56 protein-coding genes and 1 tRNA gene (2 of these 57 running past the window's edge) are annotated in these 55,461 nt (G+C 62.8%); 25 read left to right on the forward strand and 32 right to left on the reverse strand.

From position 1 onward, the window contains the following. On the reverse strand, positions 1-625 hold the 5' portion of the coding sequence (locus HPQ62_RS18535) for a DeoR/GlpR family DNA-binding transcription regulator (RefSeq protein WP_174804079.1). Its footprint begins 167 nt before the window's first position; 625 of the gene's 792 nt are visible here — the first part of the coding sequence; it begins with the start codon at positions 623-625; its stop codon lies off the left edge, out of view. Between the two features lie 146 nt (positions 626-771). Here HPQ62_RS18535 and pdxA point away from each other — a divergent pair, with 146 nt between their 5' ends. Then, complete coding sequence (pdxA, locus tag HPQ62_RS18540) at positions 772-1,779, forward strand: 4-hydroxythreonine-4-phosphate dehydrogenase PdxA (RefSeq protein ID WP_174804080.1); 1,008 nt, start codon at positions 772-774, stop codon at positions 1,777-1,779. 28 nt (positions 1,780-1,807) lie between these two features. Here pdxA and HPQ62_RS18545 read toward each other — a convergent pair whose 3' ends face one another. Both HPQ62_RS18545 and HPQ62_RS18550 read right to left on the reverse strand, forming a co-directional pair. Then, positions 1,808-2,692, reverse strand: a complete 885-nt coding sequence (locus tag HPQ62_RS18545) for a methylated-DNA--[protein]-cysteine S-methyltransferase (RefSeq protein ID WP_174804081.1) — start codon at positions 2,690-2,692, stop codon at positions 1,808-1,810. A gap of 76 nt (positions 2,693-2,768) precedes the next feature. Continuing rightward, on the reverse strand, positions 2,769-3,254 hold the full coding sequence (locus HPQ62_RS18550; RefSeq protein ID WP_174804167.1) for a DUF2244 domain-containing protein: 486 nt from the start codon (positions 3,252-3,254) through the stop codon (positions 2,769-2,771). A gap of 22 nt (positions 3,255-3,276) precedes the next feature. Here HPQ62_RS18550 and nth point away from each other — a divergent pair, with 22 nt between their 5' ends. After that, positions 3,277-4,014 carry an endonuclease III gene (gene nth, locus HPQ62_RS18555; RefSeq protein WP_174804082.1) on the forward strand — a complete coding sequence of 246 codons (738 nt, stop codon included), beginning with the start codon at positions 3,277-3,279 and terminating at the stop codon, positions 4,012-4,014. A 43-nt stretch (positions 4,015-4,057) separates the two neighbouring features. Here nth and HPQ62_RS18560 read toward each other — a convergent pair whose 3' ends face one another. From HPQ62_RS18560 to HPQ62_RS18605, 10 genes are all read right to left on the reverse strand, one after another. Next, entirely contained in the window at positions 4,058-4,915 is an 858-nt protein-coding gene (locus HPQ62_RS18560; RefSeq protein WP_174804083.1) for a D-amino-acid transaminase, read from the reverse strand. Positions 4,916-5,018: 103 nt separating this feature from the next. Beyond that, positions 5,019-5,732, reverse strand: a complete 714-nt coding sequence (locus HPQ62_RS18565; protein WP_174804084.1) for a sulfate transporter family protein — start codon at positions 5,730-5,732, stop codon at positions 5,019-5,021. A gap of 218 nt (positions 5,733-5,950) precedes the next feature. Beyond that, a complete protein-coding gene (locus HPQ62_RS18570; protein WP_174804085.1) occupies positions 5,951-8,119 on the reverse strand; it encodes a malate synthase G in 2,169 nt (722 codons plus the stop codon). 393 nt (positions 8,120-8,512) lie between these two features. Beyond that, the gene (locus HPQ62_RS18575; RefSeq protein ID WP_174804086.1) at positions 8,513-9,574 is read right to left on the reverse strand and encodes an aldo/keto reductase; all 1,062 of its coding nucleotides are present in this window, start codon (positions 9,572-9,574) and stop codon (positions 8,513-8,515) included. A gap of 513 nt (positions 9,575-10,087) precedes the next feature. After that, positions 10,088-11,389 (reverse strand): ATP-dependent protease ATPase subunit HslU, encoded by a 1,302-nt coding sequence (hslU, locus tag HPQ62_RS18580; RefSeq protein ID WP_174804087.1) that lies wholly within the window; start codon positions 11,387-11,389, stop codon positions 10,088-10,090. Positions 11,390-11,401: 12 nt separating this feature from the next. Then, positions 11,402-11,902 (reverse strand): GNAT family N-acetyltransferase, encoded by a 501-nt coding sequence (locus tag HPQ62_RS18585; protein ID WP_174804088.1) that lies wholly within the window; start codon positions 11,900-11,902, stop codon positions 11,402-11,404. Further along, the gene (gene hslV / locus HPQ62_RS18590; protein ID WP_174804089.1) at positions 11,892-12,452 is read right to left on the reverse strand and encodes an ATP-dependent protease subunit HslV; all 561 of its coding nucleotides are present in this window, start codon (positions 12,450-12,452) and stop codon (positions 11,892-11,894) included. Before hslV ends, HPQ62_RS18585 begins: the two co-directional genes overlap by 11 nt. Positions 12,453-12,534: 82 nt before the next feature. Beyond that, positions 12,535-12,963, reverse strand: a complete 429-nt coding sequence (locus tag HPQ62_RS18595) for a DMT family transporter (RefSeq protein WP_174804090.1) — start codon at positions 12,961-12,963, stop codon at positions 12,535-12,537. Beyond that, on the reverse strand, positions 12,960-13,439 hold the full coding sequence (locus HPQ62_RS18600) for a DMT family transporter (protein ID WP_174804091.1): 480 nt from the start codon (positions 13,437-13,439) through the stop codon (positions 12,960-12,962). Before HPQ62_RS18600 ends, HPQ62_RS18595 begins: the two co-directional genes overlap by 4 nt. 152 nt (positions 13,440-13,591) lie before the next feature. Beyond that, positions 13,592-14,443: an inositol monophosphatase family protein gene (locus tag HPQ62_RS18605; protein ID WP_342343735.1), complete on the reverse strand. Its 852-nt coding sequence runs from the start codon at positions 14,441-14,443 to the stop codon at positions 13,592-13,594. 107 nt (positions 14,444-14,550) lie between these two features. On the opposite strand from HPQ62_RS18605, the gene hisB reads away from it, so the two are divergent. The 3 genes from hisB to hisA are packed head-to-tail and all read left to right on the forward strand — an operon-like array spanning position 14,551 to position 16,616. Then, complete coding sequence (gene hisB, locus HPQ62_RS18610) at positions 14,551-15,159, forward strand: imidazoleglycerol-phosphate dehydratase HisB (protein WP_174804093.1); 609 nt, start codon at positions 14,551-14,553, stop codon at positions 15,157-15,159. 36 nt (positions 15,160-15,195) lie between these two features. Next, positions 15,196-15,852, forward strand: a complete 657-nt coding sequence (hisH, locus tag HPQ62_RS18615) for an imidazole glycerol phosphate synthase subunit HisH (RefSeq protein WP_174804094.1) — start codon at positions 15,196-15,198, stop codon at positions 15,850-15,852. 35 nt (positions 15,853-15,887) lie between these two features. Next, entirely contained in the window at positions 15,888-16,616 is a 729-nt protein-coding gene (gene hisA, locus HPQ62_RS18620; protein WP_174804095.1) for a 1-(5-phosphoribosyl)-5-[(5-phosphoribosylamino)methylideneamino]imidazole-4-carboxamide isomerase, read from the forward strand. Positions 16,617-16,747: 131 nt separating this feature from the next. On the opposite strand, the gene HPQ62_RS18625 is transcribed toward hisA, so the two are convergent. Next, on the reverse strand, positions 16,748-17,503 hold the full coding sequence (locus tag HPQ62_RS18625; RefSeq protein ID WP_174804096.1) for a DUF3800 domain-containing protein: 756 nt from the start codon (positions 17,501-17,503) through the stop codon (positions 16,748-16,750). A gap of 47 nt (positions 17,504-17,550) precedes the next feature. Here HPQ62_RS18625 and hisF point away from each other — a divergent pair, with 47 nt between their 5' ends. Genes hisF through coaA form a run of 3 tightly spaced genes read left to right on the forward strand, consistent with a single transcriptional unit; the run spans position 17,551 to position 19,656 of the window. Continuing rightward, on the forward strand, positions 17,551-18,333 hold the full coding sequence (gene hisF / locus HPQ62_RS18630; protein WP_174804097.1) for an imidazole glycerol phosphate synthase subunit HisF: 783 nt from the start codon (positions 17,551-17,553) through the stop codon (positions 18,331-18,333). A gap of 16 nt (positions 18,334-18,349) precedes the next feature. Beyond that, entirely contained in the window at positions 18,350-18,673 is a 324-nt protein-coding gene (locus HPQ62_RS18635; RefSeq protein WP_174804098.1) for a phosphoribosyl-ATP diphosphatase, read from the forward strand. Then, positions 18,670-19,656 (forward strand): type I pantothenate kinase, encoded by a 987-nt coding sequence (gene coaA / locus HPQ62_RS18640; protein WP_174804099.1) that lies wholly within the window; start codon positions 18,670-18,672, stop codon positions 19,654-19,656. Before HPQ62_RS18635 ends, coaA begins: the two co-directional genes overlap by 4 nt. 10 nt (positions 19,657-19,666) lie before the next feature. Here coaA and HPQ62_RS18645 read toward each other — a convergent pair whose 3' ends face one another. From HPQ62_RS18645 to HPQ62_RS18665, 5 genes are all read right to left on the reverse strand, one after another. Then, on the reverse strand, positions 19,667-20,122 hold the full coding sequence (locus tag HPQ62_RS18645; protein ID WP_174804100.1) for a MaoC family dehydratase: 456 nt from the start codon (positions 20,120-20,122) through the stop codon (positions 19,667-19,669). 94 nt (positions 20,123-20,216) lie between these two features. Next, the gene (locus HPQ62_RS18650) at positions 20,217-20,678 is read right to left on the reverse strand and encodes a MarR family winged helix-turn-helix transcriptional regulator (RefSeq protein ID WP_174804101.1); all 462 of its coding nucleotides are present in this window, start codon (positions 20,676-20,678) and stop codon (positions 20,217-20,219) included. 70 nt (positions 20,679-20,748) lie between these two features. Then, on the reverse strand, positions 20,749-21,168 hold the full coding sequence (locus HPQ62_RS18655) for a RidA family protein (protein WP_174804102.1): 420 nt from the start codon (positions 21,166-21,168) through the stop codon (positions 20,749-20,751). Between the two features lie 56 nt (positions 21,169-21,224). Then, on the reverse strand, positions 21,225-21,968 hold the full coding sequence (locus tag HPQ62_RS18660; protein ID WP_174804103.1) for an SDR family NAD(P)-dependent oxidoreductase: 744 nt from the start codon (positions 21,966-21,968) through the stop codon (positions 21,225-21,227). Further along, positions 21,965-24,244: a bifunctional salicylyl-CoA 5-hydroxylase/oxidoreductase gene (locus HPQ62_RS18665; RefSeq protein ID WP_174804104.1), complete on the reverse strand. Its 2,280-nt coding sequence runs from the start codon at positions 24,242-24,244 to the stop codon at positions 21,965-21,967. The genes HPQ62_RS18660 and HPQ62_RS18665 overlap by 4 nt, the downstream gene beginning before the upstream one ends. Before the next feature lie 456 nt (positions 24,245-24,700). Here HPQ62_RS18665 and HPQ62_RS18670 point away from each other — a divergent pair, with 456 nt between their 5' ends. From HPQ62_RS18670 to HPQ62_RS18715, 10 genes are all read left to right on the forward strand, one after another. After that, on the forward strand, positions 24,701-25,117 hold the full coding sequence (locus HPQ62_RS18670) for an acyl-CoA thioesterase (RefSeq protein ID WP_174804105.1): 417 nt from the start codon (positions 24,701-24,703) through the stop codon (positions 25,115-25,117). A 50-nt stretch (positions 25,118-25,167) separates the two neighbouring features. Further along, positions 25,168-26,790 carry an AMP-binding protein gene (locus HPQ62_RS18675; protein WP_174804106.1) on the forward strand — a complete coding sequence of 541 codons (1,623 nt, stop codon included), beginning with the start codon at positions 25,168-25,170 and terminating at the stop codon, positions 26,788-26,790. 11 nt (positions 26,791-26,801) lie between these two features. Next, positions 26,802-27,209 carry an acyl-CoA thioesterase gene (locus tag HPQ62_RS18680; RefSeq protein WP_174804107.1) on the forward strand — a complete coding sequence of 136 codons (408 nt, stop codon included), beginning with the start codon at positions 26,802-26,804 and terminating at the stop codon, positions 27,207-27,209. Continuing rightward, positions 27,206-28,084 (forward strand): alpha/beta hydrolase, encoded by an 879-nt coding sequence (locus HPQ62_RS18685; RefSeq protein WP_174804108.1) that lies wholly within the window; start codon positions 27,206-27,208, stop codon positions 28,082-28,084. Before HPQ62_RS18680 ends, HPQ62_RS18685 begins: the two co-directional genes overlap by 4 nt. A gap of 530 nt (positions 28,085-28,614) precedes the next feature. Beyond that, the gene (locus tag HPQ62_RS18690) at positions 28,615-29,766 is read left to right on the forward strand and encodes an ABC transporter substrate-binding protein (protein ID WP_174804109.1); all 1,152 of its coding nucleotides are present in this window, start codon (positions 28,615-28,617) and stop codon (positions 29,764-29,766) included. 75 nt (positions 29,767-29,841) lie between these two features. Continuing rightward, positions 29,842-30,756: a branched-chain amino acid ABC transporter permease gene (locus tag HPQ62_RS18695; protein ID WP_174804110.1), complete on the forward strand. Its 915-nt coding sequence runs from the start codon at positions 29,842-29,844 to the stop codon at positions 30,754-30,756. Next, the gene (locus tag HPQ62_RS18700; RefSeq protein ID WP_174804111.1) at positions 30,753-31,748 is read left to right on the forward strand and encodes a branched-chain amino acid ABC transporter permease; all 996 of its coding nucleotides are present in this window, start codon (positions 30,753-30,755) and stop codon (positions 31,746-31,748) included. Before HPQ62_RS18695 ends, HPQ62_RS18700 begins: the two co-directional genes overlap by 4 nt. Next, positions 31,741-32,490 carry an ABC transporter ATP-binding protein gene (locus HPQ62_RS18705; protein ID WP_174804112.1) on the forward strand — a complete coding sequence of 250 codons (750 nt, stop codon included), beginning with the start codon at positions 31,741-31,743 and terminating at the stop codon, positions 32,488-32,490. Before HPQ62_RS18700 ends, HPQ62_RS18705 begins: the two co-directional genes overlap by 8 nt. Beyond that, complete coding sequence (locus tag HPQ62_RS18710; protein ID WP_174804113.1) at positions 32,487-33,176, forward strand: ABC transporter ATP-binding protein; 690 nt, start codon at positions 32,487-32,489, stop codon at positions 33,174-33,176. Before HPQ62_RS18705 ends, HPQ62_RS18710 begins: the two co-directional genes overlap by 4 nt. 112 nt (positions 33,177-33,288) lie before the next feature. Next, entirely contained in the window at positions 33,289-34,335 is a 1,047-nt protein-coding gene (locus HPQ62_RS18715; protein ID WP_174804114.1) for an alanine racemase, read from the forward strand. A 205-nt stretch (positions 34,336-34,540) separates the two neighbouring features. Here HPQ62_RS18715 and HPQ62_RS18720 read toward each other — a convergent pair whose 3' ends face one another. Together HPQ62_RS18720 and HPQ62_RS18725 are read right to left on the reverse strand one after the other, a co-directional pair. After that, positions 34,541-35,251, reverse strand: a complete 711-nt coding sequence (locus HPQ62_RS18720; RefSeq protein WP_174804115.1) for a copper homeostasis protein CutC — start codon at positions 35,249-35,251, stop codon at positions 34,541-34,543. 109 nt (positions 35,252-35,360) lie between these two features. Then, positions 35,361-35,436: transfer RNA gene (locus tag HPQ62_RS18725), tRNA-Thr, on the reverse strand. 310 nt (positions 35,437-35,746) lie between these two features. On the opposite strand from HPQ62_RS18725, the gene HPQ62_RS18730 reads away from it, so the two are divergent. After that, a complete protein-coding gene (locus HPQ62_RS18730) occupies positions 35,747-36,367 on the forward strand; it encodes a hypothetical protein (RefSeq protein ID WP_174804116.1) in 621 nt (206 codons plus the stop codon). On the opposite strand, the gene HPQ62_RS18735 is transcribed toward HPQ62_RS18730, so the two are convergent. Beyond that, on the reverse strand, positions 36,348-37,244 hold the full coding sequence (locus HPQ62_RS18735; protein ID WP_174804117.1) for a DMT family transporter: 897 nt from the start codon (positions 37,242-37,244) through the stop codon (positions 36,348-36,350). The genes HPQ62_RS18730 and HPQ62_RS18735 overlap by 20 nt on opposite strands. Before the next feature lie 293 nt (positions 37,245-37,537). Between HPQ62_RS18735 and HPQ62_RS18740 the strand changes: the two genes are divergently transcribed. Continuing rightward, a complete protein-coding gene (locus HPQ62_RS18740; RefSeq protein ID WP_174804118.1) occupies positions 37,538-37,933 on the forward strand; it encodes a VOC family protein in 396 nt (131 codons plus the stop codon). A gap of 17 nt (positions 37,934-37,950) precedes the next feature. On the opposite strand, the gene HPQ62_RS18745 is transcribed toward HPQ62_RS18740, so the two are convergent. Next, positions 37,951-38,481, reverse strand: coding sequence for an AAA family ATPase (locus tag HPQ62_RS18745; protein WP_174804119.1), 531 nt, complete (start codon positions 38,479-38,481; stop codon positions 37,951-37,953). A gap of 6 nt (positions 38,482-38,487) precedes the next feature. Further along, positions 38,488-38,835 carry an MliC family protein gene (locus HPQ62_RS18750; RefSeq protein WP_244629771.1) on the reverse strand — a complete coding sequence of 116 codons (348 nt, stop codon included), beginning with the start codon at positions 38,833-38,835 and terminating at the stop codon, positions 38,488-38,490. Between the two features lie 152 nt (positions 38,836-38,987). Between HPQ62_RS18750 and HPQ62_RS18755 the strand changes: the two genes are divergently transcribed. The 3 genes from HPQ62_RS18755 (at position 38,988) to HPQ62_RS18765 (ending at position 43,288) form a co-directional block, all read left to right on the forward strand. Beyond that, positions 38,988-40,274 carry an Hsp70 family protein gene (locus HPQ62_RS18755; protein ID WP_174804121.1) on the forward strand — a complete coding sequence of 429 codons (1,287 nt, stop codon included), beginning with the start codon at positions 38,988-38,990 and terminating at the stop codon, positions 40,272-40,274. 168 nt (positions 40,275-40,442) lie between these two features. Further along, the gene (locus tag HPQ62_RS18760; RefSeq protein ID WP_174804122.1) at positions 40,443-42,023 is read left to right on the forward strand and encodes a GMC family oxidoreductase; all 1,581 of its coding nucleotides are present in this window, start codon (positions 40,443-40,445) and stop codon (positions 42,021-42,023) included. Between the two features lie 263 nt (positions 42,024-42,286). Further along, on the forward strand, positions 42,287-43,288 hold the full coding sequence (locus tag HPQ62_RS18765; protein WP_174804123.1) for a LacI family DNA-binding transcriptional regulator: 1,002 nt from the start codon (positions 42,287-42,289) through the stop codon (positions 43,286-43,288). 268 nt (positions 43,289-43,556) lie between these two features. Here HPQ62_RS18765 and ispG read toward each other — a convergent pair whose 3' ends face one another. The 4 genes from ispG to HPQ62_RS18785 all read right to left on the reverse strand — a co-directional run bounded on the left by ispG (position 43,557) and on the right by HPQ62_RS18785 (position 47,402). Next, positions 43,557-44,807: a flavodoxin-dependent (E)-4-hydroxy-3-methylbut-2-enyl-diphosphate synthase gene (ispG, locus tag HPQ62_RS18770; RefSeq protein ID WP_174804124.1), complete on the reverse strand. Its 1,251-nt coding sequence runs from the start codon at positions 44,805-44,807 to the stop codon at positions 43,557-43,559. Between the two features lie 53 nt (positions 44,808-44,860). Beyond that, complete coding sequence (locus tag HPQ62_RS18775) at positions 44,861-46,042, reverse strand: MFS transporter (RefSeq protein ID WP_174804125.1); 1,182 nt, start codon at positions 46,040-46,042, stop codon at positions 44,861-44,863. Next, positions 46,039-46,818 (reverse strand): DeoR/GlpR family DNA-binding transcription regulator, encoded by a 780-nt coding sequence (locus HPQ62_RS18780; protein WP_174804126.1) that lies wholly within the window; start codon positions 46,816-46,818, stop codon positions 46,039-46,041. The genes HPQ62_RS18775 and HPQ62_RS18780 overlap by 4 nt, the downstream gene beginning before the upstream one ends. A 101-nt stretch (positions 46,819-46,919) precedes the next feature. Next, complete coding sequence (locus HPQ62_RS18785) at positions 46,920-47,402, reverse strand: MarR family winged helix-turn-helix transcriptional regulator (RefSeq protein WP_174804127.1); 483 nt, start codon at positions 47,400-47,402, stop codon at positions 46,920-46,922. Positions 47,403-47,467: 65 nt separating this feature from the next. Here HPQ62_RS18785 and HPQ62_RS18790 point away from each other — a divergent pair, with 65 nt between their 5' ends. Beyond that, a complete protein-coding gene (locus HPQ62_RS18790) occupies positions 47,468-48,379 on the forward strand; it encodes an EamA family transporter (RefSeq protein ID WP_206678102.1) in 912 nt (303 codons plus the stop codon). 55 nt (positions 48,380-48,434) lie between these two features. Here HPQ62_RS18790 and pyc read toward each other — a convergent pair whose 3' ends face one another. From pyc to HPQ62_RS18810, 4 genes are all read right to left on the reverse strand, one after another. Beyond that, positions 48,435-51,896 (reverse strand): pyruvate carboxylase, encoded by a 3,462-nt coding sequence (gene pyc / locus HPQ62_RS18795; RefSeq protein ID WP_174804129.1) that lies wholly within the window; start codon positions 51,894-51,896, stop codon positions 48,435-48,437. 107 nt (positions 51,897-52,003) lie between these two features. Then, entirely contained in the window at positions 52,004-52,762 is a 759-nt protein-coding gene (locus HPQ62_RS18800) for a helix-turn-helix transcriptional regulator (RefSeq protein ID WP_174804130.1), read from the reverse strand. A gap of 218 nt (positions 52,763-52,980) precedes the next feature. Then, positions 52,981-54,240 (reverse strand): MFS transporter, encoded by a 1,260-nt coding sequence (locus tag HPQ62_RS18805; protein WP_174804131.1) that lies wholly within the window; start codon positions 54,238-54,240, stop codon positions 52,981-52,983. A 93-nt stretch (positions 54,241-54,333) separates the two neighbouring features. After that, entirely contained in the window at positions 54,334-54,861 is a 528-nt protein-coding gene (locus HPQ62_RS18810) for a gluconokinase (RefSeq protein WP_174804132.1), read from the reverse strand. 246 nt (positions 54,862-55,107) lie between these two features. Between HPQ62_RS18810 and HPQ62_RS18815 the strand changes: the two genes are divergently transcribed. Further along, positions 55,108-55,461, forward strand: the 5' portion of a protein-coding gene (locus tag HPQ62_RS18815) for an ActR/PrrA/RegA family redox response regulator transcription factor (RefSeq protein WP_174804133.1). Its footprint extends 222 nt past the window's final position; only the first 354 of its 576 coding nucleotides appear in the window; its start codon is at positions 55,108-55,110; its stop codon lies off the right edge, out of view.

Below are 55,461 nucleotides of genomic sequence, written 5' to 3' on the forward strand. Positions count from 1 at the left end.
CCACCAGAACGCAAACCTCTCCCGCCGCCACAAAGGCCCGCTTGATTTCGGCAAGCTCGGCCGATGTGTCGGACACGCCCTCCGCACTGCCCGCATGTGTGCCCACGAATGACAGATCGGCGCGGATGCGGGCAATCCCTGAAAGCGCCTGCGCGCCCATCAGGGTTGTCGTGCCGGGACGAACCCGTCCGGCGAAGACATCGACGGAGACCCTTTCCGATGCCGACAGTAGCTCCGCGATCGCAATGTCGTTGGTAAAGGCTGCAAAGGGGATATTGCGCGCGAGCGCCGCCCGGGCAACCGCGCGCGTGGTCGTGCCGCTGTCGAACAGCACGGTCTGTCCCGGCACAATCAGCTCCGCCGCATGCCTGCCGATCACCGCCTTGGCATCGGCCGCAAGCTCGGAGGCGATTGCGTTGCCCGGCTCGAAGCGCATCGCGTCCGCGGGATTGAGAACCGCCCCGCCATGGGTGCGCGTCACCGGACCGATCTCGGCCAGATGATCGATGTCCCGCCGGATCGTCGAAACCGATGTGTCGAGGCGGTCGGCAATGTCGCCGAGCGAGGCGAAGCCTTCCTCCCTCAGGATCTCGATGATGCGCGCCAGGCGCCGGGCCTTCAACAAGGGATCACTCCTGCAAGAAATCTACCACAGCTTTCCAACATAACGCGAAACGGGCCTGAACTTGCCATAATTTGATATTTACCTTCCATTTTCCACCGGAATGTGCCATTTCGGTGCCTCAAGACCGGGCAGGAGAGGAATCTGCGATGAAAACGAGAATTGGCGTCACCATGGGCGATGTCTGTGGCATAGGGCCGGAGGTCATTGCCCGCGCCGTGGTTGATCCGGACGTGCTTGAATCGGCCGAGATCGTCGTGATCGGCGATGCGAAAGCCCTTGCCCGCGCACGCGATATCGTCGGCGCGTCTTTCGAGATCGTGCCCTTCCGTCCGGGCGCCGATATCCCGGACGTGCCCGTGGGTTCGGTCGCCTGCGCGGATCCCGAACTTGACGTTTCGGACCTCGCCTATGGCAAGGTCGATGCGCGTGCGGGGGACGCCGCCTACCAGTTTTTGAAGGCCGCCGTCGAGATGGCCAAGGCCGGACAGATCGACGCCATCGCCACCGCCCCCCTCAGCAAGGAAGCGCTTCACGCCGGCGGCCACATCTATCCCGGCCATACCGAAATCCTTGCCGATCTCACCGGCACCGAAACCTATTCGATGATGCTGGCCACGCCGAAGATGAAGGTCATTCATCTCACCACCCATATCGGCCTGATCGAGGCAATCCGCCGGATCACGCCCGAGCGGACCTATCAGGTGATCAGGCTTGCCCATGACACGCTGTCGCGGGCCGGTAACCCGAAGCCCCGGATCGCCGTCTGCGGCATCAATCCGCATGCCGGCGAAAACGGCCTGTTCGGAGAAGGCGAGGAAGAGGAAAAGCTGATCCCCGGCATCGAGCGTGCGGTCGGCGAAGGCATCGACGCCAGCGGCCCGTTTCCCGCCGATACGCTGTTCTACCGCGCCTCGCGCGGCGATTTCGATGTGGTTATCGCGTGCTACCACGACCAGGGCCACGCCCCGGTGAAGGTCATGTCCTTCGACGAGGGCGTCAACATCACCGTTGGGCTGAAGGGCGGCGTGATCCGCACCTCCGTCGACCACGGCACGGCGTTCGACATTGCCGGCAAGGGGATTGCACGCGCGCAGAGCATGGTTGCGGCAATCCGCTATGCCGTGGAACTGGCGCCGCAGCGCGAAAAGGCCTGAAGGGATTGAACGGCAAGGCCGAACGGCCTCAGGCCTTGCCGGCCTCCCAGCCAAGCATGGCGCGCTTGCGCGTCACGCCCCAGTGATAGCCCGTGAGCGCGCCGGATTTGCCGAGCGCGCGGTGGCAGGGCACCACGAAGGAGACCGGGTTTCGGCCGATGGCGGCGCCAACGGCGCGCGAGGCCTTCGGGCAGCCGATCTCGGCTGCGATATCGGAATAGGACTTGGCCTTGCCGAACGGTATCTTCAAAAGCGTTTCCCAGACCTTGATCTGAAAATCCGTTCCGATCAGGACCACCTTGAGCGGACGGTCGGACGACCATTCCGCGGGGTCGAATATGCGCTTGGCATAGGCCGCCGTTGCCTGCTGGTCCTCCACGTAGCGCGCCTTCGGCCAGCGCGCCGACATGTCCTCGAACGCGGTCTGCTCCTTGCCCTCGTCGGCAAAGGCGACGCCTGCAAGGCCGCGATCGGTGATCATCACCAGCGAGCGTCCGAAGGGTGAGGGATGGAAGCCGTGGCGGATCACCAGCCCCTCGCCGCCGCTCTTCCATTCGCCCGGCGACATCGCCTCATGGGTGACGAACAGGTCATGCAGCCGGCCGGGGCCGGAAAGGCCCAGCTCATAGGATGTGTCGAGCAGCGGCAGCTGCTCGCGGCCGAGAAGCGTCTTGGCATGATCGAGCGTGATCGCCTGAAGGAATGCCTTGGGTGAGAGCCCGGCCCAGCGGGTGAAGGTCTTCTGCAGCCCGGTCGGCGACATGCCGAGCTCACCGGCAATGGTTTCCAGTCCCGGCTGGTCGCGATAGTCCTCGCTCAGCATGGTAATGACCTTGCGGACCGTTTCGTAATCGTGACCGCCAGGCGTCACGTCAACGGCGCTTTCGGAAATGGTGTCAAACAGGGCGTTCATCGGCTTCGGGCTCCTTCTTGACGCCAAGCAAGCCCTGTTTTCGCGGTGTCCGCCACCCGATTCTTGCCCCGCGCGCTCATATGCGCTGTTTTACGGTGGCAAGAGCCTGGCGAAAGGCACTGGCAAAGCTCTCCCGGTCATCCGGATTGAGAAAGGCGCCGATTTCCGTCCGCTGTCCACCGCCTGCAAGCGCCATCCGGGTGATCCCGAATTCGGCGTGTCGGTCGACGGTGAAGCGGGTCCAGAACGGATTGTAGTGCACCTCGAACCGCCTGCCGGAAGGCGTGACCTTCGTCACCGACACATCGAGCCTGGAGACAGACACCAGTTCGCGCGTGAGCGCGGCCCGATAGGAGAGCCTGAAGGCGAGATAGAGACCCGCAAAGGCCGCAAGGCAATAGAGCACGATCGGCCAGGCGCCATTGGCCGCGAAATAGATCACATTGGGCACGAAGCCAAGCGCCGCCAGAAAAAGCAGCACGCAAAACCCCTTGCGCCCTAAAGAGCGATGGGGGAAAAGTTCAGCCGAAAAGACCGGCTTGTCATCAGGCGCTTCGGTCATCGCGCGGCGGGCCAGATTGAACATGACAAAAACCAAGACCACAGTCAGCACCCAAAGGCGCAAAAAGTCAAACGTGTCGAAACGCACAGCCTATAGCAGGGAAGAGATCGAGGAGATTTTCCGGAGGTTTTCGATCCAGCGGCCGGAGCCCAAGGGCGAGCTCGAACACACAAACCCCTTCACCCTGCTGGTGGCGGTTGCCCTTTCCGCCCAGGCCACCGATGTCGGCGTCAACAAGGCAACGCGCGCGCTGTTTGCAGACGTGGAAACCCCGGAACAGATGGTGGAGCTCGGCGAAGAGCGGCTGATTGACCATATCAAGACGATCGGGCTCTACCGGAACAAGGCGAAGAATGTGATCGCGCTCAGCCAAAAGCTGATCGACGACTTCGGCGGCGCGGTGCCGCGCACGCGCGAAGAGCTGGTGACGCTGCCGGGCGTTGGCCGCAAGACCGCCAATGTGGTGATGTCGATGGCGTTCGGTGAGGCGACGATCGCCGTTGATACGCACATTTTCCGGATCGCCAACCGCCTCGGTCTCGCGCCGGGCAAGACGCCGGATCAGGTCGAGGAAAAGCTCGAAAAGATCATTCCCGACCAATACCTGTTCCACGCCCACCACTGGCTAATCCTGCACGGCCGCTACGTCTGCAAGGCCCGCAAGCCGGACTGTCCGGCCTGCGTGATCGCCGATATCTGCAAGGCCGCAGAAAAGACCTCCGAGATGCCGGCGCCGCTGGTGCCGATCGAGACGGACTGATTGGCTTTCTACCGGCCAAATGGAACGCCGCGTTTGAACGTCCCTAGATCGCGTTCGCCAAGCGGTCGGCAATATAAAGATCGCGCAGTTTCAGGCTGATCTCGCCGGGCTTGCCGCTGCCGACCTTCTGTCCGTCGATTTCGACGACGGGGGTGACGAAATTGCTCGCGGAGGTGAAGAAGGCTTCCTTGGCATTCAACGCCTCTTCCACGCTGAAGGCGCGCTCTTCCACCTTGAAGCCGTTGCGGGCGGCGATTTCCAGTGCGGTGGCGCGGGTGATGCCCGGCAGGATCTCGCGCGACAGCGGACGCGTGACGACGACGTCGTCAGCGGTCACGATATAGGCGGTCGCCGAGGTCTGTTCGGTAATGAAGCCGTCCTTGACGAGCCAGGCGTCATCGGCACCCTTTTCATGCGCTTCCATCTTGGCAAGGCTCGGATAGAGCAGCTGAACCGTCTTGATGTCGCAGCGCCCCCAGCGCAGGTCCTCGAGCGTCACCACGGTGATGCCGTTCTTGCCGGTCGGCGCATCGGTCACCTTCTTCTTCTGGGTGAACATCGAGAAGGTCGGCGTCATGTCCTTCTCGAACATGAAGTCGCGGTCGCCGGGATTGCCGCGCGAGACCTGGAGATAGATCAGACCTTCGGTCATGTCGTTGCGCGCGGCGATTTCGCGATGGAGCGCGAGCAGCGTCTCGTCATCGGTTGGCATGGCAATGCCGATCGCCGCCGTCGAGCGCTTCAGCCGCGCCGCATGCCCATCATAATCGAGGAGCTTGCCGTCGAGAACGCAGGTGACCTCATAGATCGCATCGGCAAAGACATAGCCGCGATCGAAGATGGAGACTCTGGCGTCTTTCTCGTCCAGCCACTCTCCGTTGAGATATACGATACGGCCCATGCTGCGCTCTCCGCGATTTCGTGATGCTCAAACGGTCATATCCGCTTCGAGGCTTCGATTCAATAGGGAGAATTTCGTGATTTCTTGCGCGTGCGGTGCAAATTTACGCACGAACAACGGCTTTCGGCATCTGCATCCGTTTGAACAGATGCATCATGAAGGCGGTTGCAAACAGCGGCGTGGCAAGATTGACGATCGGGATCGCCACGAAGCCCGCAACGATCAGGCCCGCCGCGAACACCGTGAACGACCGCTGCCGCCGCAAGGCCCGCGCCTCTTCCGGCGACATGAACCGCATCGCCGCGAATTCGAAGAACTCGCGGCCAAGCAGGTAGCCATTGACGATGAAGAAGGCAATCAGATTGACGCCCGGCACCAGCAGCAAAAGCAGCGCGAAGATGTTGCCGATGATGACGACACCGAGAAATTTCAGCGCCTCTTTCAGCGCGACGAATGTCGGCAGCGCGCGCCCCGGCGGGTCCCCGGGATAGCGGTTTTGTTCGATGTGCTCGGCAGCATCATCGAGAAAGATGCCGGCGACCAGGGCCGAAACCGGCGCCATCAACAGCGCGAGCCCGAGCGCAAGCCCGATGGCTGCCAGGAGCAGCAGCAGGAAGCTGATCCAGCCGGTCCACTCCGGCATGGTCGGGAACAGGTCCTGCAGCCAGGGAAAAGCAAGCCAGAAGAACAGGCCGCGGATTGCGAACCACAGGCCGATCAGACAGAGAAGCGAAAGGCCGAGAACCTTCCAGAGAATGCCGCGCATCCTCGGATCGATCAGATCGGAGAGCGCCTTCTTGGCGGAACTTATCAACATGGTCGGCTCCGGTGGGAGAAAGGGGGCCGGCCTCACGCCTGCAGCGCGAAAGGCTCATCTCGCGATGTAGGGTTGTTTCTCGTTCAAGACAAGCGCTCGGCGGGCCTCGCGAGCGTGGGTTCCTCCCGCATTCGCGCGGTCCCTGCCGCCAGGTCTGGGAAGCCGGGGGCCCGCGCGGCAGGCACAGCCCCTGGCATTGAGCGCAGCCCGCCGCGCCGTCAGGCGGCGTCCTTCGCCTTCAGCTCCAGACGGCGGCGGTGCAGGACCGGCTCGGTATAGCCGTTCGGCTGTTCGCGGCCCTTCAGCACCAGGTCGAGCGCGGCCTGGAAGGCGATCGAACCATCGAAGTTGCCGGCCATGGGGCGGTAAAGCGGATCGCCCTCGTTCTGGCGGTCGACGACGGCGGCCATCTTCTTCATGGTGGCAAGAATCTGCTCCTCGCTGACGACGCCGTGATAGAGCCAGTTGGCCATGTGCTGGGAGGAGATGCGCAGCGTGGCGCGGTCTTCCATCAGGCCGACATCGTTGATGTCCGGCACCTTGGAGCAGCCGACGCCCTGATCGACCCAGCGCACGACATAACCGAGGATCCCCTGCGCGTTGTTGTCGAGCTCGGCCTGGATTTCTTCCGGGCTCCAGTTCGGGCGCACGGCGACCGGAACGGAAAGAATGTTCTTCAGGCTGGCGCGTTCCCGCGATTTCAGGCTTTCCTGAACCTTGGCGACATTGACGGCGTGATAATGCGTGGCATGCAGCGTGGCGGCCGTTGGCGAGGGCACCCAGGCGGTGTTGGCGCCGGCCTTCGGCTGGGAGATCTTGGCTTCCAGCATACCGGCCATCAGATCCGGCATCGCCCACATGCCCTTGCCGATCTGGGCGTGGCCCGCAAGGCCGCATTCGAGCCCGATATCGACGTTCCAGTCCTCATAGGCCGCAATCCAGGGCGCTGCCTTCATGTCGCCCTTGCGGATCATCGGGCCGGCTTCCATCGATGTATGGATTTCGTCGCCGGTGCGATCCAGGAAGCCGGTGTTGATGAACACGACCCGGTCCTTGGCAGCGCGGATGCATTCCTTGAGGTTGACCGTGGTGCGGCGCTCCTCGTCCATGATCCCCATCTTCATCGTGTTCGGCTTCATGCCGACAAGCGCCTCGACCCGGCCGAACAGCTCGGATGCAAAAGCGACCTCATGCGGGCCGTGCATCTTCGGCTTGACCACATACATCGAGCCCGCGCGCGAATTCATGTGGCGGCCATTCTCGCCGATGTCATAGAGCGCGATCAGCGCGGTGACGGCCGCATCCATGATGCCTTCCGGCACCTCGCGACCATCCGCGTCAAGGATCGCCGGGTTGGTCATCAGGTGGCCGACATTGCGGACCAGCATCAGCGAGCGGCCCGGCAGCGTCTTGTCCGCGCCGTCCGCCCCGGTGAATTCGATGTCGCTGGCGAGCCTGCGGGTGAAGGTTCGGTCACCCTTGGTGACCTCTTCCGTCAGGTCGCCCTTCATCAGGCCGAGCCAGTTGGAATAGGCCAGAACCTTGTCCTCGGCATCGACCGCAGCGACGGAATCCTCGCAGTCCATGATCGCGGTGATCGCCGATTCGAGCGCGATGTCGCCGATGCCCGCCGGATCGTCCTTGCCGATCATGCTGCCGGGATCGACGAAGACCAGCACATGGAGGTTGTTGTTGACGAAATAGAGCCGGAAGGCGTCGCCGTCTTCATCTTTGAAGCCGGCATATTGCGCAGGATCGGCAAGGCCGGTCTCGCCCGCTTGCGTCTTGACGATCAGCGTGCCGTCATCATAGCCGAAACCCGTGACATCGGCCCACTTGCCGCCCGCAAGCGGGATGTTCTCATCCAGAAAATTCTTGGCCCAGGCGATGACTTTTTCGCCACGCTTCGGATTGTACCCCTTGCCCTTGTCGGCGCCATCCTCTTCGGCAATCGCATCCGTGCCGTAGAGCGCGTCATAGAGCGAGCCCCAGCGGGCATTTGCAGCGTTCAGCGCATAGCGCGCGTTCATGACAGGGACGACGAGCTGCGGGCCGGCAATGGTGGTGATTTCCGGATCGACATTTTCGGTGGCTACGGAAAAATCCTCGCCCTCGGGGAGAATATAACCAATCTCGCGCAGATACGCCTCATAGGCCGCCATATCGGAGGGCGCGCCGTTCTTCTTGTACCACGCGTCGAGCTTTTCCTGCATCGCGTCACGCGTCTTGAGAAGCGCGCGGTTCTTGGGCGCCAGATCGCCGACGATGGCGGCAAAGCCTTCAAAAAACGCGTCCGCTGCGACCGACGTGCCGGGCAGCACTTTTTCCGTCAGGAAATCATAAAGCGCCTTGTCATAGGCAAGACCGTTCTTCTCGATGCGGGACATGAGACCTCCTGAGGTGCAAGGGATTGTGACCGCCAATGTAGCGACAAAGACCGTAACGTCAATTCGGCAATAATTTGAAATATTCTTGCCGAATTGGAATGAATGGATAGCGCGTCGGCATACCCGCCCCTCTCTTCGAGGTTTCGAGCGTCAGCCCTCGCCCCCGCCTTTCTTGCAGAGCCCCCCAATCTTCTCGCCCCGGAGGGGAGAGATGTCGCGAAAGCGACAGTGAGGGGGAGTCTTTCTACGCGATCGCCCTCACGATTAGAAACGTTGCTTCACCCTCACTGCCCCTTTCGGGGCTTCTCTCCCGCAAGCGGGAGAGAATATGGGGAGCGAGCCGCAAGGCTGCATTCAGCAGCCCTTCCAGCAAGTGCGAGAGGGGCGGGTGCCTTACTTCCCTTCCAGATAAGGTGCGATCAGCGCGAGATCGGCCTCGCCCAAACGTTCGGAGGCGCTGTTGCGCTGGTGCCAGTAGGGATATTGCAGCCAGGGCTGGCTGACGGCATCGAGGCGGCCGCGTTCTTCCTCGCTCAGCGTCAGGTCGGCTGCTGCGAGGTTGTCGCGGAACTGGTCTTCCGTGCGCCCGCCGATGATCACCGAGGTGACGCCCTTGCGGCCGAGCGTCCAGGCGAGTGCCACCTGCGCTGCCGAAACCCCGCGGGCGTCGCCGATCTCGACCAGCGTGTCGATGATCGTCCAGAGCCGCTCCTCGTCCCGGATCGGCGGTTCGGTCCAGCCGGCGAACTGGCGGGTGCCCTCCGGCGCCTTCTGGTCGCGGCGATGCTTGCCCGAGAGCAGGCCGCCGGCGATCGGGCTCCAGACCAGAATGCCGAGCCCCTGATCGACGCTGATCGGCACCAGTTCGTTTTCGGCGTCGCGGCTTTCGAGCGTATAGTGAATCTGCTGGCTGACGAAGCGCTGGCGGCGTTCGCGTTCGGCAATGCCGAGCGCCTTCATGATGTGCCAGCCGGAAAAATTAGAGCAGCCGATATAGCGAACCTTGCCGTGACGCACCAGCGTATCGAGCGCCTCCATGGTTTCTTCAAGCGGCGTCAGCCCGTCCCATTCGTGAACCTGATAGAGATCGATGACATCGGTCTTCATGCGCTTGAGGCTCGCCTCGCAGGCGGCAATCAGGTGGTGGCGGGAAAGGCCGGCATCGTTCGGCCCGTCGCCCATGGCAAAGCGCGCCTTGGTCGCGATCATCATCTTGTCGCGGCGCGGCTTGTCCATGATCTCGCCGATGATTTCCTCGCAAACGCCTTGCGAATAGGCGTCCGCCGTATCCATCAGGTTGACGCCGGCTTCCAGGCAGATATCGACGAGACGTCTTGCGTCGTCGGCGCCAAGATCGCCCACGGTCTTGGCCCAGCCGACGCCGCCAAAGGTCATGGTGCCCATGGTGATGGTCGAGATTTTGAGGCCCGAACGGCCGAGCTGACGGTATTCCATGATTTTTCCTCCGGGATAGTGGCCGGCACAGCAACGGACGCCGCACGACCTTTCAGATGATTGAATGGTAGGGAGCGTGGACCGCGATTGCAATTGCAGGGCAGGAGATAAAATGCGGTCCTGGACGACGCGTGGTCCGCTTCAGGGACGGCCGAGACAGTCAGAAAAAGCGGAGTGGGGGCGCACGCTCACCGATGTTCCGTCGCAGCGCCTGGATCCTCGGATCAAGTCCGAGGATGACCCAAAGTGTGGGGAGAGGTCATGGGGAAAAGCTATTCCGTCTTGCGTCTGAAAGCTATTCCGTCGTGCGGGCGCGTTTCGACGGAAACACACCACCTCCCGGGTCACCCTCGGACTTGACCCGAGGGTCCAGGCCAGGGTTTCCGAGCCATCTGGATGCACGGGAACGCCAGAAACTCGCGCAGTCTGTTGCAACGACCGCCGCGCTCCCGAGGGCACGCGGCGACGTATATTCATCTGCAGGCATCAAGTTGCCATGGCGTCACTATGTGACTACAGAATGAACCGCGACAGGTCGGTGTCCTGGGCCATGTCGCCGACATGCTTGCGGACATACTCGCTGTCGATCGTCAGCGACTGTCCGGACTGATCGGGCGCGGTGAACGAGATCTCGTCGAGCACCCTTTCCATCACCGTCTGCAGTCGCCGCGCGCCGATGTTTTCGACCGTGGCATTCAGATGCACCGCGACATCGGCAAGCGAATCGATCGCATCCTCGGTGAAGTCGAGCAAGACTTCTTCCGTTTCCATCAGCGCCTTGTACTGGCGGATCAGGCTCGCCTCGGTTTCCGTCAGGATGCGGCGGAAGTCTTCCTTGGTCAGCGCCTGAAGCTCGACGCGGATCGGCAGTCGCCCCTGAAGCTCCGGCAAGAGGTCGGAGGGCTTCGACACGTGGAAGGCGCCCGAGGCGATGAACAGGATGTGGTCGGTCTTGATCGGGCCATACTTGGTGGCAACCGTCGTGCCTTCCACCAGCGGCAGCAGGTCGCGCTGCACGCCCTCGCGGGAAACGCCGGCGCCCATGCGGCCATCGCCCGCGGCGATCTTGTCGATCTCGTCGAGGAAGACGATGCCGTCTTCCTGCACCAGACGCACGGCCTCGCGCTGGACGACCTCGTCGTCAAGCAGCTTGTCGCTCTCGTCGCGGATCAGATCCGCATAGGAGGCCTTGACGGTGGTGCGCACCTTCTTTGTCTTCTGCTGCTTGCCGAACATTTCCGACAGGTTCAGCACGCCGATATTGGCGCCGGGCATGCCCGGGATCTCGAGGCCCGGCATGCCGGAGCTGTTGTCATTGATCTCGATGTCGATTTCCTTGTCATCGAGTTCGCCGGCGCGCAGCTTCTTGCGGAAACTGTCACGGGTGGCAGGCGAGGCGGTCTTGCCTACCAACGCATCCATCACCCGTTCCTCTGCATTGGCGTGCGCCTTTGCCTGCACTTCCTGACGCTTCTTCTCGCGCACCAGAACGAGGCCGATTTCCACCAGATCGCGGATGATCTGCTCGACATCGCGGCCGACATAGCCAACTTCGGTAAACTTGGTCGCCTCGACCTTGATGAAGGGCGCGCCTGCAAGCCGCGCCAAACGGCGCGAAATTTCAGTCTTGCCAACGCCGGTCGGCCCGATCATCAGGATGTTCTTCGGCATCACCTCGTCGCGCAGGTCGTCAGGCAACTGCTGGCGGCGCCAGCGGTTGCGAAGCGCGATTGCGACGGCACGCTTGGCGTCGTGCTGGCCGATGATGTGGCGGTCGAGCTCGGAAACGATCTCGCGGGGGGAAAAACTGCTCATTGTCACTGCTCCTCAAGAGTCGCGGGCCATCAGAAGCGCCGGACCGCTTGTCATGCTGAAAATACCGAGCCGGATAAAGCCGGCCTTCTCATAGGCGCGGATCGCCGCCGTATTGTCGGGATGCGGATCGACGAGGACGCGGGCGGCACCCTCGCCAAGCGCCCGTTCCGCCATGGCGGATACCAGCCTTGTGCCGAGGCCGTGGCCGATCATGTCGGCCGGGCCGATGAACTGATCGATGCCGAACGTCGCTTTCGGCTGATCGGCAAGCGCCGGTTCATGGCCGCGCTCGCCATCGAGATCGCAGAGCTGGATATAACCGAACGGCTCGTCATCCAGCAGCACCACGAAAGGTGAGACCGTGGGATCACCGAGATGCGATCGCATCTGCTCCACCTGCTTTTCACCGCGCGGCCACCATTCGGCAACATGCGGCGCGCGCAGCCAGCGGGCCATCATGTCGAGGTCGGCCTCGGCGAGCGGGCGGAAGCTAATGGTTCCGTCAAGCCGCATCCAGCGTTTCCACGATGATGTTGCCATTGGTGTAGACGCAGATCTGCCCCGCGATTTCCATGGCGCGGCGGGCGACGGCGTCGGCGGGCTTGTCGCTGTCCATCAGCGCGAGCGCTGCCGAAAGCGCGTAATTGCCGCCGGAGCCGATCGCCATCACGCCGTGTTCCGGTTCGAGCACATCGCCGTTACCGGTCACGGCAAGGGTGATGTCCTTGTCGGCCACCAGCATCATCGCTTCCAGATTGCGCAGATATTTGTCGGTGCGCCAGTCCTTGGCAAGCTCCACGCAGGCGCGCATCAGCTGGTCGGGATACTGCTCCAGCTTGCGCTCCAGCCGCTCCAGCAGGGTGAAGGCGTCGGCGGTCGCGCCGGCGAAACCGGCAATCACATTGCCGCCCTTGCCGATGCGGCGGACCTTGCGGGCGTTGCCCTTCATCACCGTCTGGCCGAGCGAGACCTGACCGTCGCCCGCCATGACCACCTGACCGTCCTTGCGCACGGTGATGATGGTTGTGGCGTGCATCGTGCCGAAGGGATTGTGTTCGCTCATGATCAAAAACCTCGCTTCCGGCCCTCCATCTCGGGCCATTCCGGCTTCCTATGTAGGCAGCCCTGCCATATTTGCAATCCGCTCAGCCCTTCGGGCGCGCCTGGGCCAGAAGAATGCCGGCGAGAATGAGGAGGAGCCCGGATAGCCTAAGAAGCGGCGATGCCGTGATGCCGTCCGCCATGTCCATCGCGGCACCGGCTATCATCTGGCCGCCGATGATCAGCACCGCCGTGTTGACCGCGCCGATCTTCGGGATCACCCAGGAGCCGGCGGCGACGAAGATCACGCCGAGCGGGCCGCCGAGGAAGGCATGAACCGGAATGCCGGCAAGCGATCTGGGCCAGAGCCCGCCGAGCGCAATCAGGATCGCGCTCATCACCACGAAGCCGACGAGATGATTGTAGAAGGAGGAGGTCATCGGCGAGGTGGAAAGGCTGAGCCTGCCATTGACCTGACGGCTGAGGACCACCAGCACCCCGGTGACGGTGGCATAGAGGATGGCCGCGATCATTGGCCCGCTCCCGACAGGATCACCAGAAGGCCGCCGGCAAGGATCAGGCCCACCACGATGAAATCACGCCGGTCGAGCTTGCGCGCTTCAAGGCCGAAGAAACCCCAGTAATCCGCAGCAAGCGAAAACAGCACCTGGCTTGCAAGTCCGATCGCGATCGTGCCCGACAGCGCCAGCGGCGAATTGACGGCGAGCGCTGCAAACACCACCGTCGCCGCGCCGAAAATGCCGCCGAGATAGGCCCACCACGGGATCGGCGGTTTCATTGCGGCTGCCCCTTTCGGCTTCTTCAGGGCAAGAAGCCCGAGAAGCGCGACCGAGACCACCGTGCCGGTGGCATGGGCCGTCCACGAGGCGAACATCGCATTGCTGTAGAAGCCCAGAAGACCATTCAGATGGGTCATCATCGCCAGCACGCAACCGGCGGCAAAGGCGGCGATGAAATAGATGAGGGCGGAGCGATCGGCGGCGGGCATGGGCGGCTTTCAACGGAATAAGTCTCTCCCCCTTAACCGAGAACCGTTGATGGGGAAAGGAAAGAGCTGAACCGAGCCAACCTCTTGCAATATCCCGTGACCGTCTTGCCGCTGTTGCGGAAAACGTCCGGCGCGCGCGTCGATCTGCGCTGCTAGAGTGTTTCCCGCAAAACCGCCGAAAGCGGCCGGTGAATGGAGGGGGCCGCAAACAGGACCGCGCCGCCGTCAAGATCGGGCGGGAGGAGGCGGGATGGCTGACCAAGATGGCTGCGCACAATACCCGCTTCGGTCGCGATCAGGCCGGCTGCGGCGACATCCCACGCAAACAGCGTTTCGGTGTGCGCATCGAGACGGCCGGCGGCAACATAGGCGATGTCCAGCACCGGCGCCGCCGAACGCCTTACATCCTGGCAGGTGCCAAGCAAGATCGCCACCCGCCGCAAAAGTGGTTCCATGTCGCTCTTGTCGTGGGGAAAACCGGTGCTGACGACGGCTCTGGCGAGATCGGTCGGCGCGGCCGGACTGATGGCCACGCCATTCAGAAAGGCGCCGCGCCCCTTCACCGCGGTAAAGGTTTCGCCAAGGGCAGGCGCATGCACGCAGGCCGCGCGCACGACGCCATCGATCGCAAATGCGACCGCAATGCCGAAATAGCGATGACCGCGCGCGTAATTGGCGCTTCCGTCGATGGGATCGACCACCCAGAGGGGTCCGGAAAAATCAAAGCCATCACAGCCGGCACTCTCTTCGGAAAGAATGCGATGGCCGGCAAACGCCTGACCGATGTGTGCAGATATGATCTCGTCCGAGATCATATCTGCGGCCGTGACGACATCATCATGCCCCTTGTAGCGGAGTGACGCGCGAAACCGGGCCCATTGCGCAGTAACCGCCCGCCCGGCCGTCATCGCTGCTTCCCGTGCCACAGCGAGAGCATGCCTGTCCGCTTCGCCGTTTCCCATCATCGCCGTCTCTCTAGATTTGATGAGGCGGCATGCTAGCATGTCGTTCACTGTCCTGGCAGACGATCGGGCCGCTTTTCTTTTGCGCTTCAACGGGCTGCCTGATAAGACACGGCGATTATCCCGTTTCGATGGAGGCAACAGGCATTATGGCCGTTCAGACCGAAGCCCGCCGCGCCGAGATTGCGCGCGAAACCAAGGAAACCTCGGTTTCCGTATCCGTCAATATCGACGGCACCGGTGAGGCCCGCATGGCAACCGGCATCGGCTTCTTCGACCATATGCTGGACCAGCTTTCCCGCCATTCGCTGATCGACATGACGATCAACGCCAAGGGCGATCTCCATGTCGACGACCACCACACGGTGGAAGATGTCGGCATTGCCATCGGCCAGGCGCTGGCGAAGGCGCTCGGCAACCGCGCCGGCGTGACCCGCTATGCCTCGATCGATCTCGCCATGGACGAGACCATGACCAAGGCGGCGATCGACCTTTCGGGCCGGCCGTTCCTGGTGTGGAACGTCACCTTCCCGAGCGAGAAGATCGGCACGTTCGATACCGAACTGATGCGCGAGTTCTTCCATGCGCTGGCCCAGAATGCGGGCATCACGCTGCATGTGATGAACCATTACGGCGCCAACAGCCATCACATCGCCGAGACCTGCTTCAAGGCGGTGGCGCGTGCCTTGCGCGCGGCTGCCGAAATCGATCCCCGTCAGGAAGGCCGCGTGCCGTCCACGAAGGGCATGCTGGCCTGAGCGCGCCGTGCCGCGCCCTAACATCGGAATGAAGCCATGACCCAGACAGTCGCCATCATCGACTATGGTTCGGGAAATCTGCGCTCGGCCACCAAGGCCTTCGAGCGCGCCGCCCGCGAAAGCGATGCCAATGCCAAGATCGTGCTGACCGACAGGGCCGATATCGTCGCGTCGGCAGACCGGATCGTGCTGCCGGGCGTCGGTGCCTATGCCGATTGCCGCGCCGGCCTTCACGCCGTTGACGGCATGGTCGAGGCGATCCGTGATGTCGTCGAGGTCAAGGGTCGGCCCTTCCTCGGCATCTGCGTCGGCATGCAACTGATGTCGGAGCGCGGGCTTGAGAAGACCATCTCGGAAGGCTTCGGCTGGATCGCCGGTGACGTCACCCCGATCACGCCCGCCGATCCGGTGCTGAAGATCCCGCAGATCGGCTGGAACACGCTGAAACTTGCGACGCCCCACCCGCTTTTCGCCGGCATCGAGACCGGAGAGGACGGGTTGCACGCCTATTTCGTCCACTCCTACCACCTCGCCGCCACGAAGCCGGACCAGGTCATCGCCACCACCGATTACGGCGGCCCGGTCACCGCCTTCGTCGCGAACGGCAACAAGGCGGGCAGCCAGTTCCACCCGGAAAAGAGCCAGACCCTCGGCCTGAAGCTGATCGCCAATTTTTTGGAGTGGGCGCCCTGAGGCTGCCTCTCCGCAACACGAAAGACTGAAACCAGATGATCCTTTTCCCCGCAATCGACCTGAAGGACGGCCAGTGCGTTCGGCTGAAGCTCGGCGACATGGAACAGGCGACGATCTACAATCCCGATCCGGCCGCGCAGGCGAAGGCCTTCGAGGAACAAGGATTTTCGTGGCTGCATGTGGTTGACCTCAACGGCGCCTTTGCCGGCGAGAGCGTGAATGGCGCAGCGGTCGACGCCATCCTCAAGGCGACGAAGAACCCGGTGCAGCTCGGCGGCGGCATCCGGTCGCTCGATCATATCGAGAACTGGCTGTCGCGCGGGCTCGCGCGAGTCATTCTCGGCACCGTCGCGGTGCGTGATCCCGAGCTGGTGAAGGCCGCGTGCAAGGCGTTTCCAGGCAAGGTCGCCGTCGGCATCGACGCGCGCGGCGGCAAGGTGGCGGTCGAGGGCTGGGCGGAGGCTTCCGAGCTTGAAGTGGTCGAGCTTGCCAGGCGCTTCGAAGGCGCTGGCGTTGCCGCGATCATCTACACCGATATTGACCGCGACGGCATTCTGACCGGCATCAACTGGGAGGCGACGCTGGAGCTTGCCCGCGCCGTTTCCATTCCCGTGATCGCCTCCGGCGGCCTCGCCTCGATGGACGACATCGCCCGGATGACCAAGCCCGACGCCCAGATCCTCGAAGGCGCTATCTCCGGCCGCGCGCTCTATGATGGCCGGATCGACCCGGCCGAAGCGCTGGCGCTGCTGAAAGGCCAATGAAACGAATCGGTTAGGCGCTAAGCCATTGAATCTTAAAGCCTGCTATTGATATTTTCTGGCAATCGCACTATATCTTTTACAAATGGATTGGGGTTTCTCGGTCGGCGTTAGGCTTCGGAGTATTCCGGGGCCTAAATGCTTTCAGGGGGGCGGTACGCAAGTAGCCCGCCCTGCATTTTTCTTTTGGTCCCGATTTTCTCCAGCTTTGGCCGGATAATTTCAAATGCCCTGTTGGGCTGACCGTGTCTCAGAAAATTCAGTCCGGTAGGGCGCGCGGTCAGGTCTGCGATCTGAAGTCCGGTGGAGTTCGCCTTTTTGTCGCCGAAGACGATATTGAAGCCCTGAAAAGGCTTTCGCAGACTATTCCAACCGTCCGCCACACGTCTGAACTCCAGCTCGAGATCGGTGTCTTCCTTGTCTCCGCGTTTTTCGAAGACAAAGAAATGCCGCTTGTCCTGAACGCCTTTCCGGCGAAGATTTTTAAAAATCTCCTCGAGCAGGAACCTGAGAGCGAGCGCATATGGGTTTTCCTGCACCAGCTCTGCCTCCACCGATCTTTTGTCGATCACAGCGCTGAAGATGCGAAATCTCGCCGCGGCAATCTGATCGGAGAGGTCGTTGAGAAAGGCGTGGCGCAGTTCGGGATCCGTCATGATCGCGAAGGGACCGAACTGCTTTCGGATGTCACGCTCGTGCAGGACAACCATATCATGGCCAAAATACCGGAACTTGAAATCCTGAAATGCGGGAACGACCCGCTTGCAATAATCGACCTTTCGAAAGCAGCAGATATTCAAGACAAAAATGGGGTACTCAGGATCGATCGACATCAAGGAGTGATCGCCGCTTTCATCAGCGTAGAATATGTACTCGCCATTTTCCGTCATGGGCTCTATTAAGCTACTGCGTTTTGAAAACCGCAAGAGGTCCTCAATTGTCTCTCAAAGCCCGTGTCATTCCCTGTCTCGACGTCAAGGACGGCCGTGTCGTCAAGGGGGTCAACTTTGTCGATCTGATCGATGCCGGCGATCCGGTGGAGGCGGCGAAGGCCTATGATGCGGCGGGTGCCGACGAACTCTGCTTTCTCGACATCACCGCGACCTCCGACAATCGCGACACCATCTTCGACGTGGTGACCCGCACCGCCGAACACTGCTTCATGCCGCTGACGGTTGGCGGCGGGGTGCGCACGGTCGCCGATATCCGCAAGCTTCTCCTCTGCGGCGCCGACAAGGTGTCGATCAATTCGGCCGCCGTGAGGAACCCGGAATTCGTGGCAGAGGCCGCCGACAAGTTCGGCAATCAGTGCATCGTCGTCTCGATCGACGCGAAACGCCGCGAGACCCCGGCAGAGGAAGGCGACAGCGCCTGGGAGATCTTCACCCATGGCGGCCGCCAGCCGACCGGCATCGACGCCATAAAATTTGCCCGCAAGGTGGTCGCTCTCGGCGCGGGCGAGATCATGCTGACCTCAATGGACCGCGACGGCACCAAGGCCGGCTACGATATCGCGCTGACCCGCACGCTTGCAGATGCGGTGTCCGTGCCGGTGATTGCGTCAGGCGGCGTCGGCACGCTCGACCACATGGTCGAAGGGATCCGCGACGGCCATGCGACCGCGGTTCTGGCTGCGTCGATTTTTCACTTCGGCACCTATTCCATAGGAGAGGCCAAACAGTATATGGCTGACAACGGGATTGCCGTCAGGCTCGACTGACGGCAAAGGAGAAGACATGTCCGATTTCACACTCGCCGATCTGGAGGCGATCGTCGCGCAGCGTGCTCAGGCTTCGCCGGAGGAAAGCTGGACGGCAAAGCTCGTTGCCAAGGGCCAGACGAAGGCCGCCAAGAAGCTGGGCGAGGAAGCCGTCGAAGCCGTGATCGCCGCCATTTCCGAAGACCGGCAGAACCTCGTCGAAGAAAGCGCAGACGTGCTGTTCCACCTCCTGGTGGTGCTGAAGATCGCCGGCATCCCGCTTTCCGACGTCATGGACGAGCTTGCCCGCCGGACGGGCCAGTCCGGTATAGCCGAGAAGGCGGGACGTCAGCCGGAATGATCGAGGGTTTCGAACTTCCCGATGATGCAGATGCCGTGAGCGCCCGGGTCTCGCCCTACCGCTTCTTTTCTGCCGAGGAATGGGCTCATTTCCGCGCCGACACGCCGCTCACGCTGACGGCCGACGAAGTGCGCGAGATGCGCTCGCTGAACGACCCGACCGAAATCGAGGAAGTCCGCCGGATCTATCTGTCGCTGTCGCGGCTGCTGTCCACCCATGTGGAAAGCTCGCAGATGCTGTTCCAGCAGCGCAGCCGGTTCCTCAATTTCGACGAGAAGGACGCAAAGACCCCCTTCATCATCGGCATCGCCGGCCCCGTGGCCGTCGGCAAATCGACGACCGCCCGACTTCTGAAACAGCTTCTCGCGCGCTGGCCCTCAAGCCCCAAGGTCGACCTCGTCACCTCGGACGGCTTTCTCTATCCGAACGCGGTGCTGGAGCGCGAAGGGCTGATGCAGCGGAAGGGCTTTCCCGAAAGCTTCGATACCGGCGCAATCCTGAACTTCCTGTCGGCAATCAAGGCCGGCATGCCCAATGTCCGGGCGCCGCGCTATTCGCATCTGAGCTATGACGTGATGCCAGACAATGCCATCACCGTGGACCGGCCCGACATCCTGGTGTTCGAGGGCATCAACGTGCTGCAGACCCGCCATCTTCCGGCCGGCGGGCGGATGGTGCCGATGGTGTCGGATTTCTTCGACTTCTCGATCTATATCGACGCCGACGTGGCGCTCATCCATCAATGGTATATCGAGCGCTTCCGGCAGCTGCGCGCCACGGCCTTCCAGAACCCTGCCTCCTATTTCCACCGCTTCACCCAGATCTCCGAGGCGGAGGCGACCGCCCACGCGGAAAAGCTATGGGACAACATCAATCTCAGGAATCTCGAGGAAAACATCCTGCCGACGCGCCCGCGCGCCGATCTGATCCTGCGCAAGGGCCGCGATCACATGGTTGAAACGGTGGCGCTCAGAAAACTGTAAGGTCCGCCCATCAGACCTTTGAGGGATCGCGCACCGGAACCTGGGCGAGCACGGTATAGGTCATCACCACGTCGTCATCCTGATTGAACATCGTGACACGGGTGCGGATGCGGCCGAATTCCGGGCGTTTTTCATGGCGGCTGGTCTCGATCACCTCGCGCGTCGTGGTCATCCGGTCACCGGGCCTGCCCGGCAGGCGCCAGCGCAGCTCTTCGAGGCCGAGCCCCACCATCGGCGTATCGCCGAAGCTTCCGGAGGTGACGAACATCCGCATGGAAAGCGAGGCCAGTTGCCAACCGCTGGCAATCAGCGAACCGAAGCGGCCGTTTGCGGCGGCTTCGGGGTCGGTATGCATCGGCTGCGGATCATATTCGCTGGCAAAGCGAATGATATCGGCCTCGGTCAGGGTGACAGGTTCGCTGGTCCAGGTTTCGCCGACCTCGATATCTTCAAAATAGCGCTGCATGGTCCTCTCCCGCTGACAATGTGCTTGCTTCCGGCCTCTTCCAAACCGCGCGCAACACCCGCAGCGGCATATACGCCTATCCGGACAGCGTGCCTTACAAATGCGGCTTGTGGCGGATATCCATCATGATCGAAATCGCCCGGGCAATGTCCGGCTCGCCGATCTCTTCAAAAATCTCGTCGATCCAGCCGCGATGGACGGCGGTTGCCTCATCCATCAGCGCCTTGCCCTTGGGGGTGATGCGCACCAGAAAGGCGCGGCGATCGGTTTCCTGGTTTTCCCGCTCGACCAGGCCCTCCGACACCAGTTTCTCGATGACGCCGGTGACATTGCCGTTCGACACCACAAGCTGCTTGGAAAGCTCGCTCATACGCATGCCCTCGGGCGCAGCGTGCAGCGCGGCCATCACGTCGAAGCGCGGCAGCGTCATCGCGTATTTCTCGCGCAGCCTTTCGCGCAGATTGCCCTCGACATGGCGCACCGCCTTCAGCATCTGCAGCCAGAGGCGGACGCGCTGGGTGGCAAGGGCCGGATCTTTGATGTCACGAACGGTCATGGCGGATACTTTCTGTTTTATCCGCCTTAGCCGCATTTGCTTCAAACCTCAACCGGATTGCGGGCGGGGATCAATCGTTCGGAATGACGGCGGTTGCCTCGATCTCGATCTTGGCTGCATCTTCCATCAGTGCCACCACCTGAACCACGGCCATTGCCGGAAAATGCCGGCCGAGGACCTTGCGGTAGGCGGCGCCGATCGCCTTGAGATTGTCGAGATATTCGCGCTTGTCGGTGATGTACCAGGTCAGCCGCACCAGATGCTCGGGACGGGCGCCGCCTTCGGCGAGGACAGCGACGATATTGCGCAGCGTCTGTTCGAACTGGCCGACGAGATCGTCATGTTCGAACTCCTGACGCGCGTTCCAGCCGATCAGACCGCCGGTGAAGATCACGCGGCCTTCGGCAAGCATGCCATTGGCATAGCCACGCGCCGGCTCCCAGCCTTCGGGGTGGAGGAACTGATGCGGCGACTGCAAATAGGTGGTCATGTGTAAGCTCTCAAATAGATAGTGACGGCGCTTATGCGCGTTTCGGGCGTGCCCGCTCAGGCCTCGCCGCCTGAAATGGATATGGCCTGGCCCGTGACCATGGCGGCCTGGTCCGAGCACAGCCAGAGCACCGCGCCGGCAACATCTTCCGGCGGCACCAGCCGCTTCATCGGATTGGTGGCCTCAAGGGCGGCGCGCGCCTCTTCGGCGCTGCGGCCCGTGGTCTCGACGATGCGGGCGATCGAACGCTCGGTCATCTCGGTATCGAGAAAGCCCGGGCAGATCGCGTTGACCGTGATCCCCTTGCGGGCATATTCGAGGGCTACCGATTTCACCATGCCGACGACGCCGTGCTTGGCCGCCGCATAGGGCGCGACATAGGCATAGCCCTTGAGCCCGGCGGTGGACGCGATCGCGATCAGCCGGCCTTCTCGGCCCTTCATCGCCGTGAGGCCTTCCCGCATTGTCAGGAAGGTTCCGGTGAGGTTGACGGCGACCATGGCGTTGAAGCTCTCGAGCGTGGTCGCGGCAAACGGCGCGCTTTCGGACGCGCCGGCATTGGCGATCACGATATCCAACGGGCCGGCCGCCGCAAACAGCGCCTTGACCTCTGCCTCAACAGTGATGTCTGCGGTCATGGCGGAAATGCCCGCATGACCTTCGGCCACCTGATCGAGCGGGCCCTGACGGCGGCCGCAGATGATCACCTCGGCACCCGCCTCGGCAAGCGCCCGTGCGATCACCGCACCGACGCCCGAGCCCCCGCCCGTCACCAGCGCTTTCTTGCCGGAAACGCTCATGACATCGCCTTGGCGCGTTCGGCAAGCGTATTGGCCTGACGGCGGCCACCCTCGTAGGGCGGAAGCCATTCCTGCTCGGTATCGCCGAGTTCGACGGCGGCATGCAGCGTCCAGTAGGGGTCGGCCAGATGCGGACGGGCCAGCAGGACAAGATCGGCGCGTCCGGCCATCAGGATCGAGTTGACGTGGTCGGGATCATAGATATTGCCTGCGACCATCGTCGGCAGGTGAAGGTCGTTGCGCACCCGGTCCGAGAACGGCACCTGGAACATGCGGCCATAGACCGGCTTTTCATCCCTGGTGGTCTGGCCGGAGGAAACGTTGATGGCATCGGCGCCGGCTTCCTTGAACGCGGATGCGATCTGGACGGCCTCTTCCGGATCGACACCCTCCTCGCCGACCCAGTCATGGGCGGAGATGCGCACCGTCATCGGCTTTTCGGCCGGCCAGGTCGCACGCATGGCGGCAAAGACTTCGAGCGGGAAGCGCAGCCGGTTTTCAAGGCTGCCGCCATAGTCGTCCTCGCGCCTGTTGGTGACGGGCGAGATGAAGGAGGCAAGAAGATAGCCGTGGGCGGCATGCATCTCGATCATGTCGAAGCCGGCTTCGTCGGCGGCCTTGACGGCGGCCACGAACTGGTCGCGCACCATGTCCATATCGGCCCGGTCCATCGGCTTCGGCGTCTGGCTTTCAGGCGTGTAGGGAATGGCCGAGGCCGAAATCAGCGGCCAGTTGCCTTCCTTCAGCGGCTTGTCCATGCCTTCCCAGGCAACCCGCGTCGAGCCCTTGCGGCCCGCATGGCCGATCTGGGCGCAGATCTTCGCATCCGTCTCCTGATGGACGAAATCGGTGAGCCGCTTCCAGAGCGGAACCTCTTCGCGCGTGATGCAGGGGCAGCCCGAGGTGATCCGGCCTTCCTTCGATACGCACAGCATTTCGGTGAAAACCAGCCCTGCGCCGCCCTTGGCGCGTTCGGCGTAATGCACGAAATGCCAGTCGTTGGGCTTGCCGTCCTTCGCCTTGTACTGGGCCATCGGCGAAACCACGACGCGGTTTTTCAGATCCATGTCGCGCAGCTTGAACGGCGCGAACATCGGCCGCCGTGTCGACTGGCTGCCGGCCTTGTTCTGGAACCAGGCCTCGGCGGTTCCCAGCCATTCAGGATCACGCAGGCGCAGGTTTTCATGGCCGATGCGCTGCGAGCGGGTCAGCAGCGAATAGTTGAACTGCATCATGTCGAGGTCGAGGTAGCGTTCGACCTCCTCAAACCATTCGGTGGAGTTGCGGGCAGCCGAGGTGACGCGCAGCACCTGCAGCTTGCGCTCGGCCTCGTAATCGTCGAGCGCCTTGTCGATCGGCTTGCCGGAATTCAGCTCGTCGGCAAGGGCTGCCGCACTTTCCATGCCGAGCTTGGTGCCGGAGCCGATCGAGAAATGCGCGGTCGCGGACGCATCGCCCAGCAGCACGACATTGTCGAAATGCCAGTTTTCGCAGACGACGCGGGGAAACTGGATCCATGCCGAGCCGCGAATATGGTTGGCATTCGTCATCAGGCTGTGGCCGCCGAGGTGGCGGGCGAAAATCTTCTCGCAGGTGGCGATGCTCTCCTGCTGGCTCATCGTTCCAAAGCCGTAAGCCTCGTAAACCTCCGGCCCGCACTCGACGATGAAGGTCGCGGTATCGTCATTGAACTGGTAGGCGTGGGCCCAGATCCAGCCCTTCTCGGTCTTTTCGAAGATGAAGGTGAAGGCGTCGTCGAACTTCTGCTTGGTGCCGAGCCAGACGAAGTGGTTGCGCCGCATGTCGATCATCGGCTTGAACTCATCCTCGTAAAGCGCACGGGTGCGCGAGTTCAGGCCGTCGGCGGCGATCACCAGATCGTTTTCGGCGCGCAGTTTCTCGATGCCGTCCTTGTCGATATCGCTTTCGAATGCGATGTTGACGCCGAGTTCGCGGGCGCGCTCCTGCAGCACGATCAGAAGCTTCATGCGGCCGATGCCGCAGAAACCGTGGCCGCCCGACGTCATGCTTTCCTCGCCGCGCACCACCTTGACGTCGTCCCAATAGGCGAAATTGTCGCGGATCGACTGCACCACGACCGGGTCATTGCCCTTGAAGTTCTCCAGCGTCTCGTCGGAAAACACCACGCCCCAGCCGAACGTGTCGTTATGGCGGTTGCGCTCGTAAACGGTGATGTCATGACTGGCATCCCGAAGCTTCATCGAAATGGCGAAGTAAAGACCGGAGGGCCCGCCTCCCAGAACTGCGATTTTCATGTTCGGATTCCCCTGTCGCTGTGCGTGGTCTTTTCAAGAAAATTAATTTGAACTTAAAATAAAATGGGATTGGCGGTGGTGTCAAGCGCAGCTTGTCGTCTGAATGCGCACCCATGCTTTTCAAGGTTACGGGCGCATCGGTCGATCATCCCTCCTCCCCCGCCAACATCATCCTCGGGCTTGACCCGAGGATCTAAGCACCTCTCCCTACGAAAAGAGCGGGCGGGAAGGGTTTTAGCGGGGCGGTCGCGGCGTGGACACCGCGAACACCGCTCGCGACCGACGTGATTGAATCCTCGGGTCAAGCCCGAGGATGACGCAGAAGGGGTGGCAGCGGGCCTGCGCGAATGAAAAGCTGAATATTTCAATATTGAAATAACAAATCGCCTCCTTTATGATTTTTGTCAAACCGGAAATGCCGGTGAAAACATGCGTGCTCGAAACAGGGGAAAGAAAATGCCGTTTGAAACCTCCCAGACCCTGCGGTTCGGCGATTGCGACCTGACCGGTATCGCTTATCACCCGGCCTATTTCTCGATGCTGGTCGAGGTCAACCGCGCCATGTTCGCATCCTTTGGCATCACCTGGGAAGAGATGATGATGAAGCGCAATCTCGGCATGCCTGTGCTGAAGATGGAGATCGGCTTCGAAAAGCCGGCGCGGTTCGGCGATGTCCTGGATTTTGCGATGCATGTGCGCCGCATCGGCACCTCCTCGCTCGACCTCGAAACCTTCGCCCGCGTTGATGGCGAGGTCATCTGGTCGGTGCGCCAGCGCATCGTGCTCACCTCGACCGAAAACCACAGATCGACACCCTGGCCGGACGATATCCGCGCCGGGCTTGAAACCTATATGGACGCGCCGCCAGCCTGACGTAAAAAAGAAACAGGCAGCGTTACTCAAAAAAATAACGGGAACAGACCATGCCTCAGCAACTCCGGCCCTCCGGCCATACCGACAGCTTCGCCCGCGACAACCTGCCGCCGATGGACAGCTGGCCGGACCTTCTCCTCGAAGGGTTTGAATATCCAGACCGGCTCAATGCCGGCGTAGAGCTGACCGACGCGATGGTCGATCGCGGTTTCGGCGACCATATCGCCCTGATCGGCAATGGCCGCCGGCGGACCTACAAGGAAATGACGGACTGGACCAATCGGCTCGCCCATGCGCTGGTCGACGATCTCGGCGTCAAGCCCGGCAACCGGGTGCTGATCCGCTCCGCCAACAATCCCGCCATGGTCGCCTGCTGGCTTGCCGCCACCAAGGCCGGCGCCGTGGTGATCAACACCATGCCGATGCTGCGCGCCGGCGAGCTTGCCAAATATATCGACAAGGCCGAGATCGAATTCGCGCTCTGCGATACGCGGCTGATGGAAGAGTTGGTGGCCTGCGCCAAGGAAAGCCGGTTCCTGAAGAAGGTCATCGGCTTTGACGGCACCGCCAATCACGATGCCGAACTCGACCGGCTAGCGCTGGAAAAGCCGGTGAAATTCAATGCCGTCGACACCGCGCAGGACGATGTCGCGCTTCTGGGCTTCACCTCCGGCTCGACCGGGGACCCGAAGGCGACCATGCATTTCCACCGCGACCTGCTGATCATCGCCGATGGCTACGCGAAAAGCGTGCTGAAGGTGACGCCGGAAGATGTGTTCATCGGCTCGCCGCCACTCGCTTTCACCTTCGGGCTTGGCGGACTTGCGGTGTTTCCGCTCCGCTTCGGGGCGGCGGCCACGCTTCTGGAAGTCGCCTCGCCGCCGAACATGATCGAGATCATCCAGAAATACCGCGCCACCGTCTGCTTTACCGCGCCGACCGCCTATCGCGTGATGCTGCAAGCCATGGAAGATGGCGCGGACCTTTCGAGCCTGCGCGCCGCGGTCTCCGCCGGCGAGACCCTGCCCGCACCGGTCTACGAGGCCTGGATCAAGAAGACCGGCAAGCCGATGCTCGACGGCATCGGCTCCACCGAGATGCTCCACATCTTCATCACCAACCGCTTCGACGACCACCGTCCGGCCTGTACCGGCAAGCCGGTGGAGGGCTATGAGGCGAAGGTGCTTGCCGAAGACGGTTCGGAAGCGCCGCGCGGCACGATGGGACGGCTTGCCGTGCGCGGACCGGCCGGCTGCCGCTATCTCTTTGGCGAGCGCCAGGGCGAATATGTCGAGGGCGGCTGGAACATCACCGGCGATACCTTCGTCCACGACGAAGACGGCTATTTCCACTTTGCCGCGCGCAATGACGATATCATCGTATCGGCGGGCTACAACATTGCCGGTCCCGAGGTCGAGGCGGCGCTCCTGCGCCATCCCGCCGTCTCGGAATGCGGTGTGATCGGCGCGCCCGACGAGGCCCGCGGCCAGATCGTCGAGGCGCATATCGTGCTCGCCGAAGGACATGACGCCAGCGATGTGCTTGTGAAAGAGCTTCAGGATTATGTGAAGGCGACCATCGCGCCCTACAAATATCCGCGCAGCATCAAGTTCGTGAACACGCTGCCGAAGACCTCCACCGGCAAGATCCAGCGGTTCCGCCTGCAGTCCTGAGAGGCCCCCCAATGACATTCGAGATGAAGCAGAAAGTCCTGTTCAAGCACTGCGATCCGGCCGGGATCGTGTTCTTCCCCCGCTATTTCGAGATGATGAACGACTGCGTCGAGGCCTTCTTTTCGGATGTTCTGGAATGGCCCTTTGAGAGCTTTGTCGGCCGCGAGGGCGTGCCGACGGCGTCGATCGAGACGAATTTCGTCGCGCCGAGCCTGCATGGCGATCACCTCTTGATCGCCCTTGTGGTCGAGCGTGTCGGCAAGACCTCGTTTTCCTACCGGATGACGGCGCATTGCGGGGAGCAAAAACGGTTCGAGACCAGGGCGCGGCTCGTCTTCGTCAATGATCGCGGCCGTCCGCAACCCTGGCCGGATGCGATCAAGGCAAAGCTCGAACGGCAACTGGAGCCAGCGGCATGACCAGCGATCGCGATGCCTTTCGCGCCTACGACGAAAACGGGCTCAACACCCAGTACAATGCGCGCGACAGCGTGCCCGCCTTCGGCGCTTATGCCAGGCGCTGGCAGGCTGAAAGCGAGACGGCGACAGCCGGGCTCGACTGCACGCTTGATGTGCCCTTCGGCGACAGCGACGCCGAAAAGCTCGACATCTTCCCTGGCGCCGGTGGCGGGCCGTCGCCGGTGCTGGTGTTCTATCACGGCGGCTACTGGCGCTCGACGGACAAATCCTGGTACCGCTTCCTCGCCCGGCCCTTTGTGGAACGGGGCGTCACCGTGGTTCTGCCCAATTACGGTCTCTGCCCGGCCGTCACCATGGACACGATCGCAGACCAATGCCGCCGTTCGTTCGAGTGGATCTGGCGCAATGCCGCCTCCTATGGCGGCGATGAGGCGCGCATCTTCGTCTCCGGCCATTCGGCCGGCGGCCAGATTGCCGGCATGCTGCTCGGCGCCGACTGGTCCGGGCTCGGCGCGGTGTCCGGCTATCCGATCAAGGGCGTGACCACGGTGAGCGGCCTGTTCGACCTCGAGCCGATCCGGCATACCAACCTCAATGCCGATCTTGCCATGGATCAGGAAGCCGCGCGCCGCAACAGCCCGCTCGACCTGCCGCTGCCAGCCAGGATTCCACCGGTGATCGCCGCCGTCGGCGCGCTGGAAAGCGACGAATTCCACCGGCAGAACCAGCTCTATGCCGGCCATATCAGAGCGGCAGGCGGCGCCTGTGACGCGCTTGCGGTTGCCGGCCACCACCACTATTCGATCCTCGACGCCATGGCCAATCCGTGCCACCGGTTCGGAAAAATGGTTCTCGAACAAATCGGCGTCGCGTAAGTCAAGTTGGCAATAAGTTTAATTTTAAAATAGTTTCAGATTTTTTCGCTTTGCGAGGTTTGAGTGAGGCGGGCATCTGCGCCTTCTTCTTCAGCGTCATCCTCGGGCTTGACCCGAGGATCCAATCACGTCTGCCGCGACAGGTTTTAGAGGGTTAAGGACAGCGTCAGCCCTTGTCACTCTCGCCGCTCGTGATGGCATTTGGTTAGATCCTCGGGTCAAGCCCGAGGATGACGCCGAGAGATGGAAGAGGCAACGGCTGAGGGCAAGGGCCAGCGATAGCGTCGTGTCATCCTGCCAGAAACAAATTCTGAAACGCTGCCGCGTCGCAACCCAACCGTCTCAAAGAAAACGAAGTTCATGCGCAGATTATTTTAAGTTTGATGTAATACTTGAATTGTGTCAGCTTAACCCCCAACGGCTTATCATGGCGACACGCTTCGACTAGACTGCCCCCATGGGCACGAGGGGCGTTGCCTTTGGCCGAGACGAATTCCGAAGGAATCGTGAACAACAAGATGGGGATAAACATGAAATTCAGCACTCTTCTGAAAAGCGGCGTGATGGCGCTCGCAATCGGTGTTGCGGGCATGGCCCACGCAGACCCGGTCAAGGTCGGGCTCATCACCACATTGTCCGGCGGCGGCGCGTCGCTCGGCACCGACACGCGCGACGGCTTCATGCTGGCGCTGAAACAGGCCGGCGATGCTGCATCCGACATCGAGGTTGTAGTCGAGGACGACCAGCAGAAGCCCGACGTCGCCGTCCAGATCGCCGACAAGATGATCCAGTCCGACAAGGTCGACGTCCTGACCGGCATCGTCTGGTCGAACCTTGCCATGGCAGTGGTGCCGTCCGCAGTCGCGCAGGGCAAGTTCTACCTGTCGACCAACGCGGCGCCCTCGCAGCTTGCCGGCGCCGGCTGCAATCCGAAATATTTCGCGGTCAGCTACCAGAACGACAATCTTCACGAAGCCGCAGGCGCCTACGCCACCCAGGAAGGCATCAAGAAGATCTTCATCATGGCGCCCAACTATCCGGCGGGCAAGGATTCGCTCACCGGCTTCAAGCGCTTCTATGATGGCGACGTCGTCAAGGAAGTCTACACCCAGCTCGGCGCGACCGACTATGCCGCCGAGATCGCACAGATCCGCGACAGCGACGCCGATGCGGTGTTCTTCTTCCTGCCGGGCGGCATGGGCATTTCCTTCATGAAGCAATATGCCGAATCCGGCGTCGACAAGCCGCTGATCGGCCCGGCCTTCAGCTTCAGCCAGGACATCCTTCCGGCCATGGGCGATGCCGCGATCGGCGTCAAGAACACCTCCGATTGGTCGCCCGATCTCGACAACGAGGCCAACAAGGCCTTCGTCGAAGGCTTCGAGGCAGAATATGGCCGCCTGCCCTCGCTTTACGCCGCGCAGAGCTATGACACCGCAAACCTGCTGCTGTCGGCGGTTGCCGCTGCCGATGTTGCAGATGCGGATGCCTTCCGCACGGCGCTCGCCGCTGCCGATTTCGACAGCGTCCGCGGCAATTTCAAGTTCGGCCCGAACCAGCATCCGATCCAGAACTTCGTGGTCCGCGAAGTGATCGATGACAATGGCGTGCTGACGAACAAGCTCGTTGGCACCGTGATGACCGATCACGCCGACGCCTACGCTGCCGAGTGCAAGATGTAAGGTCCCGCAGGGCCTTTTGCCGGGCTGGCGCTGACGCGCCGGCCCCTCACTCCACATCTTTCGAAGGAGGAGCGGGTGTCGCTCTTTGTCGAACAGGCCCTGAACGGCCTGCAGTACGGCATGATGCTGTTCCTGATGGCGGCCGGCCTGACGCTGGTCTTCGGCGTCATGGGGCTGATCAATCTCGCTCACGGCTCGCTTTTCATGGTCGGCGCATTCGCCTGCGCCTTCGGGGCGGCGGCGACCGGCCACTACTGGCTCGGCCTTGCCGCAAGCCTGCTGGTTTCCGCCGGCGTCGGCGCGCTGATCGAGGTCGGCATCATCCGCAAGCTTTATGCCCGCAATCATCTCGACCAGGTGCTGGCGACCTTCGCGCTGATCCTGGTGTTTTCGGAAGGCACACGATGGGTCTTCGGGTCCTTCCCGCTCTATCTCAACCTGCCCAACCTGCTGTCCGGGGCCGTCACTCTGCCCGGCGGGCTGCAATATCCGATGTTCCGCCTCGTCATCATCGGTTTCGGCATCGCGATCGCGATCGGGCTCTGGCTGCTGATCGCGCGCACGCGGCTCGGCATCCGCATCCGCGCCGGTGAGGCCGACCGGGAAATGATTGCCGCACTCGGCGTCGATATTGCGGCGCTCTATACCATCGTCTTCGCGCTGGGCGCGGCGCTTGCGGGCTTTGCCGGCGCGCTGGTCGGCTCGATCCAGTCGGTGCAGGTCGGCATGGGCGAACCGGTGCTGATCCTCGCCTTCGTCGTGGTCGTCATCGGCGGCATCGGGTCGATCAAGGGCGCGCTGATCGGCGCGCTGCTTGTGGGGATGACGGACACGCTCGGCAAGGCGCTGCTGCCGTCCCTGTTCGCAGCACTCGGCGGCGGTGCCGGCGCCAATGCCATGGGGGCGACCGTCGCCTCGATGCTGATCTACATCCTGATGGCCGTGGTCCTGGTTATCCGCCCGCAGGGCCTGTTCGGGGCAAGAGCATGACCCGCGAAATCATCATCAATCTCGTCATCTTCCTCGCGCTCATCGCCTTTGCGATCGGCGCGCATCTGATGGGCAACGGCTTTGCCGTGACGCTCGCCACCAAGGCGGCGATCTTCGCGCTCGCCGGCGTCGGCCTCAACCTCGCACTCGGCTATGGCGGGCTGGTCTCGCTCGGCCATGCGGCCTTCTTCGGCGTCGGCGGCTATGTGACCGGCATTCTGGCAAGCCATGCGATGTCCGGCGAACCGGTGTTCACCCTCCCCTTCACGCTGGCCGGCAGCAATGACATGCTCGGCATCTGGCCGATGGCGATGGTGGCAGGCGGCATCCTGGCGCTCGCGATCGGCCTTCTGTCACTCAGGACCACCGGCGTCTACTTCATCATGGTGACGCTCGCCTTTGCGCAGATGGTGTTCTATTTCGCGATCAGCTGGCCGCGCTATGGCGGCGAGGACGGGTTGAGCTTTTATGTCCGCAACAATTTCCCGGGCATGAACACCTTCGATCCGATCCAGTATTTTGCCATATGCGCTGCGCTGCTGGCGATCGCGCTGGTCTTCACCGCCGTTGTCACCCAGTCGCGCTACGGCCTTGCGCTGCAGGCGGCGCGCCAGAACCGGCAGCGCAGCATGGCCGTCGGCATCCGGCCCTATGGCGTGCTGCTGGTCGCCTTCGTGCTGTCCGGCATGATCGTGGCGCTCGCGGGCTCGCTCTATGCCGATCTCAACCGCTTCGTAAGCCCGGCCATGCTGTCGTGGCACATGTCTGGCGAGATCATGGTGTTTGTCATCCTCGGCGGCGTCGGCAGGCTTTGCGGACCGGTCGCGGGCGCTGCCATCTACATCCTGCTCGAACACCTGCTCGGCGGCATCAGCGAATACTGGCAGGCGCTGCTCGGCATCCTGCTGCTGGTGATCGTGATCTATTCGCCGGGCGGCCTGATCGGGCTCGTCACCGGGCGTCTTTTCCAGGGGAGAGCGCGCGATGCATGATCCGGTCCTTTCAATCACCGATCTGCGCAAGGCCTATGGCGCGCTGACCGTGACGGATGGCGTCAGCCTGACGCTGCTGCCGGGCGAGATCCATGCGCTGATCGGGCCGAACGGCGCCGGCAAATCGACGCTGATCAAGCAGATCGTCGGGGAAACCCGCCCCGATCACGGCACGATCCGTTTCGAGGGCCAGGTGATTGACGATCTCGACGCCGCAGCCCGCGCCCGTCTCGGCCTTGCCCGTTCATTCCAGGTGTCGTCGGTGATCGCCGATTTCACGGTGTTGCAGAATGTCATGCTTGCTGTGGCGGGAGCATCGGGGCGGACGTTCCGCTTCTTCCTGCCCGCGCTTTCCGATCGCAAGCTCACCGAGCCCGCCATGTACCATATCGGCGAGGCGGGGCTTTCAGAACGCTACAATGTCACGGTTTCCTCGCTTTCCCATGGCGAGCGGCGGAAGCTCGAAATCGCGATGGCGCTTGCCATGCGGCCGAGGGCCTTTCTGCTCGACGAGCCGATGGCCGGCATGGGGCTCGAGGGCGGAAAGCAGCTCACCGCCACCCTTGCCGAACTGAAGCGCGAGGCGCCGATCCTGCTTGTGGAGCACGACATGGATGCCGTCTTCGCCCTTGCCGACCGCATTTCGGTGCTGGTCTACGGCAAGATCATCGCATCGGGCAGCGTCGCCGAAATCCGCGCCAATCCGGAAGTGCGCCGTTCCTATCTCGGAGAAGAGGCATGACCCGGCTCCTCGAACTCGAAAACGTCACCGCCGCCTATGGCGCGGTGCGCGCGCTCTTCAACATCTCGCTTGCCATGGACGAGGGCGAGGTGGTGGCGCTGATGGGGCGCAATGGCATGGGCAAGACCACCACGATCCGCTGCATCAGCCGGCTGCTCCCGCATTCGGGCGGCACGCTTGCCTTTGCCGGGAGGGACGTCAAGGGTTTGACCGCGCCCAAGGTCGCCCGTCTCGGCGTCGGCCTCGTGCCGGAGGGACGGCGCTGTTTTGCGCCGCTGACAGTTGCCGAAAACCTGGTGGTCGCCGCCCGTCCGGGGCCCTGGGATATCGAGCGCGTCTCGGCGCTTTTTCCCCGCCTCAAGGAACGCATGCGGCAGACATCGGCGACACTTTCGGGCGGCGAACAGCAGATGCTGGCGATCGGCCGGGCGCTGATGACCAATCCGCGCCTTCTGATCCTTGATGAAGCGACCGAGGGCCTGGCGCCGGTGGTGCGCCAGGAGATCTGGGCGGGCGTCAGGGCACTCAAGGCGGAGGGGCTTTCGATCCTGCTGGTCGACAAGTCGCTGAAGGAAATCGCCTCCGTCGCCGACAAGGCGGTGATCATCGAGCGCGGCGAAACGGTGTGGCAGGGCGGGATTGACGGCCTGACGCCGGAGCTGACGGACCAGTATCTCGGCGTCTGACGGTGTTTTGGTATATCCGGCGGCATTACGCTATGATCACGGTTCGGCCGGCCTGGGTATCTCTCAGACAGCCGCCTGGACCTCCGTAAGCGATCGATCAGCAGGAGACGACGTGACCTACGAAGACATCGAAACCCCCGCACCGCTTGTTGATCTCGCCATCGTCGATGCCAATCTTAAACGCATGCAGGACTATTGCGACCGGCACGGCATTGCGCTCAGACCGCATATCAAGACACACAAGAGCGTCGCCATGGCGAAGCGGCAGCTGGCGCTTGGCGCGCGCGGCATCACCTGCCAGACACTGGGCGAAGCCGAGATCATGGCCGATGCCGGATTTGACGATATCCTGATTTCCTATCCGCTGATCGGCAAGGTGAAAAGGCTTGCAGCCCTTGCGGCCCGGATCAGGCTGACCGTCGCAATCGACAGCCTTGCTGCGCTTGAGGCAGCGGCCGAAGCCGCAACCCTTGCAGGATCGGACATCGCCGTGCTTGTCGAATTCGATACCGGGGCAAAACGCACGGGCGTCGTCAGCGTCGAAGAGGCGCTTGCCCTTGCCGGAAAGGTGACCGGGACCGGAAATCTCGTCTTCGCCGGGTTGATGACCTATCCGGCGAACGAGAACACCGTCACCTTCGTCAATGCCGCGCGCGCCGCATTCGAACAGGCCGGCATCGCGATCCCGCTGGTTTCGGGCGGCGGCACGCCGGATGCGTTTCTCGTCCACACGCTCGGCGTGATCGACGAATTGCGGGTGGGCACCTATATCTACAACGACCGGATGATGATGGGCGCCAGCCACGCCAGGCTTGAAGACTGCGCCTTCGATGTCGTGGTCACCGTCGTCAGCCGCCCGGAGCCGGACAGGGCCGTCATCGATGCGGGATCGAAGTCGCTGACCAGCGATCCTTCCGGCAAGGGCGGACCGGGCCATGGCCTGATCAGGGAATATCCGGACGCCGTGATCGATCGCCTCAGCGAGGAACACGGCATGGTCGACCTGTCGAAATGCGACAGGAAACCCGAGATCGGCGAAAGGCTGCGGGTTGTTCCCAACCATGTCTGCCCGGTCACCAACCTGCACGATCAGGTTCTGGTGCTGGAAAACGGAACGATCAGCGCCTGGGCGGTGGATGCCCGCGGCCTTACCCGATAGGGCAAGTCCGGATTTCCCCGCAAAGCAAGGCCGCCCTGCCTGCTTGTCTTGGCGCAAGAAGGGGTGTGACGGGTGTGCCCCCCTGACTGCGAGATGGTGTGGAGCAGTCGTGCCTCCGGCGGACGCAGTGCCTGCCCTTGTCCCTGCCACAGTCCGTGCGCTGTTTCAGGCCGGCATCCGCTTCATCCGGAAATCGCCCGAGGCGTCAGGCCATGGCGGCCTTCAGCGCCCGGATTGCGCGCTCATCGGTGTGGCGTGGAGCAGCACTTTCAAAACCCTGCAGCTTCATGGGCTCGCCCTGGTGGCGGATTGTACATGAGGCATGAAGCTGCGTGATGCCGGGGATATCCAGAAACAGATGAGCATTGGACGCATTGATGCCGCTTCCGGGCATCAATGCGATCCGGCCGTCTGCGGCGGCAGCCAGCGCTTCGATCAGCGCCCTGCCCTCGCTCGCACGCGGTTCCTGGCCGGAGGTCAGGATGCGCGGAATGCCAAGCGCAATCGCCCTTTCAAGCGCGGCAAAGGGATCCCGCGTGAGATCGAAGGCGCGGTGCAGCGTGATGTCCATGCCATGGGCCGCCTCCATCAGCCGGGAAAGCCCTGCCTCATCGAGTTCGTGATGCGTGTCGAGCGCACCGATCGCCACGCCTGCAATGCCGGCCTCTCGGCAGAATGCGATATCGCGCAGCATGGTCTTGTACTCGGCTTCGGAATAGACAAAGCCGCCGGCGCGCGGACGGATCAGGACATGGACCGGTATCGATGCACCGGCGGCGATTTCGATCAGTCCCGGCGAGGGGGTCAGTCCGCCCTGATCGGGCGCCATGCAGAGCTCGATCCGATCCGCGCCCGCTTGCACCGCCGTATCAAGCCCGGCAATGTCGCCGACGCAGATTTCGAGCAGATTGGTCATCGCGCCTCCTCCGGCCGTGAGGATTGAATAACAGCAGAGCGCCCGCCAGACCAGTTCCCGCCTGAAGGCATGACGGCCCCAAGGGGCAAAAAATCAGGCTTGAAGGAAATGGTGCCGCTTACGTGACTCGAACACGTGACCCCATCATTACGAATGATGTGCTCTACCAACTGAGCTAAAGCGGCCCGAACGCGGATTTTGCGTTGCAGTGGGCTGTTACAGGCTCTTTGGCCATTTTTCAAGCGTCTTGGCGCCCGGGCTTTTAAAAAAGATGACGGCCGAGAGACGGGCGACACTGCCGTTGCCTGGCTTTCGGGCTGCCGCTCCCGCCCCGCATGCCCCTTCCGGCCGCAAGAACGGCAGGCGGCGGCGAGCGCATCCATCCGATATCGTCCTCGGGGATCTTGCTCGCCGGCAAAGGGAAATGCAACCATGCGGGCGCCTGTGACACTGAGCCGGCTCAAGCCTCTACCGACTGCCTGAAAGCGACATGACATGATGACGTTCACCAATTCCGCCAGAAACCTGATCCTTACGGTCCTCCTGCTGGCGGGCCCGGCATCGGCAGCGCTTGCCGCGTGCCCGGCTTCATCGGACCTCGCACAGGGCATCGTGCTGACCCGCAGCGTCGACGGATATGCCATCCTCTACCGGGAAAGCGCCGGGGAATTGATCAGCCGGTATCAATATCCAAGGGGAGCCGAGCCGGCCGACGATGTCACGGCGACATTTGCCCATGCCCTGCTCCCCACCATGCGCGCTGGAGACAAGGGCGCTTTCCGCTTCGTCTATGACAAGCCGGTTGCGGGCATCGACGACAGGCTTGCCGACGGCAATGACTGGCAGAGCGGCGTCACCTTCCTGATAGACGGCAAGACCATATCGAAGGGCACGATGGACGTGACCTTCAGGGGCAGGCAATCGGTTGCGCTCGGCGCCTGCCACTACCAGGCCCTGATCGTGGAAACCGCGCTTCTGCTCGAAGACACCGCCCCGATCGCCTTTCGCTACAGCTATGTCCCCTCGCTAGGCATCCCTGTCGAGGCGATCCGGATCGACCAGCACGGCAACCCCGTATCCAGCGTCACCTATGATTCTATCCGTCTTGCACGGTGATCTTGTCTTTGCCTGACGACGGGCGGGCGGAGAGCACGCAGGCGGCGACGATCAGGCCGGCACCGAACAGCGTCGTCACCGTCGGAATCTCGTCGAAAAACAGATAGCCATAGAGCCCGGCCCAGACCAGCGCCGAATAATCGATCACGGCATAGAGCGAGACCGTCACGCGGGCGAGCCCCGAAAGCAGCAGGATGAAACCGAGCGCCCCGCAAAGCCCGATCAGCGCGATCTGCCAGGAGAGTGCCGCGGGCGGCGCCTGCCAGACGACAAGCGCCATCGGCAGCGAAAACAGCGCGGCAAACACCGCCTGCATCAGGCTGAGGACGGCTGGGTGTTCGCTTGTCGCGTTCTGCTTCATCGCAACGGCTGCCAGCGCGTAGATCACTGGCGCGAGCAGGCCTGCAAGGATTGCCGGCAACGCCACCGGCGGTCCGGCAAGCCCGGTTCCGCGGGTGAACACGATCAGGCCGGAGCCGGCCACCGCAAGCGCGATTGCAAACACCAGATGCCGGCCGGGCCTTTCCCCGAACACCAGCGTGCCGAGCACCGCCATATAGATCGGCCCGGTCATGGCAAGCGCGAGCGCCATCACCAGCGGCATGCCGGAAAGCCCGTAGAAGAACGCGCTGGCGGTTGCTGCGACCAGAAAGCCGCGCAGCGCATAGGCCGAGAGCTGGCCGCGCTTCGGCCACTGGCGCACGAAGAGCGCCACGAACAGGGCGAGCAGCAGCGCCGCAACCGTGTAGCGCAGGAACACGACCTGAAAGCTTGAAAGCGCGGCGCCAAGGCTTTTCGCCAGCGCATCGACGCCCGAAAGCATGGCGACGGCGGCGATGCAGAGAGCAGCGCCAGAAGACCGGCTTGACGACAGCATGGCGAACCCTCCCCGAACATCTCCGGCGATAGCTGCGGCGGACGGGACGGTCAAGCCGGGGAGACCGGGCGCCGGTACGCACCCGGCTCTGTCATTGTGCAAGGGGGACGGCTTTCGAGCCGCCATCAGGGCACCCAGGCGCCCCCCTTTTCCATTCCATCACGCGCAAAAGCGTTTTAGGGTCGCAGCCGTCGCGCGGGATGGCGCGGCCGATGCGCAGGCCAGTCTTGCCCCTGCCTGGATCAAGCCGCCGGTTTGAAACGCAACACGATCAACAAGAGGACAAGCCGCTGATGGCCAAGATGATACATTCAATGATCCGGGTGCTCGATGAAGCGCGCTCGACCGATTTCTACAGGCTCCTCTTCGGCCTGGAGGTGATCGATCGCTACCCTTTCGACGGCTTCACCCTGATCTATCTCGCCAATGCCGAAACCGGCTTCGAACTCGAGCTGACCACCAACGAAAGCCAGAGCGAACCGTATGATCTCGGTAACGGCTACGGGCACCTGGCGGTCTCGGTCGAGGATGTGGCGGCAGAGCACGAGCGGCTGACGGCGCTTGGCATTCCGGTCGGAAAGCTTGTCACCATGGAGCGCGATGGCGCCGCCTTCGCAAAGTTCTTCTTCGTCACCGATCCCGACGGCTACAAGATCGAGGTGCTCCAGCGCGGCGGTCGTTTCCGGTAGCAGACGGCAGCGGGCCTTCAGGCGCCAAGCGTGGCGAGGACGAAATCGGCACGCTGACCGACGCCGGTCTTCGGCAGCACCACCGTTTGAAAGCCGAACCGCGGATAGATCTCCATCAGCCGTTGATATTCGGCGATACCGTCCTCAAGCCCGTGGCGTCTGGCATCATCAAGATGGTGGATCTCGGGCCAGGGCGGGGTCATGAACGCAAGTGGGCTGAAACGGCCCCGAAGGGCCTCCGGCACGGCGACGGTCTCGCCGGTCGCGTGCGCCAGTGCGGCGATGGCATCGATCAGGCCGCGGTCGAAGAACACCCAGCCGTCATGGCCGCTGACGGCAGCGCAGTCTTCAAGCGCCATCGCGATGGCGCGTCGGGCGAAGGCTTCGAGGTCGACCCAGGGAAGGGCGGCGCCATCGCCGGCGCGCTCTTCCGCGACGATCCGCCGCCCGGGCTCTTCCACCACCTTATGGCCACGGCGTTCGAGTTCCGTAAGCAGCGTCGACTTGCCGCCCCCGGAACAGCCGGACAGAATGACCATATTGCGCATCAGGCGCTATTTCGCACCCGTGCAGGCAGTGCCCGGATCATTCTCGCCCTTGGTCACATCATAGAGCGTGCCGTCATTGCCCTTGCTCCACCAGACATACTGGCCTGCCGCATAGCGCGCGCCGGAGGCCGCGATGACTTCGGCCGCAATGATGTGGTTGTCGGGCCACTGAAGCTCTGCCAGCATGATCTGGTCGCCGTTGATGTAGCGGGCGTCGAGCGTGAAATCCCCGCAGTCATATTTTGCGGCAATTTCCGTGGTGCCTTCCGGCAGGGTGAGCGTTACCGCCTCGTCGGCCTTCGCCTGAACGGCGAAAAGCGGAAGTGCTGCGGCGAGAAGTATGAGAGCTTTCATGTAATCCTCCTGATTTGACACCATGATACATCAGCTTTGGCAAGGGGGCCGACACGCATAGGTTTATTCCCGAAAATTCCTTCCGGCCCTTGCAATCATTTCCGGCGGACGTATAACCGCCGGCCCTTCCACATCCTGACAGGACAAGCACCATGACCGCGCTCGGCCTCGACTTCGGCACGACCAACACCGTCATCGCAATCCCCGGCAGCGCTGAGGGAGAGACGCACTCGCTCTCCTTCGAGAGCCGCGCCGGCGTGACCGATACGATGCGCACCTGCCTCTCCTTCATGAAGGACCGGCAGGCGGGTTTCGGCGCGCCGCTGGCAACGGAAGCAGGCGCTGCCGCGATCCGCACGCTGATCGACCATCCTGGCGAATGCCGCTTCCTGCAATCGATCAAGACCTATGCGGCAAGCCCGCTGTTCAAGGAAACCGCCGTGCTCGGCCGCCGGCACTCCTTCGCCGATCTGATGGCGGTGTTTCTGGAAAAGCTGATGGATTACGCCGGCGACGGCTGGCCCGGCGACGTTTCCCGCGTGGTGGCCGGCCGGCCGGTGCGTTTTGCCGGCATCGGCGCGGATGAGGCCCTTGCGCTCGAGCGGTACAACGACGCGCTGTCGCGCTTCGGCTTTCCGGAGATCCGCTTCGTGCTGGAGCCGGTGGCGGCGGCCTGGTATTTCGCCGAGCGTCTCAAAAGCGACGCCAATGTGCTGGTCGCCGATTTCGGCGGCGGCACCACCGACTATTCGATCATCCGGTTTTCGAAGACGGCGGGGAAACTGTCTGCCGAGCCGCTCTCCCATTCGGGCGTGGGCGTTGCCGGCGACATGTTCGACTATCGCATCATCGACAATGTCGTCAGCCCGATGATCGGCAAGGGCTCGCATTACAAAAGCTTCGGCAAGACGCTCGACGTGCCCTCGAACTACTACGCCAATTTCGGCCGCTGGAGCCAGCTCTCGATCTTCAAGACCACCCGCGACTTCACCGATCTGAAAAGCCTGGTGCGCGATGCCACCGACCCGGACGCGCTCGAACTCTTCATCGAGCTCATCGAGAATGACGAGGGCTACCCGCTCTATGAGGCCGTGTCGGCCACCAAGCGGGCGTTGTCGCAAGCCGACGAGGCGGAGTTCTTCTTTTCGCCGCTTGGGCGTGACAGCCGCCGCACCGTCCGCCGCGCGGACTTCGAAGGCTGGATTGCCGGCGAACTCGCCCAGATGGAGGAGGCCCTCGACGAGGCGATCGCCGGCGCCGGCCTTCAGCCGAAGGATATCGACAAGGTGTTCCTGACCGGCGGCACCTCGTTCGTGCCCGCCGTGCGCAAGATCTTCGAAAACCGGTTTTCCGAAATCGAAACCGGCGGGGAACTGCTCTCGATTGCCCACGGCCTCGCGCTGATCGGCAAGGAGGACGCCTTTCCAGGGCAAGCCTGACACCGGTTTTCCAGGACACGGCATCAGGCTTCAAGCCTACGCTTCAGCGGGCTCGTTCCGGCATGGCGGGGAGGGTTTCCTGCCTCTCCTCGAGCCGCTTGGTGTTTCCTCACGAGACTATTGGAACGTTCCTAGTTCTGTGCTAATCCTCCCGCGGGAGGATGTTTCATGGGTTATGATTTCATCATTGTCGGCGGTGGTTCGGCGGGTTCGGTGCTGGCGGCGAGGCTTTCCGAAAACCCCGAGGTCAGCGTGCTTTTGCTGGAGGCCGGCGGCAGCGACCGGCACCCGTTCTACACCCTTCCGGCGGGCTTTGCCAAAATGACCAAGGGGATCGGCAGCTGGGGCTGGCACACCGTTCCGCAGCGGCACATGAACAACATGTCGATCCGCTATACCCAGGCCAAGGTGATTGGCGGCGGCTCCTCCATCAACGCCCAGATCTACACCCGCGGCAACCGGCTGGATTATGACGAATGGCGTCAGATGGGCTGCACGGGCTGGAGCTATGACGATGTGCTGCCCTTCTTCCGCAAGGCCGAGGACAACGACACCTACGACAATGAATATCACGGCAAGGGCGGTCCGCTTGGGGTTTCGAAGCCTTCCGCACCGCTGCCGATCTGCGAGGCCTATTTCAGGGCAGCGGGGGAAATGGGCATTCCGTTCAACGCCGACATGACCGGCGAGCGCCAGGACGGCGTCGGCTATTACCAGCTGACCCAGCGCCATGCGCGCCGCTCCTCTGCCGCCAAGGCCTATCTCGCGCCCACCCGCCACCGCAAGAACCTCACCATCCGCACCGGTGTCGAGACCCGGCGCATCCGCATCGAAAACGGCCGTGCGACGGGCGTCGAGACCGCCACGGGCGAGGTGCTGACGGCTGGGCGCGAGGTGCTGCTGTCATCGGGCGCGATCGGTTCTCCGCGTCTTTTGATGTTATCCGGCATCGGCCCGGCCGAGCACCTGCGCAAGGCCGGGATCGAGGCCGTGTTCGATCATCCCGAAGTGGGCGAGAATTTTCAGGACCATCTCGACCTCTTCACCATCCTCGAATGCGCCGGCGACTTTACCTATGACAAATATGCCGAGCCATTCTGGTCGGCGGTGGCGGGGCTTCAATACCTCCTGACCCGCAAGGGCCCGGTCGCCTCCAGCCTGTTCGAGACCGGCGGCTTCTGGTATGCAGAAGAGGCCGCGCGCTCGCCCGACATCCAGTTTCATCTCGGCCTCGGCTCCGGCATCGAGGCGGGCGTGGAAAAGATGAAGAACCCCGGCGTGACCCTGAATTCGGCCTATCTCAGGCCACGCTCGCGCGGCTCGGTGCGGCTCAAATCCGCCAATCCCGCCGATGCGCCGCTGATCGATCCGAATTACTGGGCCGATCCCCATGACCGCGCAATGTCGATCAAGGGATTGAAGCTTGCGCAGGAGATCATGCATCAGGATGCGTTGAAGCCCTTCATCAAGCGGGAAATGCTGCCCGGACCGAAGGTGAAGACCGATGACGACTATTTCGCCTATGCCTGCCGCCACGCCAAGACGGACCATCATCCCGCCGGCACCTGCCGCATGGGCGCGGATGCGCGCGCCGTCGTCGATCCGGAACTCAAGTTCAACGGCATCGGCCAACTGCGCATCGTCGACGCCTCGATCATGCCGACGCTGATCTCGTCCAACACCAATGCCGCCGCCATCATGATCGGCGAAAAAGCCGCCGACATGATCGCCCGCGAACACGGACTGTGAGGGCTTGCGGAGCGTGCGCGAAGGGAGCATGAAGCGACTGGCGCCGATTTCGCAGTTCGGCTGAACGCGGCGAAAGGCATCGAGACTGAGTCATGGAGCCGCCTCTCTCCTTCCGGGTCATCCTCGGGCTTGACCCGAGGATCCAGGCGGGTTTTCCGTGTGGCGTGGATGCTCGGGTCAAGCCCGAGCATGACGCTGAAAGAGATGTGTGGACCTGAACCTGCGGACTGGTGACCGCCGGGTGACCCCTCGAGGGAGCGAAAATGGCAAAACGACCGACGATCATCGATGTGGCCCGCCATGCAGGGGTGTCCAAATCGACGGTCTCGCTCGTGCTGCAGAACTCCGCGCTGGTCAAGAAGACGACGCGCAGCCGTGTCGAGCAATCCATGCAGGCGCTCAACTATGTCTATAACCGGACCGCTGCCAATCTGCGCGGCGCAGAAGCCGGGCTGATCGGCCTCGTCATCAATGATCTGCGCAACCCGTTCTTCGCCGAATTCGCGGCCAGCGCCCAGATGACCTTTGCCGAGCACGGCTTTGCGACCGTAATCGCCAATACCGATGAAGACGTCACGATCCAGGCGCAGGTGATTTCCTCCATGGTCGAACACGGCGTTTCCGCGCTGATCATTTCGCCGGCCTATGGCGACGAAGGGGCGGTGTTCGAGCGGATTGGGCGGGCGGGCCTGCCTGCCCTTCAGGTGCTGCGCATGGCGTCGCCCGATACGGCGCGTTTTCCCTTTGCCTCGCTCGATTACGAAAGCGGCAGCCTGGAGGCTGCCCGGCATCTTGTCGAACGGGGGGCGCAGAAGATCGCCTTTGTCGGCGGCCTGCCGGATCGCGCCGTCACGCAGGAGCGGATGGCGGGCTACCGCGCCGTCCTCGGCGATCGCGCGCCGATAACGCTGCTTGGCCGGCCGACCCGCGCCTTTGGCCGGGATGCGGCGTTGAGCCTTGCGCGCGATCCGCGCGGCATCGATGCGGTGCTCTGCTTCAACGATCTGGTAGCGCTCGGCATGATGGCGGGTTTTGCCGAAAAAGGCATTGCCGTGGGCCACGACATCGCCCTTGTCGGATTTGACGATATCGAGGAATGCGCGCTCGCCTATCCGAAGCTCTCATCGGTCCATTGCGATATCGGCGCTTTCGGCCGCGATGCGGCGGCGACCATGCTTTCATGGCTCGAGACCGGCGAGCGCCCGCCGGAACGGCATTTGTCGCCGGTGACGCTGATGGTGCGGGAGACGAGCGGGGGAAGGTGATTCTGTAAACGAGCCTCGCGGCCAACGATCCGCCCTTGAGAGAAATCAATGGACTTGGAGCTTGCTCCCAATACTCTCTCCCGCCGGCGGGAGAGATGCCCCGAAAGGGGCAGTGAGGGTGGCACGGCATGTCGAATCGTGAAGGCGTTCGCGGTGATGGACTCCCCCCTCACTGTCGCTTTCGCGACATCTCTCCCCTCCGGGGCGAGAAGATTGGGGGGCTGTGCGGCCGCGCCAAGACGGTGATCCAAGGCCGCCGACAGACTTGTTATTCCGCCGCTTGCGTGCCCGCGCCAAAACGCTGTTCGATATAATCGGCGACCATGGCCTCGAAATCGGCGGCGATATTGGGGCCGCGCAGCGTCTTGGCCTTCTTGCCATCGACGAAGACGGGGGCCGCGGGCGTTTCGCCGGTGCCTGGCAGCGAGATGCCGATATCGGCGTGCTTGCTTTCGCCCGGCCCATTGACGATGCAGCCCATGACCGCAACGTTGAGCGATTCCACGCCCGGATATTTCTCGCGCCACACCGGCATGTTCTTGCGCAGATCGGACTGGATCTTGGAGGCAAGCTCCTGAAACACGGTCGAGGTGGTGCGCCCGCAGCCGGGACAGGCGGCCACCACCGGCACGAACTGGCGGAAGCCCATGACCTGAAGCAGTTCCTGCGCCACCTGCACCTCACGGGTGCGGTCGCCGCCGGGTTCCGGCGTCAGAGATACCCGGATCGTATCGCCAATGCCGTGCTGCAGCACATAGCCCATGGAGGCGGCAGACGCGACGATGCCCTTGGTGCCCATGCCGGCCTCGGTCAGGCCAAGATGGAGCGCGTGGTCAGAGCGATCGGCGATCATCGAATAGACCGCGATCAGATCCTGCACCTGGGAGACCTTGGCCGACAGGATGATGCGGTTCCTCGGCAGGCCGATCTCCTCCGCAAGCTCGGCAGACAGCAGCGCCGATTGCACGATCGCCTCGCGGGTAACGTCGCGGGCCGAAAGCGGCGAACCGGCCTCGGCATTCTCGTCCATCAGCCGGGTTAGGAGTTCCTGATCGAGCGAGCCCCAGTTGACGCCGATGCGGACCGGCTTGTCGTAGCGGATCGCCATTTCCACGATCTCGGCGAACTGCTTGTCCTTCTTGTCCCTGAAACCGACATTGCCGGGATTGATGCGGTATTTGGCAAGCGCTTCCGCGCAGGCAGGGTGATCGGCGAGAAGCTTGTGGCCGATATAATGGAAATCGCCGACCAGCGGCACATCGAGGCCAAGACGCTCCAGCCGTTCACGGATCTTCGGCACGGCGGCCGCCGCTTCGTCGCGGTCGACGGTGATGCGCACCAGTTCGGACCCAGCCTTGGAAAGGGCGGCGACCTGGGCAACGGTCGCATCGATATCGGCGGTATCGGTGTTGGTCATCGACTGCACCACCACCGGCGCGCCGCCACCCACGATCACGCCGCCGACATCGACGGCGACCGAGGCGCGGCGCTGCAGCGGATCATAATTCGGGCGCGACATGGTCTTCTCCGGAAAGTTCTGAGCCCTTCAGGTGGTACAATGCCGCCCGCTTGTCAACTCCGGTGGTCGCGCTCGGCGTAGCGCGCGAGCGGCGCCATCAGGAACACGATGACATGCAGAAGCGAGAGCGCCGTGAAGATCGGCGCAAAGCCGATATGCTCGGCAATGAAGCCGATCAGCGAGGGTGCGGCCAGAATGCCCGAATAGCCGAGCATGGTCGTAACCGAAAGCCCGATGCCCGGCTGCAGGCCCGGCAGATTGCCGGCTGCGGAAAATGCGACCGGCACCAGGTTCGAGATGCCGATGCCGGTGATCGCAAAGCCGATGATCACCACGGTGAGGTTGGGCGCGAGCCCGGCGCATAACAGGCCGAAGATCGAAAACGCCGCGCAGAAGCGAACCGTCATGACCGCGCCGAAACGGTCGCGCACATGGTCGCCGGCAAAGCGCATCACCGTCATCGTCAGCTGGAAGGCCGCGAAACCGAAACCGGCCGAAATCAGCGTGCCACCCAGTTCGTCACGCAGATAGATCGCGCTCCAGTCCAGGACAGCGCCTTCGGGGATCATCGAAAACAGCGCCATGATGCCGATCAGCCAGGGGAGCGGCGATCTCGGCAGGCGGATCTTTTCGCGCCGCGCGCTTTCTTCCGGCGCATCCGCGAGAATCTTCGGAAACGCAACGGCCAGCAGGACACTGGCGATGGCCGTCACGATCAGCGTGTGCCCGAGCGAGCCGACATGGGCAATCAGAAAGCCGCCGATACTGGCGCCGGCAAGGCCTCCGAGGCTCCAGAAGCCGTGGCAGGACGACATGATCGCCCGCCGCTCCGCCGTCTCGACGGCCACGGCATTGCCATTCATGGACACATCCATCGCCGCCATCAGCGCCCCGAACAGGAAGATCGCCGGCACTGCCAGCGCGACGGAGCCTGCAAGCGTGAGGAGGAGGAGCGTCGGGATGAACGCGACCGCGACGGCCTTGACGACCGGGGTTGCGCCATAACGGGCAATCAGCACGCCGGTAAACGGCATGGCCATGATCGAGCCGACGCCGAAAACCAGGATCATCAGTCCGAGCGCGGCCTCCGACAGGCGGAGACGCTCGGCGAAGACCGGTATCTTCGGCGCCCAAGAGCCCATGATGAAACCGTTCATCAGGAACAGCAGCGAGGTCGCAAGACGCGGTGAGGACATGTAGCGCCGGCGGGGCGCCGAAACGATCGTGGTGTTCATCTTCTATCCGTCGCGGGTTTGATCAGCGTGACGCCGGTTTCTTCAAGTGTCGCCCGCACGTCCGATGGCAGGCGGGCGCTGACGACGAGGCCATCCAGCGCCTCGAGCGCCAGCACGCTGCAGGGCGCGCGGGTGGCGAACTTGTCGGCGGTCACCGCCGTGATGACGCGCCGCGCACGGGTCGCGGCCTCGCGCTTGAACAGCGCATCCTCATAATGGAAGCAGGTAAGCCCCGCCTCGACATCGAGACCGCAGGTGCCGAGCAGGCACAGATCGAAATGAAAGCGCTCGAGCTCGGCCACGGATTTGGTGCCGATCGCACCGCCGACATCGCGGTGGATGATACCGCCGATCATGATCACGGTAAGGGCCTCGCGGCCATCGAGCGCTGCCGCGATCGCCGGTGCATTGGTCACGATGGTGGCCGTGGAACCCTTGGGCAGCGCGCGGGCCGCGGCGATGTTGGTGCTCGACGCATCAAGAAACACGCTCATGCCATCTTCGATCTCGCCGGCAAGAACGCGGCCGAGCGCAGCCTTTTCGGCGCTGTCCCGCCCTTCGCGGCGGCCGAGCGTGCCGTGCTGGGGCGCCACAGGAAGCGCCCCGCCATAGACGCGCTCGCACAGGCCGCGCGCGGCGAGATCGCGCAGGTCACGGCGTATCGTATCCTCGGAGACAGAAAACTCCACAGCCAGATCCGCCGCCAGCACCCGGCCTGCGGAATGAAGGCGTTCCAGGATGACGTCCTGCCGCTCGCGGATGAGAAGTTCATTCATTCGGATCACCCAAATCGTGCACAAACATGCATAATCCAGTTAAATCATGCATGCAAGATGAAGGTGACAATTTGGGCATGCCGTGCGGGCTCGGAGATGCGCTATTCGAATGCCGAAAGCCAGCGGGCAAGCAGGCGGTCGAGCTGATCGCGTTCTTCGGCGGTCAACTGCGCGATCAGCGCATGCTGGTTGCCGACATGGGCGCCGACCGCTTCATCGATCAGCGCGAAACCCTTTTCAGTCAACGCGATGACGAATCCACGCCCGTCCGCGGGGTTTCGCATCCGGGACACGAAACCGGCTTCAACGAGACGGTCGATGCGGTTGGTCATCGTGCCGGACGAGACCATGGTCCAATCCATGAGATCGGAAGGGGAAAGCGCATAGGGCGGCCCCGACCGTCGCAAGGTTGCCAGTACGTCGAAGCTTGAGGCACTCAGCCCGTAACGGGCGAATATGGTTTCGAGCCCCCTCGACAGGTGAACCTGAAGTCGGTTGAGCCGGCCCATGACGCCCATCGGGCCGACATCGAGGTCCGGCCGCGCCGCCTGCCATTGCGCCAAGATTCTGTCCACATGATCCATGGCGGCAGACTAGGCAATTTCATCTTGACGTCAAGATTTATGAACTTATCTTGATGTCGAGATAAATGGAGGCATCCATGGTCAAACCGTCCGACTTCCTTTGCACCGGACTTGCGCCCGCGATCTGGGGCAGCACCTACATCGTCACCACGCAATGGCTGCCGCCGGGCTTTCCGCTGACGGTCAGCCTGCTGCGGGCGCTTCCCGCAGGCATCATCCTGCTTCTCGTCGTCCGCCGGCTTCCGGAGCTCCGCTGGTTGCCGAAACTCTTCCTCCTGGGCTTCCTGAACTTCACACTGTTCTGGACGCTGCTGTTCGTCGCGGCATACCGGCTGCCGGGCGGGGTCGCCGCAACCCTTGGCGCAACGCAGCCGCTGATCGTTCTGTTTCTGGCCCGCGCCCTGATCGGCGCACCGATACGGCCACTGGCCATCGTCGCGGCCTTTGCCGGGCTTGCCGGCGTCGGTCTGCTCCTGATTTCGTCGCACATCTCCCTGGACCCTGTCGGCATCGCGGCCGCGTTCGGTGGCGCGCTGTCGATGGCCTTCGGCACGGTGCTGACCCGAAAATGGCAATGGCCAGTGTCGCCGCTGACCCTGACGGCCTGGCAGCTGACGGCAGGCGGACTGCTGCTGGCGCCGATCGCGCTTCTGGCGGAGCAGGGCTTTCCCCTGCCGGACATGAAAAACCTCGCCGGCCTCGTCTGGCTCGGACTGATCGGCGCGGCTCTGACCTATGTCCTCTGGTTTCGCGGCATCGCGCGGATCGGCCCCGGCAATGCGGCCCTGCTCGGCTTCCTGAGCCCGCTCAGCGCTGTTTTGTTGGGCTGGTTGATCCTCGGCGAGGCGCTGACGCCCATCCAGCTAGCCGGCGCCGCCCTCGTCTTGGCGAGCCTGTGGACGGGCCAGCGCGCCGGACGCGCCGCGCCCGCAACCTTCGGAAAATCGAGTGCAGAAACGAAAACCCCGGCACAATGACCGGGGTTTCCAACCTCTCAACAGTTTGAAGATCGCCAGCCGTGGCCGGCCGCCATCAACCCTCGTAGACCACCAGAAGATCCTTGGCGTCGATCTGGTCGCCGGCCTTGACGTGGACGTCCTTGATGACGCCGTCGCGATCGGCGTGGAGCGCGGTTTCCATCTTCATCGCCTCGATCGACACCAGCACATCGCCGGAGGAGACCTTCTGACCGGCGGACACCCCGACCGTGGAGATCACGCCCGGCATGGGCGCGCCGACATGGTTGGCATTGGCAGGATCGGCCTTCTGGTTGGCGGCGGAGCCGGCGCCATGGGCACGATCCGGCACCTTGATCGAGCGCGGCGCACCGTTCAGCTCGAAGAACACAGTGACCATGCCCTTCTCGTCGGCGCCGGTGATGGCCTGGTTCTGGATCACCAGCGTCTTGCCACGCTCGATATCGGCCATCAGCTCCTCGCCCTCGTCGAGGCCGTAGAAATAGGCCGGGGTCGGCAGCACGGAGACAGGACCGTAAGTCTCGTTGGCAAGGGCATAATCGACGAACACTTTCGGGTACATCAGGTAGGAGGCCAGCTCGAAATCGTCGATTTCGCGTCCGACCTTTTCTTCCGCTTCCTTGCGCAGGGCGTCGAGGTCGGCATCTTCCAGCAGCGAACCGGGGCGCACGGTGTAGGGCTTTTCGCCCTTCAGCACCTTCTTCTGCAGGCCTTCGGGCCAGCCGGCGGGCGGCTGCCCGAGATCGCCCTTCAGCATGGAAACAACCGATTCCGGAAAGGACATTTCCTTGGCCGGGTTTTCGACATCGGCCACCGTCAGATCCTGGCTCACCATCATCAGCGCCATGTCGCCAACCACCTTGGAGGACGGCGTCACCTTGACGATGTCGCCAAACATCTGGTTGGCGTCGGCATAGGCCTGGGCAACCTTGTGCCAGCGGGTTTCGAGCCCCAGCGAACGGGCCTGTTCCTTGAGGTTGGTGAACTGGCCGCCCGGCATTTCGTGGAGATAGACCTCCGAGGCCGGACCCTTGAGGTCGCTTTCGAAGGCGGCATACTGGTGGCGCACGGCCTCCCAGTAGAAGGAAATGCGGCGGATGTAGCCGGTATCGAGGCCCGGATCGCGCTCATGATCCTTCAGCGCCTCGACGATCGAGCCGAGGCAGGGCTGCGAGGTGTTGCCGGAGAAAGCGTCCATGGCCGCATCCACGGCATCGACGCCGGCATCGATCGCCGACAGCACGGTTGCCGCCGAAATGCCGGACGTGTCGTGGGTGTGGAAATGGATCGGCAGTTCGGTGGCGTCGCGCAGCGCGGTGAACAGCATCTTCGCGGCCGCCGGCTTCAACAGCCCCGCCATGTCCTTCACTGCGATGATGTGGGCGCCGGCTGCTTCCAGTTCCTTGGCAAGGTTGGTGTAGTATTTCAGGTCATATTGCGGCCGCTTGGCGTTCATGATGTCGCCGGTGTAGCAGATCGCGGCTTCGCAAAGCTTGCCTTCCTCGACCACCGCATCCATCGACACGCGCATATTCTCCACCCAGTTCAGGCAGTCGAACACGCGGAAGAGGTCGATGCCGCCCTTTGCCGCCTGGCGGACGAAGTACTTCACCACATTGTCGGGGTAATTGGTGTAGCCGACGCCGTTGGCGCCGCGCAGCAGCATCTGCAAGAGCAGGTTGGGGGCGGCTTCGCGCACCAGCGCCAGCCGCTCCCACGGATCTTCCGTCAGGAAGCGCATGGAAACGTCAAACGTCGCGCCGCCCCAGCATTCGAGCGAGAGCAGTTCCGGCAGCGCGCGGGCATAGGTGCCGGCGATCGACACGATGTCATGGGTACGCATGCGGGTCGCCAGAAGCGACTGGTGGCCGTCGCGCATAGTGGTGTCGGTCATCAGCACGCGCTTTTCGTGGCGCATCCACTTGGCGAATTTCTCCGGTCCCATCTCGTCGAGAAGCTGCTTGGTGCCCGGCTTCGGCTCGCCTTCGATGAAGGGGATCACGGGGGCGGCTGCATCTTCAGGCGGCTTCGGCCGGCCCTTGGCTTCCGGATGGCCGTTGACGGTGACGTCGGCGAGATAGGTGAGAAGCTTGGTGGCGCGGTCGGCGCGCTTGACCTGATCGAACAGCTCCGGCGTCTCGTCGATGAAACGCGTGGTGTAGCTGTAATCCATGAACTTCGGATGGGTGATGATCGCTTCAAGGAAGGTCAGGTTGGTGGCAACGCCGCGGATGCGGAATTCCCGGAGCGCGCGGTCCATGCGGCGCGCGGCCTCCTGCGGCGTCGGTGCCCAGGCGGTGACCTTTTCCAGAAGCGGATCGTAGAAGCGGGTGATCACCGCGCCGGAATAGGCGGTGCCGCCGTCAAGCCGGATGCCGAAGCCGGTTGCGCCGCGATAGGCGGTGATCCGGCCGTAATCCGGGATGAAGTTGTGTTCCGGGTCTTCCGTGGTAATCCGGCACTGCAAGGCATGGCCGCGCAGTTTGATCTCTTCCTGGGGCGGAACGCCCGACGCGGCCTCATCGCCGATCGGATGGCCATCCAGGATATGGATCTGCGCCTTGACGATGTCGATGCCGGTGACGACCTCGGTCACGGTATGCTCGACCTGGATGCGCGGGTTGACCTCGATGAAGTAGAACTTGCCGGTGTCGGCATCCATCAGATATTCGATCGTGCCGGCGCCGATGTAATTGGTGGCCCGGCCGATCTTCAGCGAATAATCGGCAAGTTCCTTGCGCTGCGCCTCGCTCAGATAGGGCGCGGGCGCGCGCTCGACGACCTTCTGGTTGCGGCGCTGGATCGAGCAGTCGCGCTCGAACAGGTGGACGACATTGCCGTGGGTATCGCCGAGGATCTGGCTTTCGACGTGGCGGGCGCGTTCGACCAGTTTTTCGAGATAGACCTCGTCCTTGCCGAAGGCGGCCTTGGCCTCGCGCTTGGCTTCCGTCACCTCGCGGGCGAGGTCTTCCTTGGCGCGGATCACGCGCATGCCGCGTCCGCCGCCGCCCCAGGAGGCCTTGAGCATCACCGGATAGCCGACTTCCTCGGCCATCCGCGCCACTTCTTCCATGTCATCGGGCAGCGGAGCGGTGGCAGGCACCACCGGCACGCCCACTTCGATGGCGAGGTTGCGGGCGGCGACCTTGTTGCCGAGCCGGCGCATGGTCTCCGCCTTCGGGCCGATGAAGGTGAGGCCGGCGGCCTCGCAGGCATCGACGAATTCCGGGCTTTCCGAAAGGAGTCCGTAACCCGGATGGATCGCATCGGCGCCGGAGAGCTTGGCAACCCGGATCACCTCTTCGATCGACAGGTAGCTTTCGATCGGCCCGAGATCGCGCTCAAGATGCGGGCCGCGGCCGACCTGGTAGCTCTCATCCGCCTTGAAGCGGTGCAACGCAAGCTTGTCTTCCTCGGCCCATATGGCAACGGTCTTGATATCCAGTTCGTTTGCAGCGCGGAAAACGCGAATGGCGATTTCGGAACGGTTGGCGACAAGAATCTTAGAGATCGGCAAGGGGAGGGCCTCCACGGGAAATCTTCGGGAAATTCGCTTCACAAATTCATAGCCAAAGTGCGTCACGAGCGCAAACCCGGCAAGCGCTTTGACGGATGATCGACCAATTATCTGATGAGACCCATGCGAAAGGCTATGGCTATCAGGTTCTGGCGGTTGCGCGCATCAAGCTTTCGCTGGAGACCGTTGACGTACCAGTCGACCGTATGGTGCGAGATCTGGGCGGCCTTCGCGGTCTCGACGGATGTCATTCCGGCAGCGATAGAATGCAGAATCAGGATCTCGCGGTCCGACAGTTTCGGGATCGGAACGATAGCCACCGGACCGCTTTCGCGGCGCTGCAGAATTGTTTCGCACTGGCGAAGACACTGGGCCGCAAGCGTGTTGAAGAGGCTGATTTCAACGGGGGAGAGTTCCACCCGTTCGGTCCTGCCGAGCGCGAGCTTTCCCATGAGCCCGTCGCGGGAAAACACCGGAAAGGTCATGCCGTGGGTGATGCCGGCCGCAGCGGCGCGTTCCAACAGTGATTTCAACTTCTGATAGACGGGTTTGTTTTCCTGTCTGGCCGTATCAAGCGCGCTGTCCCATGTAAACGGCGCGTCGCCCGCCGAAAGGCTGGACCAGCCCGCATCGGCATCGCCTTCCGAAAGATCCGCAATTTCCGTGATTGGCCGGTTGTGGATCCAGTGGGTAACCGGCTTCCAGCGCGGCTCCTGGCCGTCGGCAGTGAACGTGCGGCGGAACAGCCCGCAATAGCTGAAACCATAGCCTGCAGCAGCATCGGAAATGACTTTCCCGACGCCGTCGACGTCCGTCATCTCGTGAACGAGCACAAGATTTTTGAGGACGATATTGATGTTGTTCATCCCATCTCCAGAACAATCCGGCCAGTTCCCGTACTGGCACGGCAAACATGTTCGTCTGTGCGACGAATCGCGCCGCCTTTTGCGCGTCATGAGGGCATGAACAACAAAAAGGTCAGCGCTGATTTACATACATCTCAGACAAGATAAATACCATGCCGCATGGGACCGTGCCCTTCGGGCGTGGATCCCATTGCGGCAGGCGATCCGCCGGCGCGGCCTCAGCCGCGTTTGGCCGGCAAGACTTCCGAAAGAAAGATCGCGCCGGTCGCAAGCGCTGCGAAGAGAGCGAGCAGGAAGCCAGGTGCGAGCGTGAAGCCGGTTTGCTGGATGATGAAGGTCGCGATCAGCGGCGTCAGCCCGCCAACGACGGCAAAGCCGATATTGTAGACGAAGGCGACGCCGGTATAGCGCACATCCGTCGGGAAGATCGCGGTCAGAAGCACGGGCCCGAGGCCCCAGGCAAAAGCGGCGATCAGGGAGATCACGATCATCGCCGGCATCAGTTCGCCGACCCCCTCATGCATCCAGACATAGGCCGGGATGGCCGCAACTGCGAGGAGAAGGGCTGCAATGAAGGCCGGCACCTTGATACCGACGAAATCGGAAATAAGGCCGGCGAGCGGCATGGGCAGCGAAAACAGGATGATGCCGACGAGGATCGCCGAGGCCACCTGATCGGGATCGTATTTCAGGAAGTCGGTGAGATAGGAATTCATGTAGAGGTAGAGCAGCGGCACGGCGGCCGCGCCAAGCCCGGTGATGAACAGGCCGAGCCAGACGGCGCGCCGATTGTCACGGAAAAGCGCTGCAAGCGGCACCTTGTGGGCATGCGCTTCCATCTCCGCAAAGGCCGGGCTTTCCGAAAGCCTTGCGCGCAGGAAGAAGCCGGCGATCGCCACCACGCCGCCGATGAAAAAGCCGATCCGCCAGCCGTAGGACAGCACGGCCGCATCCGACAAGAGATGCTCGATTGCCCATTGCACCGCCTGGGCCGCCAGCATGCCGATATTGATGATCATGAACAGGAAGCCGCAGGCAAGGCCGCGCCGCTTCGGCATGGTTTCGGTGATCAGCGTCATCGCGCCGGGAATTTCGCCCCCGAGGCAGAGCCCCTGGATCATCCGCAGAACCACGAGCAGCACGGTGGCGGTCAGGCCCCAGCTTGCATAGCCGGGCATGAAGGCGATCATGAAGGTCGCGCCCGCCATGCCGGCGATCGAGATGCGCAGCATCATCTTGCGCCCGTACTTGTCGCCGAAATGGGAAAACAGGATGCCGCCGAGCGGACGCATCAGATAGCCGACGGCAAAGATCGCGAAGGCGGCGAGAAGCCGCGTCGCGGCAGCCTCTGACGGAAAGAAGGTCTTGCCGATCTGCGAGGCAAAGGAGGCATAGATCACGAAATCGTAGAATTCGAGCCCGCCGCCCATGCTGCCAAGAAAGAGCGCGCGATTGCGCTCGCCGGCCGTTACCGTCATCTGCGTGTCCCCCACTGCATTTTCTGTGACGTTGGCCGAAGGACCGGCGAAAGGCAAGCTGGAAAACGTTGCGCCCGCACCGAACGCTGCGCTTCAGCCCAAGGCGGCGGCAAGACCGGCGCACGCCGCATTGCAGATTGCGTCAAGCGGCTGATCGATGCTGACCGTGACGACGCCCGGCTCCCCCTCGGGACGTTCGAGTGTCGCAAGCTGGGTTTCGAGCAGCGACAACGGCATGAAATGGCCGGTGCGATGGCCCATGCGCCGGAAAAGCAGGTCCTTGCTGCCATCGAGAAACACGAAGGAAAGCGTCCCGCCTGCCGCTGCCCGCAGACGATCGCGGTAAACGCGCTTCAGCGCCGAGCAGGTGATGATGACGCCTTCACCACGAAACTGCGACAGTTCTTCGCCGACACGCGCAAGCCAGGGCCAGCGATCCTCATCGTCGAGTGCAATGCCGTTCCGCATCTTCTCGACATTTGCCGCCGGATGCAGATCATCCCCCTCGATGAAGCGGAACCCGATCTGCTCGGCAAGCCGCGTGGCAATGGTGGATTTGCCGGACCCGCTGACACCCATGACGATGATGGCGCCGGGTGGTGCAATTGCGTGGTCGTCCATGGCCTGTCATCCGTTTTCGTCGCGATCGCCGCCTCACGATCGATGTCTTCTGATCGATGCCGCCAGATCGCCGTTGTCTGATCGCGCTTGTCTAGAACAAGGAAAGCCCGCCTGCAATGACAGGACGGCCAACGCGGCTGGCGGCGTCCCACGCTGCCGGCTTCTCGGTTTTGTGAAGCGTCAGGGGTTTACCCCCGCCCGCGCCGGGGGCATAAGAAAAAGTCATTGTTTTCAGGCCTGACAATCATGGATGATTTGGACACCACCGAAGTTTCTGATGCGCTTGCCGGTCTCGGCGAGGACCGCAGCCTGCTGCTGGTCGATGACGACGCGCCGTTCCTCAGACGGCTGGCGCGCGCCATGGAAACGCGCGGCTTCGATATCGCAACGGCAAGCTCGGTTGCCGAAGGCGCTTCGCTTGCGAAAGCGCGCCCGCCCGCCTTCGCCGTCGTGGATCTGCGCCTGGAAGATGGCAGCGGTCTCGATGTGGTCACCGCCATTCGCGAAGCCCGCGCCGATACCAGGATCGTGATGCTGACCGGCTATGGCAACCTCGCCACCGCCGTCACCGCCGTGAAACTCGGCGCGCTCGATTATCTC

It is taken from the genome of Martelella limonii, assembly GCF_013344475.1.
Lineage (GTDB): Bacteria > Pseudomonadota > Alphaproteobacteria > Rhizobiales > Rhizobiaceae > Martelella > Martelella limonii.

Coding starts and splice junctions, on each gene's coding strand:
- HPQ62_RS18545 (WP_174804081.1), bottom strand. CDS start 2,692: ATGAACGCCCTGTTTGACACCATTTCCGAAAGCGCCGTTGACGTGACG.
- HPQ62_RS18560 (WP_174804083.1), bottom strand. CDS start 4,915: ATGGGCCGTATCGTATATCTCAACGGAGAGTGGCTGGACGAGAAAGAC.
- hslV (WP_174804089.1), bottom strand. CDS start 12,452: ATGAGCGAACACAATCCCTTCGGCACGATGCACGCCACAACCATCATC.
- HPQ62_RS18710 (WP_174804113.1), top strand. CDS start 32,487: ATGACCCGGCTCCTCGAACTCGAAAACGTCACCGCCGCCTATGGCGCG.
- HPQ62_RS18750 (WP_244629771.1), bottom strand. CDS start 38,835: ATGAAAGCTCTCATACTTCTCGCCGCAGCACTTCCGCTTTTCGCCGTT.
- nth (WP_174804082.1), top strand. CDS start 3,277: ATGACAAAAACCAAGACCACAGTCAGCACCCAAAGGCGCAAAAAGTCA.
- HPQ62_RS18755 (WP_174804121.1), top strand. CDS start 38,988: ATGACCGCGCTCGGCCTCGACTTCGGCACGACCAACACCGTCATCGCA.
- HPQ62_RS18550 (WP_174804167.1), bottom strand. CDS start 3,254: ATGACCGAAGCGCCTGATGACAAGCCGGTCTTTTCGGCTGAACTTTTC.
- HPQ62_RS18635 (WP_174804098.1), top strand. CDS start 18,350: ATGTCCGATTTCACACTCGCCGATCTGGAGGCGATCGTCGCGCAGCGT.
- HPQ62_RS18745 (WP_174804119.1), bottom strand. CDS start 38,481: ATGCGCAATATGGTCATTCTGTCCGGCTGTTCCGGGGGCGGCAAGTCG.
- hisA (WP_174804095.1), top strand. CDS start 15,888: ATGATCCTTTTCCCCGCAATCGACCTGAAGGACGGCCAGTGCGTTCGG.
- HPQ62_RS18775 (WP_174804125.1), bottom strand. CDS start 46,042: ATGAACACCACGATCGTTTCGGCGCCCCGCCGGCGCTACATGTCCTCA.
- HPQ62_RS18675 (WP_174804106.1), top strand. CDS start 25,168: ATGCCTCAGCAACTCCGGCCCTCCGGCCATACCGACAGCTTCGCCCGC.
- HPQ62_RS18670 (WP_174804105.1), top strand. CDS start 24,701: ATGCCGTTTGAAACCTCCCAGACCCTGCGGTTCGGCGATTGCGACCTG.
- HPQ62_RS18595 (WP_174804090.1), bottom strand. CDS start 12,963: ATGATCGCGGCCATCCTCTATGCCACCGTCACCGGGGTGCTGGTGGTC.
- HPQ62_RS18735 (WP_174804117.1), bottom strand. CDS start 37,244: ATGCTGTCGTCAAGCCGGTCTTCTGGCGCTGCTCTCTGCATCGCCGCC.
- HPQ62_RS18760 (WP_174804122.1), top strand. CDS start 40,443: ATGGGTTATGATTTCATCATTGTCGGCGGTGGTTCGGCGGGTTCGGTG.
- HPQ62_RS18790 (WP_206678102.1), top strand. CDS start 47,468: ATGGAGGCATCCATGGTCAAACCGTCCGACTTCCTTTGCACCGGACTT.
- HPQ62_RS18660 (WP_174804103.1), bottom strand. CDS start 21,968: ATGAGCGTTTCCGGCAAGAAAGCGCTGGTGACGGGCGGGGGCTCGGGC.
- HPQ62_RS18705 (WP_174804112.1), top strand. CDS start 31,741: ATGCATGATCCGGTCCTTTCAATCACCGATCTGCGCAAGGCCTATGGC.
- HPQ62_RS18585 (WP_174804088.1), bottom strand. CDS start 11,902: ATGCGGCTTGACGGAACCATTAGCTTCCGCCCGCTCGCCGAGGCCGAC.
- HPQ62_RS18570 (WP_174804085.1), bottom strand. CDS start 8,119: ATGTCCCGCATCGAGAAGAACGGTCTTGCCTATGACAAGGCGCTTTAT.
- HPQ62_RS18785 (WP_174804127.1), bottom strand. CDS start 47,402: ATGGATCATGTGGACAGAATCTTGGCGCAATGGCAGGCGGCGCGGCCG.
- HPQ62_RS18730 (WP_174804116.1), top strand. CDS start 35,747: ATGATGACGTTCACCAATTCCGCCAGAAACCTGATCCTTACGGTCCTC.
- ispG (WP_174804124.1), bottom strand. CDS start 44,807: ATGTCGCGCCCGAATTATGATCCGCTGCAGCGCCGCGCCTCGGTCGCC.
- HPQ62_RS18655 (WP_174804102.1), bottom strand. CDS start 21,168: ATGACCACCTATTTGCAGTCGCCGCATCAGTTCCTCCACCCCGAAGGC.
- hisB (WP_174804093.1), top strand. CDS start 14,551: ATGGCCGTTCAGACCGAAGCCCGCCGCGCCGAGATTGCGCGCGAAACC.
- HPQ62_RS18740 (WP_174804118.1), top strand. CDS start 37,538: ATGGCCAAGATGATACATTCAATGATCCGGGTGCTCGATGAAGCGCGC.
- HPQ62_RS18805 (WP_174804131.1), bottom strand. CDS start 54,240: ATGACGGTAACGGCCGGCGAGCGCAATCGCGCGCTCTTTCTTGGCAGC.
- hslU (WP_174804087.1), bottom strand. CDS start 11,389: ATGAGCAGTTTTTCCCCCCGCGAGATCGTTTCCGAGCTCGACCGCCAC.
- HPQ62_RS18575 (WP_174804086.1), bottom strand. CDS start 9,574: ATGGAATACCGTCAGCTCGGCCGTTCGGGCCTCAAAATCTCGACCATC.
- HPQ62_RS18690 (WP_174804109.1), top strand. CDS start 28,615: ATGAAATTCAGCACTCTTCTGAAAAGCGGCGTGATGGCGCTCGCAATC.
- HPQ62_RS18720 (WP_174804115.1), bottom strand. CDS start 35,251: ATGACCAATCTGCTCGAAATCTGCGTCGGCGACATTGCCGGGCTTGAT.
- pdxA (WP_174804080.1), top strand. CDS start 772: ATGAAAACGAGAATTGGCGTCACCATGGGCGATGTCTGTGGCATAGGG.
- HPQ62_RS18680 (WP_174804107.1), top strand. CDS start 26,802: ATGACATTCGAGATGAAGCAGAAAGTCCTGTTCAAGCACTGCGATCCG.
- HPQ62_RS18650 (WP_174804101.1), bottom strand. CDS start 20,678: ATGACCGTTCGTGACATCAAAGATCCGGCCCTTGCCACCCAGCGCGTC.
- hisH (WP_174804094.1), top strand. CDS start 15,196: ATGACCCAGACAGTCGCCATCATCGACTATGGTTCGGGAAATCTGCGC.
- HPQ62_RS18605 (WP_342343735.1), bottom strand. CDS start 14,443: ATGCTAGCATGCCGCCTCATCAAATCTAGAGAGACGGCGATGATGGGA.
- HPQ62_RS18565 (WP_174804084.1), bottom strand. CDS start 5,732: ATGTTGATAAGTTCCGCCAAGAAGGCGCTCTCCGATCTGATCGATCCG.
- HPQ62_RS18600 (WP_174804091.1), bottom strand. CDS start 13,439: ATGCCCGCCGCCGATCGCTCCGCCCTCATCTATTTCATCGCCGCCTTT.
- HPQ62_RS18800 (WP_174804130.1), bottom strand. CDS start 52,762: ATGAACAACATCAATATCGTCCTCAAAAATCTTGTGCTCGTTCACGAG.
- HPQ62_RS18685 (WP_174804108.1), top strand. CDS start 27,206: ATGACCAGCGATCGCGATGCCTTTCGCGCCTACGACGAAAACGGGCTC.
- HPQ62_RS18780 (WP_174804126.1), bottom strand. CDS start 46,818: ATGAATGAACTTCTCATCCGCGAGCGGCAGGACGTCATCCTGGAACGC.
- HPQ62_RS18645 (WP_174804100.1), bottom strand. CDS start 20,122: ATGCAGCGCTATTTTGAAGATATCGAGGTCGGCGAAACCTGGACCAGC.
- HPQ62_RS18625 (WP_174804096.1), bottom strand. CDS start 17,503: ATGACGGAAAATGGCGAGTACATATTCTACGCTGATGAAAGCGGCGAT.
- HPQ62_RS18665 (WP_174804104.1), bottom strand. CDS start 24,244: ATGAAAATCGCAGTTCTGGGAGGCGGGCCCTCCGGTCTTTACTTCGCC.
- HPQ62_RS18700 (WP_174804111.1), top strand. CDS start 30,753: ATGACCCGCGAAATCATCATCAATCTCGTCATCTTCCTCGCGCTCATC.
- coaA (WP_174804099.1), top strand. CDS start 18,670: ATGATCGAGGGTTTCGAACTTCCCGATGATGCAGATGCCGTGAGCGCC.
- HPQ62_RS18810 (WP_174804132.1), bottom strand. CDS start 54,861: ATGGACGACCACGCAATTGCACCACCCGGCGCCATCATCGTCATGGGT.
- HPQ62_RS18765 (WP_174804123.1), top strand. CDS start 42,287: ATGGCAAAACGACCGACGATCATCGATGTGGCCCGCCATGCAGGGGTG.